Source organism: Cryocola sp. 340MFSha3.1 (assembly GCF_000383315.1).
In the GTDB taxonomy this organism is placed as follows: domain Bacteria; phylum Actinomycetota; class Actinomycetes; order Actinomycetales; family Microbacteriaceae; genus Leifsonia.
In genome coordinates, this window is record NZ_KB911087.1 from 682,240 (window position 1) to 739,070 (window position 56,831).

Consider the following 56,831-nt stretch of genomic DNA (forward strand, 5'->3'; position numbering starts at 1 on the left):
GGCCGGGCGCATGGCGGCCAGCGGGTGGAAGAATGGACGCCATGTCCTCCCAGCCGACCACGCCAGCCACCGCAGACGCCGACATCGCGACCGACACCGCGACCGACACCGTCGACGACCCGACCGCCGCAGCGGTCGCCACGACGACCGAGACGGCTGCCGCCGCCGAGTCCGATGAGGCTCCGCGCGCGACGCAGAACCGCTCGACGACCCCCGGTTCCGATGCTTTCCGCGAGTACATCGGCTCGGGATGGGCCGAGCGTCCGGAGGTCGTGCCCGAGCCGCGCCGCCAGGCGCAGTATGCGGCGGCCCGTCGTGCGCGCGTGTCCGAGCTGTTCCCCGGGAAGCGCCTCATCATCCCGGCCGGGCGCCTCGCGCAGCGCTCCAACGACACCGACTACCCGTTCCGCGCGCACTCGGCGTTCGCGTACCTGACGGGCTGGGGTTCGGACTCCGAGCCGGGCAGCGTCCTGGTGCTGGAGCCGACGGCGTCCGGACACGAGGCGACCCTGTACTTCCGCGAGCGGGCGGGACGCGACTCCGACGAGTTCTACGCGAACCCCGAGATCGGCGAGTTCTGGATCGGTCCCCGTCCGTCGCTCGCGCAGGTCGCCGGCGACCTCGCGCTGGCCACCCGCGGCATCGCCGAGGTGCGCTCGGTGCTCGACGCGGTGGACGGCGACACCGTCGTGCTGCGCGAGGCCGACCGCGGCATCACGGACGACGTGGATGCGGCGCGCCTGCTGCTGGGAGACGGTTCCGACGGCGACGGCGACGGCACCGATGTCGACCCGGAGGACCACGATGAGGATGACCGGCTGGCCCGCGAGCTCTCCGAGCTGCGCCTCGTCAAGGACGAGTACGAGATCGCCGAACTGCGCGCCGCGGTCGCGGCGACCGCCCGCGGCTTCGACGACGTGATCGCCGACCTGCCGCGCATCACCGCGCACCCGCGCGGCGAGCGGCTCGTCGAGGGCGTCTTCTACGGCCGCGCCCGCGCCGACGGCAACGCGGTCGGCTACGACACGATCGCGGCGAGCGGACCGCACGCGTGCATCCTGCACTGGACGCGCAACGACGGCCCCGTGGTGCCGGGCGACCTCATCCTGCTGGATGCGGGCGTCGAACTCGACAGCTACTACACCGCCGACATCACCCGCACGTTCCCCATCGACGGCACCTTCACCGAGACGCAGCGCCTGATCTACGAGGCGGTGCGGGAGGCGGCGGACGCGGCGTTCGCGATCGTGCGGCCCGGCATCCGGTTCCGCGAGATCCATGCGACCGCCATGGCGGTCATCGCGCGGCGCACGGCCGAATGGGGTCTGCTCCCGGTCAGCGCCGAGGAGGCCCTGGAGGTCGAGAACCAGCAGCACCGCCGCTACATGGTGCACGGGACGAGCCACCACCTCGGTCTCGATGTGCACGACTGCGCGCAGGCGCGCCGGGAGCTCTACCTCGACGGCGTGCTCCAGCCCGGAATGGTGTTCACGATCGAGCCCGGGCTCTACTTCCAGCCGGACGACCTGACCGTTCCCGAGAGCTTCCGCGGCATCGGCGTGCGCATCGAGGACAACATCCTGGTCACCGAGGACGGCGCCGAGAACCTCTCCGCCGACATCCCGCGCACCGCGGACGATGTGGAGGCGTGGGTGCGGCGGCTCTCGCAGCGCTGAGGTGCACGTCGTGGCTGTTTCGCACGCGAAATAGCCGCCACCACGTGCACTTCGGCGGAGGTGGTCAGGCCGAGGGTGCGGGCGGACGCTCGTCGCCCGGCTGGGGAGCGACCGGCGGTGCCGACGCGGGAGGCGCGGGCGGCGGGTCGGACGGGTGCTGCGGCTGCGCGGGCGGCGTCCATCCCGGGGCTGCGGCCGGCTCCTCGGGTCCCCCGCTCGCGAGCAGGTTGCGTGCGCGGTTGCCGAGGTCGGAGTCGACGAGCACCGAGTAGCTGGTCGCGATCACCTGCTGGACGGACGTGAAGTCGCGCCTGCGCCGGTTGATCGCGTAGGAGACGATGCCCCACAGCATCCCGAATCCCGCACCGAGGAGCAGCGCGGCGAGCACGAACGCGAGGCTGACCGACGGCGAGAAGATGATGAGCAGCAGGCCGAAGAAGATGCCGAGCCACGCACCGGACGCCGCACCCGCCAGTGCGACGCGGCCCCAGGTGAGCTTGCCGGTGACACGCTCGACGCTCTTCAGGTCGCTGCCGACGATCGAGACCTTGTCGACGGGGAAGTCGGCGCGGGCCAGCACGTCGACCGCCTCCTGCGCCTCGGGATAGCTCTCGAAGGTGGCGACCACTTCGCCTCGCGGCAGGGTCGGGAAGAGGATACGGTTGCGCCCGTTGTTCAGCCCAGGTGTGCTCATCCACCCATTGTTCCATCCAGGCTTCGCGAGGGCACGGAAACAGCCTTCGTTCACCTGCGAGGGCTAGGTTAACAGGGTGAGTTCGCCCAGAGTCTTCGTCGCCCGCCTGGCCGGGACGACCGTGTTCGATCCCGTCGGAGACCGGGTCGGCAAGGTCAGAGACGTCCTGGTCGTGTACCGCAAGAACGACCCTCCCCGCGTCGTCGGGTTGATCGTCGAGATCCCCGGGAAGCGCCGCGTGTTCCTGTCCATCGGGCGGGTCACCAGCATCGGCAGCGGGCAGATCATCACCAACGGCATCATCAACATGCGCCGCTTCGAGCAGCGCGGCGGCGAGGTGCGCGTGATCGCCGAGCTCCTCGGCCGCCGAGTGGTGTTCACCGACGGCGGCGGCGAGGCCACCATCGAGGACGTCGCGATCGAGGAGACCGAGACCGGCGACTGGGCGGTCAGCCAGCTGTTCGTCCGGAAGCCCAAGGCGGGCGGCTCCCCCTTCGCCAAGGGCGCGACGACGTTCGTGACCTGGAACGAGGTGCGCGAGAAGCAGAAGCTCGGCGAGGCGCAGTCGGCCGAGCAGCTCATCGCCACCTACTCGGAGCTGAAGCCCGCCGACCTCGCGAACACTCTCCTCGACCTCCCTCAGCAACGGATGCTGGAGGTCGCGGAGGAGTTGCCGGACGACCGCCTCGCCGACGTTCTGGAGGAGATGCCGGAGAGCGAGCAGGTGCAGATCCTCGCCCAGCTGAACGACGACCGTGCCGCCGACGTGCTCGACCAGATGGAGCCGGACGACGCAGCCGACCTGATCGCCCAGCTCTCCGACGAGCGCGGCGAGCACCTGCTGGAGCTCATGGAGCCGGAGGAGGCGGACGACGTCCGCATGCTCCTCAGCTACAACCCGGACACCGCGGGCGGTCTGATGACCACCGAGCCGATCATCGTCTCAGCCGACGCGACGGTTGCGGAGGGCCTCGCTCTGATCCGCCGTCACGAGCTCGCGCCCGCGCTCGGCGCGGCCGTCTGCGTCACGCTGCCGCCATACGAGCCGCCGACCGGCCGGTTCCTGGGCGTCGTGCACTTCCAGCGGATGCTGCGCTACCCCCCGCACGTGCGCCTCGGCACCCTGCTCGACCCGAGCCTGGAGCCGGTCACCGCCGACACCTCCGCCGCCGAGGTGTCGCGCATTCTCGCCTCGTACAACCTCGTCTCGGTCCCCGTGGTCGACGACAAGCATCGTCTCGTCGGGGTGGTGACCATCGACGACATCCTCGACTATCTGCTCCCCGACGACTGGCGAAGTCAAGACGAGGACGAGCCCGTGAAACGCACGGCGCCGTCCGACCAGACCGGAAGCATCCGCATCGTGAACGGAAGGAGGGGCGGAAGTGGCAGGAGGTAGGCAGGACGCGGGGCTCGACGCCCCGAAGGGACTCCGGACGCCGGTGTTGCGGCGCAGCCCGCTGGAGTCGCGCGACCGGTTCGGCCGGTTCACCGAGTGGATCGCGCGGGCGATGGGAACGCCGTGGTTCATCCTGGGTCTGACCGTCTTCGTCCTCGCGTGGATGGCGTGGAACACGCTCGCCCCGAACGCCTGGCGCTTCGACTCCGCGGCTCTGGGCTTCATCGCGCTGACGCTCGTGCTCTCGCTACAGGCGTCGTATGCCGCTCCCCTGATCCTGCTCGCGCAGAACCGTCAGGACGACCGCGACCGCGTGCAGATCGAGCAGGACCGGCAGCGTGCAGAGCGCAACCTCGCCGACACCGAGTACCTGGCGCGCGAGGTCGTCGCCCTGCGGCTGGCGGTGAAGGACATGGCGACGAAGGACTTCATCCGCGCCGAGCTCCGCTCGCTGCTCGAGGACCTCGAGAGGGGCGACGCGGGCGAGGGCGAGCAGGCCCGTGCCTGAGCCGGACAGCGCGGGAGTCGATCTCGCCGTCGCCGTCCGGAGCGCGCTCGGGGCGGTGCTCGACCCCGAGATCCGCAAGCCGATCACCGAGCTCGACATGCTGGGCGGCGTGGAGGTGGATGCGCAGGGCCGTGCCGAGGTCGGCATCAAGCTGACCATCGTCGGCTGCCCAGCGGCCGATGCGATCGAACGCGATGTGCGCGCGGCAACCGCCGCCGTCCCCGGTGTGACCGAGGTCGCCGTCGACGTCTCCGTGATGACCCCCGCCGAGCGGCGTGCTCTGACCGACCGCCTTCGTGCGGGCCGGCCGACGCGCGGTCAGCAGTTCGGCCCGGAGTCCCTGACCCGCGTCTACGCCGTCACGAGCGGCAAGGGCGGAGTCGGCAAGTCGACGGTCACGGCCAACCTCGCGGTCGCACTGGCGGAGCGCGGGCTACGGGTCGGGATCGTGGATGCGGACGTGCACGGCTTCTCCATCCCCGGCATCCTCGGCCTGACCGACGAGAACGGCGTCGCGCCGCGGCCGACGCGCGTGGATGACATGATCCTTCCGCCGGTCGCCTACGGCGTGAAGGTCGTCTCGATCGGGATGTTCGTCGATTCGGCCTCCGCGGCCGTCGCGTGGCGCGGGCCGATGCTGCATCGCACCATCCAGCAGTTCCTGTCGGACGTGTACTTCGGCGACCTCGACGTGCTGCTGCTCGACCTCCCGCCGGGCACCGGGGACGTCGCGATCTCGGTCGGCCAGCTGCTCCCCGGCGCGGAGGTGCTCGTGGTGACGACACCGCAGCCGGCCGCGGCCGACGTGGCCGAGCGCAGCGGCGTCGTCGCGCGTCAGACCGGTCAGCGGGTCATCGGCGTGATCGAGAACATGGCGGGGCTCGTGCAGCCGGACGGCAGCGTGCTCGACCTGTTCGGCTCCGGCGGCGGCGCGGAGGTCGCGCGACGGCTGTCGGCCGGGCAAGAGGAGGAGGTGCCGCTGCTCGCCAGCGTGCCCCTCAGCATCCCGCTGCGGGCCGGCGGCGACACCGGAGCGCCCATCGTGGTGACCGACCCTGCGGACCCCGCCGCCGCCGCGATCCGCGCCGTCGCCGACCGCCTGGCGACCCGCTCCCGCGGCCTCGCCGGCCGCAAGCTCGGTCTCTCCGTCCGCTGACCCCGAACCCCCCGCCGTCGAGTCCGCATATTTTGCACGCTCAACGCCCCCTCAGCGTGCAAAGTTTGCGGACTCGACGGTGGGACGGAGGCGGGAGGCGGGAGCGGGTCAGGCGTCGGGGGGCTCTACGGCCCGGGCGAGCAGCTCGGTGAGGAGGCGTTCGGTGACGGGGCGCGGCAGCGCCGAGACGAGCGCGAGCAGCGGCGCCTGATCGTCGGGGAGGCCGGGGGTCGCGCCTCCCGCGAGGCCGATCGAGCCCAGGATGTGGGCAGCCGTCGCCGAGTCGAGTTGCACGTCGCCCGCCGCGAGCCCCGCCAGCAGGTCCCCGGGCAGGGCGGCGAGCACCGCGTCCCCGTCGACCGGGGGCACGCCGCGCGCCTCGTCGGCGGCACCGCGCAGGGCCGCCTCCAATTCGTCGATCCGCGCCTCCGTCACCGGCGTGATCGTGAGGTGGGTGGTGTGCGGGAGGCGCGTGCCGTCCGGCTGCACCAGCCCCGGCTGCAGCTGCAGCACCCAGCCGCGGCGCCGCACCCGGTCGGCCCAGTGGTGCGGGTCGACGCGGCGCTCCGGCGGCACCGCGTCGTCGGTCGTGACGGCGAGCAGCGGACCGGTCGGGTCGCCGAGCACGCGCAGCCCCTCGATGTCGCCGACGATGTCCTGCAGCCCGCGGGTGGCACGACGGCACGACTCGGCGAGGCCGCCGAAACCGCGGGCTCCGAGCGCCTGGATGATCGCCCAGGATGCCGCGAGCGACCCGGCCGACTTCGACCCGAGCAGGGTGGAGTTGACGACCGGATACCCCGGCCAGCCGGTCGTCGCGAAGTACTGGCGCCGCTGACGGTCGCGCCCGCGCTGCAGAAGGACGCTGGCTCCCTTCGGCGCGTAGCCGTACTTGTGGAGGTCGGCCGAGACGCTCGTCACGCCGGGCACCCGGAAGTCCCACGCCGGCAGCGCCGATCCGTCCGCCGCCCGCCAGAACGGCAGGATCCACCCGCCGATGCAGGCATCCACATGGCAGGCCACCCCGGCGTCGTCGCACGCGGCGGCCACCTCCTCGATCGGGTCGAGTGTCGCGTACGGGTACGAGGGCGCCGAGACGACGACCAGCGCGACGTCCTGACCGATGCGCTCGATCAGACGGGATGCGTCGAGCCGCCCGGTCCGCGCATCCACAGGCACGAGGTCCAGCGTCAGGTCGAACAGTGCCGCCGCCTTCTGGAACGCCGCGTGCACGGTCACGGGCGCGAGCAGGCGGGGCGTCCCCGTGCCGCCCGCGGCGCGCCAGACGTCGCGCGCGGTCTTCACGGCGAGCAGGCACGACTCCGTGCCTCCTGAGGTCACCGAGCCGACCACGTCGTCCCCGCCGTGCAGCAGCTCGCGGGCGAACCCGACGACTTCGCGCTCCATCACCGCGACGGACGTGAATGTCGTCGGGTCCAGGCCGTTCACCGGCTGCACCAGCCGCATGGCCTCGGCCGCGAGCTCGTCGATCTCGGGCATCCCCGAGTCGTACACGTAGCTCAGCACCCGGCCGCCGTGCGTCGGGGCGTCCGCCTCGCGCAGGGCGGCGAGGCGCCCGAGGATGGCCGCTGCGTCAAACGACGACATCGATGTCTCCCTTCCGGAGCCGGTAGCGCGCCAGCGGCACCAGGCTGATCGCGATGATGATCGCCGGCACGAGGCTGAAGCTCAGGGCGATCCCGGCGACGGCGCTGGCCGGCTGAGACGCGCCCGCCTCCGCCACGGCCGCACTGCGCGAGACGTAGCCGCTCACCGCGAGCACGATGCTCAGCACGGTCGCGCCGAGCGCCATGCCCGTCGTCTCCCCCGCTGTCCACATGCCGCCGAACGTTCCCGCCCGACCCTCGCCGTTGCGCCGCGCGTCGTGCGAGATGACGTCGGGCAGCATGGCCATCGGCAGGGACTGCATGCCCGCGTACCCGGCTCCCGCCAGCGCCACAGGGGCATAGACCCACGCGCCGGGCGCCCACAACAGCGCGACCATGGACAGGGCCGCCAGCCCGAACAGGACGCTCGCGATCACGAACCCGCGCTCCTTGCCGATGCGGCGCGCGATGACGCCCCACAGCGGCGTCACGATGAGCGCGGGGCCGATGAGCGCGACGAACAGGAACGTCACGGCGTCCTCCGAGTGGAGCACCCACGTGGCGACGTAGTTGGCCCCGGCGAGCATCAGGCCGGTGGCCAGTCCCTGCAGCAGGAACGTGAGCAGCAGGGCGCGGAACGGCTGGCTGTCGCGCAGCACGCGCACCCCGGCCGCGTAGTTCGAGCGCACGGTCGCGACGATGCTCTCTCGCGCCGGCGGCTCGGCAGCGGGCAGTCCGCGCGGCGCGACGAACGCCGAGACGAGCATCCCGGCGCCGATCGTCACACCCGCGACCAGTGCCATCAGGAAGTACCCCGCGAAGGCGTTGCCCCCGCCGAGGGACCGCAGCGCCGGCCCGCCGGCCCCGAACAGCAGGATGGCGAAGGTCAGAACCACCACGCGCCAGGTCAGCAGGCGCGTCCTCTGGTCGTATCCGGACGCGAGCTCGGCCGGCAGCGCGATGTACGGCACCTGGAACAGGCTGAACGCCGTCGCCGTCAGCACGAACGCGAGCAGCACCCAGACGGCGGCGGCCGCGGCCGGCGTCCCGGGCGGGACGGCGAATGTGAGCAGGAAGAACACCGGCAGCGCGAGCGCACCCAGCAGCATCATCGGCCGGCGGGAGCCGCGCACGGCGAGCATCCGGTCGCTGCGGGCGCCGATCACCGGGTCGATCACCACGTCCCACACCTTGGCCACCGTCACGACCACGCCCGCGGCGATCGCGGCGACACCCAGCGAGTCGGTGAGGTAGTACACGAGCACCAGCCCGGGAAGGGTCGCGAAGCCGCCCGTTCCGAGCGACCCGACGGCGTACCGCGCGACGGTCGCCCTGCTCAGCGACTGCTCCGTTGCGATCATGTCCGCAGCGTAGTGGATGCGCGACCGCGCAGCCCGCCGCGCCGCGTCAGGTGGACTCGGTGTCGTACGGCGGGATCGCCCCGGCCGTCAGCGGCAGCTTCCGCTGCGCGTACGCGGACTGCGTCACGGGCTTGATCGCGCCGGCGGCCTCCGGGCCGTCCTCGAGCAGCGCTTCGCGGATGATGCGGCGCGGGTCGTACTGGCGGGGGTCGAGCTTCTTCCAGTCGACCTCGTCGAACTCGGGGCCCATCTCATCCCGCATCCGGTCCTTCGCGCCGTTGGCGAAGTCGCGCAACGACCGCACCAGCTGACCGAGCTTCGCGGCGTACGCGGGCAGGCGCTCCGGGCCGATGACGAACGCAGCGATCACCGCCACGATCAGCAGCTTGTCGAAGGTCAGCCCGAACACGTTTCCAGGGTATCGCGGCGATGCCTGCACGGATGCCGCATGAGCCCGCCGTATCCTGTGAAGAGGCCCGCGCCCGAGGCCGATCGACGGGAGTGCAGTGTCAGACAAGGACTCGAACTGGAGATTCGCCGACGACATCGTCGTCGAGAGCGATGTGATCGCCCGGGCACGACAGCAGTCGCTCGAACTGGGCATCGACCCCATCTCGCCCGCGACCGGCGCCCAGGCGGCCGTCGTCGTGGCGGCGACGCGCGCCGAGAACGTCGTCGAGATCGGAACCGGCGTCGGAGTCTCGGGCCTGTGGCTCCTCACCGGCGGCACGGATGCGCAGCTCACCTCCATCGACGTGGAGGTCGAGTACCAGCAGCATGCCCGCGCGTTCTTCACCGAGGCGGGGCTGCCGTCGAACCGTGTGCGGCTCATCCCCGGTCGTGCGCTCGAGGTGCTGCCGCGTATGAACGAGAACTCGTACGACATCGTCTTCATCGACGCCGACCCGCAGTCGGTCATCGAGTACGTCGAGCACGGGCTGCGCCTGGTGCGCCCGGGCGGAACGGTGCTCGTCGCCCGCGCGCTCTGGCGCGGACGCGTCGCCGACCCGGCGGCGCGTGACGAGGTCGCGACCGGCTTCCGCACGCTCATCACCGAGACGTCCGCGTCCGGCGCGGTCATCAGCGCCCTGTCGCCGGCCGGCGAGGGGCTGCTGCAGATCACCAAGCTCGCGCCGTAGGCGACCGGCCCACGGGCCGGCAATGCGAGAAGGGCCCCGATCGATTCGATCGGGGCCCTTCTCGGTACAGCGTATGGTCAGGCGGAGGTCACGACGCTGGCAAGCGCGTCGTGGAGCTCTTTGGCTTCCGCGTCGTTGACGGAGACCACCAGTCGTCCCCCACCCTCGAGCGGCACACGCACGATGATGAGCCGTCCCTCCTTCACAGCCTCCATCGGCCCGTCCCCGGTCCTCGGCTTCATGGCCGCCATGCAGCTCCCCTTTCGTGGATGTCCTTCTATTATCCGACATCGTTGCCGACGTGCGGAAATCGGAGGGATCACGGAGGTGACCAGTCGTATCCGTTGATGAACCAGCAGACGGCGACCCAGCCCACCTGCAGGGCGATGAACAGGGCGACGATCGCCACGCGGTAGACCCGGCTCCGCGGCAGGGCGAGCGCGCCGAGCAGGGGGAACAGCGGCATCAGCAGCCGGAACGTGCTCGACTGCGGGAAGAACACGGCGAGCAGGTAGAGCGAGTACGCGGCCACCCAGAACCGCAGGTCGACGCCGAGCCTCCGCACCGCCGGGGAGAACAGCAGGATGCCGAACAGCGCCACGATGACGACCAGCGCGGCCATGCCCACCCAGCCGGGGATGCCGAGCATCGCGCTCGCCCACCAGTCGGCCCCCTGGAACCAGGGCGTGAACGGCACCAGGTGCGTGTACCCGATGTACGCCGACCGCCAGGCCAGCTCGGTGTCGGTGTAGGCCGTGAGCGAGCCCGTCCCGATCGCGGCGATCGCCGGCCAGGCGAGTCCCGCGAGGCCGCTGAAGACGGCGAGCGAGACGCTGAGCACGCGCTCGCGCACCGGGAACGGGTCGTCGCGCCGCCGCATCCACCGGTATCCGACGTGCAGCACGAGGGCGAGGGCGAACGCGAGCCCCGACGGGCGCGTGAACGCCATCGCCAGGACGACCGGGAACAGCCAGGCGTATCGCCGCTCGACGAGCAGCAGCAGCGCGGTCACGAGCAACAGGATGTACAGCGACTCGGCGTACGCCACCTGGAACAGGGGCGAGACGGGCGCGGCGCAGAACAGGACGACCGCGAACAGGCTGGTCGAGGCGCTCAGGCCCACGCGGCGCATCAGCTGATGGAACACCAGGGCCGCCCCGGCGCCCGCCGCGAACGACACCAGCACCGCGGCCATCGGCCAGGGCAACCGAGTCAGGAACATGATCGCGTCGACGAGCCCCGGGTAGCCGGGAAGGAACGCCCACGCGTTCTCGGCGACGTGCACACCGTCGGTCGTCGGAAGGCCGGCGGGATAGCCGGAGCCGGCGACGATCTCGTACCAGCGCCCGTCCCACAGGTTCGCGAACGAGAAGTAGTCGGGCGACGCGCTCGTCCAGGCGTTCGCGCCCTCCGCGGCGGCGAAGCCCAGAAGGATCACGGTCGTGACCGCGCGCGCCCCCAGATAGATCAGGAGGACCCGCACCCACCACAGCGTCCACCACGGGCCGCGGGCGACCGCCCGGCCGCCCGCCGCATCCGGCAGCGCCGTGGAGTCAGCGCGCGCCGGCGCCGGTGAGCCAGGCACGCAGCCCCTCCTCGACCGCGACGATCTGCTCGACGTCGACGCGCTCGTCGTCGGCGTGCGCCTTCAGCGGGTCGCCGGGACCGTAGTTGACCGCGGGGATGCCCATGGCGCTGAACCGGGCGACGTCCGTCCACCCGTACTTCGGCTTCGCCACACCGCCGACCGCGGCGACGAACTCCTGCGCGAGGGGCGCATCCAATCCCGGGCGGGCGCCGTCTGCACGGTCGACGACCGTGATCTCGTAGTCGCCGAACAGCTCGTGCATGTGCTCGATGGCCTCCTGCGACGAGCGCGACGGAGCGAAGCGGTAGTTGATGTGGACCATGCACTCGTCCGGGATGATGTTGCCGGCCACTCCCCCGGAGATGCCGACCGCATTGAGGCCCTCCTTGTAGACGAGCCCGTCGACCTCGACCTCACGCGCCTGGTAGCCCGCGAGGATGTCCAGGATGGGCGCGGCCTTGTGGATGGCATTGTCGCCGACCCAGCCGCGGGCCGAGTGGGCGCGCAGGCCGTAGGTGCGCACTTCGACGCGGAGGTTGCCGTTGCAGCCGCCCTCCACGACGCCGTTGCTCGGCTCGCCGAGGATGCCGAAGTCGCCGACGAAGAGGTCGGGCCGGTTGCGGGCGAGGCGGCCGAGGCCGTTCAGCTCGGCGTTGACCTCCTCGTGGTCGTACCACATCCACGTGACGTCGACGGAGGGATCAGAGAGCTCGGCGGCGAGCTTCAGCTGCACGGCGACGCCGGCCTTCATGTCCACGGTTCCGCGGCCCCACAGGTAGCGGATGCCGTCGTGCTCCTCGAACCGCGTCGGCAGGTTGTTGTTGAGCGGGACGGTGTCGATGTGCCCGGCGATCAACGCGCGCCTGCCGCGGCCCAGGTCGGTGCGCGCGACGATCGCGTCGCCGTCGCGGATGACCTCCAGATGCGGCAGGCCGGTCAGCGCGGCTTCCATCGCGTCGGCGAGGGTGCCCTCCCCGCCGGAGACGGACTCGATGTCGCACAACTGGCGTGTGAGGTCGATGGACGAGGCGGTCAGGTCGAGGGGAACACTGCTGATCTGCACCCTACTAACCTAGGGGCATGCCCTCTGCCGTGCCTGAAAATTCCGCCGCGCCCCGCTCCACCGACGTCCGCTCCACCGACGTCCGTTCCGCCTGGGGCTACGGGCTCGCGACGGTGTCCGCCGATGGAACCGTGCTCGACACCTGGTTCCCCGAGCCCCAGCTCGGCAGGCTGCCGGCGGGCCGCGAGCGCTGGATCGCCCCGGCCGAGCTCGAGGAGCTTGCCGGCGACGACCCACGCCGCGCCGTGCGCGTCGACATCGTGACGGTCGAGATCGAACTGGATGCGCCACCCGCCTCCACGCCCGACGCGTACCTGCGCCTGCACCTGCTGTCGCACCTGCTCGTGCAGCCCAACGGACTCAACCTGGACGGCGTGTTCGCGCACCTGCCCACCGTCGCGTGGACGAACGCCGGACCGGTGAACCCGGCCGACCTCGACCGGCTGCGTCCGCGCCTGCAGCGCGCCGGCATCCAGGTCTCGGGCATCGACAAGTTCCCGCGGCTGCTCGACTACGTGACGCCGGAGCGCGTGCGCATCGCCGACGCGTCCCGGGTGCGCCTCGGCGCGCACCTGGCCCCGGGCACGACCGTGATGCACGAGGGATTCGTCAACTTCAACTCCGGCACACTCGGCACCTCGATGGTCGAAGGCCGTATCTCGCAGGGCGTCGTCGTGGGCGACGGCTCGGACATCGGCGGCGGCGCATCCATCATGGGGACGCTGTCCGGCGGCGGAACGCACCGCGTCTCGATCGGCGAGCGGGCCCTGCTCGGCGCGAACTCCGGCATCGGCATCTCGATCGGCGACGACTCGGTCGTCGAGGCCGGTCTCTACGTGACCGCGGGAACCAAGGTCGTGCTGGTCGGCGAGGCGCCGACCGCCGACGGCCGCCCCCGCACGGTGAAGGCCGCCGAGCTGTCCGGCCAGCCCGGCCTCCTCTTCCGCCGCAACTCCCTCACGGGAGCCGTCGAGGTCCTCCGCCGCAACGGCACCGGCGTGGAGCTCAACGCGGCCCTCCACGCCTAGCCCCGCTCCCCCCTTTCTCGCCTCCCCCTCCCCCCACCGTCGAGTCCGCAAACTTTGCACGCTCGCGCGGCGTTTCGCGTGCAAAGTTTGCGGACTCGACGGGGGGCTAGACGAGGGTGAGGACGGAGGCGGGATCGGCGAGGATGCGGCCGATGTCGGCGAGGAAGCGGGAGGCCTGCTCGCCGTCGACGATCCGGTGGTCGAACGTCAGCGCGAGAGTGAGCACCTGGCGGAGCGCGATGCCGCCGTCGTGCTCCCACGGCTGACGACGCACCGCGCCCACAGCGAGGATCGCCGCCTCACCGGGCGTCAGGATGGGCGTCCCCGCATCCACGCCGAACACGCCGACGTTGGTGATCGTGATCGTGCCGCCGCTGAGGTCCGCCGGGGCGGTCCGACCCGCCCGCGCGATCTCGGCGAGGCTGCGGATCGCGCCGGAGAGGCCGCCGAGCGTCATGCCGTCCGCGTCTCGGATCACCGGCACCATCAGCCCGCGCGGCGTCGCCGCCGCGATGCCGAGATGCACGTACTCCGCCTGGACGATCTCGTTCGCGGCATCGTCCCACCGGGAGTTGACCTCCGGTGTTCGCCGCACCGCAAGCAGCAGCGCCTTGGCGACGACGGCCAGCAGCCCCGGCCGCGCCTCAACCAGCTCGGGCAGCGCGCGCAGTCGCGAGATCAGCTCCATCGTCGGCGTCACGTCGATCGTCAGGAACACGGTCGCCTGCGGCGCACCGAACGCGCTCCGGACCATCGCGTCGGCGGTCGCCTTGCGGACGCCCCGGATCGGGATGCGCTTCTCGCGCGCTCCCGCATCCACCGTGGCCGCGCCGGCCGCTGTCGCGGAGCCGCTCCCCCGCTGTTCGGCGTACTGCTGCACATCCCCACGCGTGATCAGCCCGCGGTCACCCGAGCCGGCCACCGACGCCAGGTCGACACCGAGCTCGCGCGCGAATTTGCGCACCGGCGGGGTCGCGCGCGGGCGCTCGGCCAACGCGGTCGCCGTCGCGCCCGTGTTCGGGGCCGGCGAGGCAGCTGAGGCAGGCGCAGCCACACTCGTCACGGCCGTCTGGGCCGTCACGGCCGTCTGGGCCGTCTGGGCCGTCGCGACCGAACCAGCACCCGCCGCACTTCCGGCCACGGCCAACCCCGGCCGTGCCCTCCGCGCCGGGCGCGCACCCGACTCCGGCCGCGCGCCATAGCCGACCAGGGTCGGCTCGCGCCCGTCCGGCGACGCCGACGGACCCGTCTCCGACGCGGGAGCAGCAGGAGCCGCCGGCGCGTCCCCCTCCGACTCCCCCGCATCCACCTCGAACGCCACGAGCGGCTCGCCGACGGCCACCGTGACCCCCGGCTCCACGAACAGGCGGGAGACGCGCCCGTCGTACGGCGCGGGCAGCTCGACGAGCGCCTTGGCCGTCTCCACCTCGGCGATGATCTGATTGAGCTGCACGGTGTCACCGACGGCGACCTTCCAGGCGACCAGCTCCGACTCGGTCAGTCCCTCGCCGAGGTCGGGAAGCGCGAACTCGCGGACGGCCATCAGTCCTCCACCCCGCTCAGCGAGTTGGGCCGGTCCATGGCGCGGTCGATGCCGTCCAGGATGCGGTCCAGGTCCGGCAGGTGTGCGGACTCCAGGCGTGCCGGCGGGTACGGGATGTCGTGCCCGGTCACACGCACCGGCGCGTGCTCCAGGTGGTAGAAGCACCGCTCGGTGATGGACGCCGAGATCTCGGCGGCCAGCCCTCCCGACAGCGCCGCCTCGTGCGTCACCACGAGACGGCCGGTGCGCTTCACCGACGCGACGACCGTGTCGAGGTCGAGCGGCGACAGCGAGCGCAGGTCGATGACCTCTACCGACACGCCGTCGTCGCCTGCGGCCACGGCCGCGTCGCGCGCGAGCTGCACCAGTCCGCCGTAGGTGACCAGGGTCACGTCCGTGCCCTGCGCCAGCACCCGCGCTGTGCCCATCGGGCGCGCGTCGGCGAGCGGGGCGTCCTCATCCACGTCGCCCTTGGCGTGGTAGCGGCGCTTCGGCTCGAAGAACAGCACCGGGTCGTCCGACGCGATGGCCTGCTGGATGAGCGTGAACGCGTCCTGCGGATCGGACGGGCTGACCACTCGGAGCCCGGCGGTGTGCGCGAAGTACGCCTCCGGCGAGTCCGAGTGGTGCTCGGCCGAGCCGATGCCGCCCGCGAACGGCACCCGGATCACGATCGGCATGCGCACAGCGCCCTGCGTCCGGTAGTGCATCCGCGCGACCTGGTTCACGATCTGGTCGAATGCCGGATAGATGAAGCCGTCGAACTGGATCTCCACCACCGGCCGGTACCCGCGGTACGCCATTCCGACCGCCGTGCCGAGGATCCCGGACTCCGCGAGCGGCGAGTCCATCACCCGGCGCGGCCCGAACTCGGTCTGCAGGCCGTCCGTGACGCGGAAGACGCCGCCGAGCGTGCCGATGTCCTCCCCCATCAGAACGACGTGGTCGTCGGCGGCCAGAGCTCGCCGGAGCCCGGCATTGATGGCCTTGGCCATGCTCAGTGAGGTCATCGTCCGTCGCTCCCCACGAAGGTGCGCAGATAGCGCGAGTAGTGGTCCCGCTGGCGCGTGAGGCCGGTGTGCGGTTCGGCATACACGTTGTCGAAGACGGTGAGCGGGTCGGGGTCGGCGAGCGTGGTGATGCCCGCGCGCATCTCTGCCGCGACGGCGTCGGCCTTCGCGGTGATCGCCGCGCGGCGGTCGTCCGTGAGGGCTCCCTGCGCGACGAGGTACGCCTCCACCCGGGCGAGCGGGTCCTTGCCGCGCCAGGCGTCGAGTTCGGACGCGTCGCGGTAGCGGGTCGGGTCGTCGGCGGTCGTGTGCGGTCCCATCCGGTACGTCACCGCCTCGATGAAAGTAGGGCCGCCGCCCGAGCGGGCGCGGTCGAGCGCGGCGCGCGTCACCGCGAGCACGGCCAGCACGTCGTTGCCGTCGACACGGACGCTCGGCACGCCGAAGCCGGGCGCGCGGTCGGCGATGGGACGCTGCGCCTGCAGCGACACCGGCTCCGAGATCGCGTACTGGTTGTTCTGGCAGAAGAAGATCACGGGGGCCGCGTAGGTCGCAGCGAAGATCAGCGCTTCGTTCACATCCCCTTCGCTGGTGGCGCCGTCGCCGAAGTAGGCGACCGCCACCGCATCGGTGCCGTCGGCCTGGATGCCGAGCGCGTACCCGGTCGCGTGAAGCGTCTGCGCGCCGATGATCACCTGCGGGGTGGCCATGTTGATGTCGTACGGGTTCCAGCCGCTCTGGGTCGTGCCGCGCCAGACGCGCAGCAGGTCGACCAGGCCGGCGCCGCGGCAGTACGCGACGCCATGCTCGCGGTAGCTGGAGAAGACGAAGTCGTCGGTGCGGAGCGCGCGCCCGGAGCCGATCTGGGCGGCCTCCTGACCCAGCAGCGGCGGCCAGAGACCGAGCTCGCCCTGACGCTGCAGTGCGGTCGCCTCGGCGTCGATGCGGCGGATGACCTGCATGTCCTCGTAGAGCGCGAGCAGCTGGTCGGTTCCGATGTCGGAGACCCAGGCGTCGTAGCGGTCGTCCTCGTGCCGGACGCCGTCGGAGTCGAGGAGGCGGACGAGCCCGAGGTCGCTCATGCTGGTCTCGCGGAGGCCGTCCTCGCCGAGCCGGAGCTCGTCCATGGCACCGAGGTCCGTGTGGGAGCCGCCCCGACGGGTGGCGGGCTGATTGTCGATCGTCACGGTTCACGCAACCTTCACTCTCGCGCCCGGCCGACGCTGCTTGTGGCGCGCACGACCGGCTTCCGGCCCCTTCGCCGGAATTAGGTGGAAGGCTACGCTGCGCGATCAGCGCGCACAACCATCGGCGTGTCGACCGTGCAGGATGCACTATCCGGCCGGACGCGCTGCTGCTAGGTTTCACACTATGCGCAGCTTCGACAGCACCGACCGCCGCATCCTTCTGGCCCTCGCGGACGACCCCCGATCGACGAACGTGTCCCTCGCCGATCGGCTCGGCCTCAGCCGCAACACGGTCCAGGCGCGGGTCGCCGAGCTGGAGCGCAGCGGCGCGTTCCTGTCGTTCGAGCGGCGCATCTCCGCCCGGGTCGCCGGGTATCCGCTGGCCGCCTTCGTCAATGTGCACGTGCGACAGCAGCGGCTGGCGGCGGTCGTGGAGAGTCTCGCCGCCATCCCGGAGATCGTGCAGGCGCACGGGCTGTCCGGCCCGTCCGACCTGCTGCTGCGCGTCGTGTGCGTCGACGCGGAGGACCTCTTCCGCATCACCGGCATCATCCAGTCCACGGACGGCGTCGACCGCGCCGAGACATCCCTGGACATGGGCGAGCTCATCCCCTACCGCCTGCGCCCCCTCCTCACCCGCGACGCCTGACCCACGCCATCAGCTCCTGAGTTTTTCGGGTCGACACGCGGCATCCGGGCCGAAAAACTCAGGAGCTGATGGCGTGATTGCCGAGCCGGACGCACGAAGGCCGCGCCGACAGAGTCGACGCGGCCTTCGGTGAGGTGCGAGAGCTTACGCCTCGGCGGGAGCCTCCACGGGGGCGGCCTCGGCGGGGGCCTCTGCGGCCTCCTCCGCGATCACCGGGGCGAGCGACAGCTTTCCGCGGTCGTCGATCTTGGTGATCTCGACCAGGACCTTCTGTCCGACCCCGAGCACATCCTCGACGTTCTCCACGCGCTTGCCACCGGCGAGCTTGCGGACCTCGGAGATGTGCAGCAGGCCGTCCTTGCCCGGGAGCAGCGAGACGAACGCGCCGAACGCGGCGATCTTGACGACGGTTCCGAGGAACTGCTCGCCGACCTCCGGGTTGGTGGGGTTCGCGATCGCGTTGACCTGGGCGCGGGCCGCCTCGGCCGAGGGGCCGTCGGTGGCGCCGATGTAGACGGTGCCGTCCTCCTCGATGGAGATCTCGGCGCCGGTCTCGTCCTGGATGCCGTTGATCGTCTTGCCCTTCGGGCCGATCAGCTCGCCGATCTTGTCGACCGGGATCTGGACCGAGATCACGCGCGGCGCGGTCGGGGCCATCTCATCCGGACGGTCGATCGCGGCGTTGAGCACGCTCAGGATGGTGGTGCGGGCGTCCTTCGCCTGCTTCAGCGCGCCGGCGAGCACCGACGACGGGATGCCGTCGAGCTTCGTGTCGAGCTGGATCGCGGTGACGAACTCGCTGGTTCCGGCGACCTTGAAGTCCATGTCGCCGAGCGCGTCCTCCGCGCCCAGGATGTCGGTGAGCGCCGCGTAGCGGGTCTCACCGTCGACGACGTCGGAGATCAGGCCCATGGCGATGCCGGCGACCGGGGCGCGCAGCGGCACACCGGCGTTCAGCAGCGACAGGGTGGAGGCGCAGACGGAGCCCATCGAGGTGGAGCCGTTGGACCCGAGGGCCTCGGACACCTGACGGATCGCGTACGGGAACTCCTCGCGGCTCGGCAGCACCGGCACGAGGGCGCGCTCGGCGAGGAAGCCGTGCCCGATCTCGCGACGCTTCGGCGACCCGACGCGGCCGGTCTCACCGGTCGAGTAGGGCGGGAAGTTGTAGTGGTGCAGGTAGCGCTTGTGCGTCACCGGCGAGAGCGAGTCGATCTGCTGCTCCATCTTGAGCATGTTCAGCGTGGTGACGCCCAGGATCTGGGTCTCGCCGCGCTGGAAGATCGCCGAGCCGTGGACGCGCGGGATGACCTGCACCTCGGCGTCGAGCGGACGGATGTCGGTGAGGCCACGACCGTCGATGCGGATGCCCTCGCGGAGCACGCGGCCGCGCATGACGACCTTCGACACCGACTTGTAGGCGGCCGAGAACTGCGACAGCGTCTCCGCGGGCAGGACTCCCGCCTCCACCTTCTCGGTGAGGGCGACCTTGACGCGCTCCTTGAGGGCGTCGTCGGCGTTCTGGCGCTCGATCTTGTCGGCGATCTGGTAGACGTTCACCAGCTCGTCGTAGGCGAGGCCGGCGACGTTGTCGTAGGTCTCCTGCGAGTAGGGCAGGAACACCGGGTAGTCGGCGATGGCCTTCGCGGCCTGCTCGGCGATGACGTTCTGCGCGCCGACGAGCTGGCGGATGAACGGCTTGGCCGCCTCGAGGCCCTGCGCGACGATCTCCTCGTTCGGCTTGACCGCTCCACCCTGGATGAGGTTCCAGCTGTTCTCGGTGGCCTCCGCCTCGACCATCATGATCGCGACGTCGCCCTCGGAGCCGTCCTCGTTGGTGAGGACGCGGCCGGCGACGATGAGGTCGAACACGGCCTCCTTGAGCTGCTCGGCCTTCGGGAAGGCGATCCACTGGTCCTCGTGGGTGCCGTTGCCGGGGATGAGCGCGAGGCGCACACCGGCGATCGGGCCGGAGAACGGCAGACCGGAGATCTGCGTGGATGCGCTGGCCGCGTTGATGGCGAGCGCGTCGTAGAACTCGTCCGGAGCGATGCTCAGGACGGTGATGACGATCTGCACCTCGTTGCGGAGGCCGTCGACGAACGACGGGCGCAGCGGGCGGTCGATCAGGCGGCACACCAGGATCGCCTCGGTGGAGGGGCGGCCCTCGCGCCGGAAGAACGAGCCGGGGATCTTGCCTGCGGCGTACGAGCGCTCCTCGACGTCGACGGTCAGCGGGAAGAAGTCGAAGTTGTCCTTCGGGTGCTTGCTGGCGCTGGTCGCGCTCAGAAGCATGGTCTCCTCGTCGAGGTACGCGGCGACGGCGCCCTGCGCCTGCTGGGCGAGGCGTCCGGTCTCGAACCGGACGGTACGGGTGCCGAAGCGGCCGTTGTCGAGAACGGCTTCGGCGAATTTGATTTCAGGACCTTCCAAGAGGTCTGTCTCCTTTGTTTAACGTCGCTGTCCCGTGTGGACGCGACTGTCATTCAAGGAGCAGGAACAGGCAGTTCGACACGTCGTGTGTACGCGGCATCCCATGCGGATCGCGTGGGCTGAGCCCGTCTGGCCATCAGTAGAAATACACGGTTGCGGGCCGCTCTCGCTGCCACCGCATCCGGATACCACCACCGAGGACCAGCTCCTGCCAGCCTGCTCCGGGTTCCTTCTCGGTATTGAGTTGGATGGACGGCGCTCGGCCGACCACCAGCATCCTATCAGTCGCAGCCCATGCCAGGATGGATGGAGGCCGTCAGCGAGCCGGGACGAGGGGGATTCCGATGGGCGAGACACCACGGTCGGCGGGCGCGTCGACTCTTTCGGGGGATGCGCTGCTGCCCGCCGTTCCTGGAGCGGCGATCCTCATCCGGGTGCGCCGGCTCATCAGTGCGACCGCGCTCGTCGCCGTCGGCTATGGCTTCCTGTCGAACGGCTTCCGCGCTTTCTGCCCGGGCGCAGGACCCGCGGCCGACAGCTGCGTCAGCCTCCAGCTCCACCCGAGCCCGTTCGTGTTCGCGGCACTCGCCTTCGTGGTGTTCGTGGCGATCGGACGCGTGCTGCGGCGTGCTCGCACCGAGGCGGACGCCCTCCGCATCCTCGATCGCGCTGCGCTCGTCGGCACCGCGATCGCCGGGGTCAGCCTGCTGATCGGCGTCGTATGGTTCGGCCTGATCCCGCTGGAGTCGTGGAACGGCACCGCGACGTACTTCTTCCCGTTCCCCTTCGCCTCCGTCGACCTGACGGTGACGCCCGCCTCCTGACCCGTCGCCGCTCAGAGCGCCAGCGTCGCGCGCGCGGCGTCGGTGAGCGCCCGGCCGTAGGACGGCCCGTAGCCGGCGGCGTGCACGGCGAGGGGATGCAGCTGGTGCAGCGGGATGCGGTCCCGCCAACCGGCACGCAGCGGCCGGGCGTCGTCGTAGCCGGCGACGATGTCGTCGAGGTGCGGTGCGCCGAAGAGCGCGAGCATCGCGAGGTCGGTCTCGCGGTGGCCGCCGTGCGCGGCCGGGTCGATCAGCACGCCGCCGCGCGCGTCCCAGAGCAGGTTGCCGTTCCACAGGTCGCCGTGGATGCGCGCGGGCGGCTCGTCGTCATCGAACTCCCCCGACTCCACGCGCTCCACGGCCGAACGGATCACCGGCAGCTGGTCCGTGGTGACGCTCCCGGCATCCACCGCGATCTCCAGGTACGGCCGCACGCGGTCGCGCGCGTAGAACCGGCCCCAGCTGGTCTCGTGCGAGATGGGGAGCGGGCGCTTTCCGATGAACAGCGGGCCGTCCCAGCCGTCCGGTGGCGCGCCGAACGCTGCGGCCCCGGCCGCGTGCGTCAGCGCGAGCCCGGCGCCGAACGCCCGGGCGGCCTCCCCGGTCGCGCGTGTCTCGCGGATGCGCTCCAGCTCGATCCGTCCGGGGCCCACGGACGCGACGCCGACCACGCGCGCTCCCCCGTCCGCCTCCGGTTCGCCGAGCCAGCGGAGCCCGGCGGCCTCCGCCTCGAAGAACCCGTCGGGGGCGTCCGCCCGCTCCTTTGTCACCGTCTCCACGCGGCCACCCTACGACCGTCACGGACTGTGGGAAGGAGGAACGCGATCCCGACGCCCACGAGCGTCCCGAGCGTGTTCGCGAGCAGGTCGCTCGGGTCGCTGAAGCGCGCGGGCAGGAACAGCTGCACGAACTCGATGACCAGCGTCGCGACGACGCCGATGGCGACCGCGAGCCACCAGCGCCAGCGGCCGAGCAGCAGGGTGAACAGCAGCCCCATCGGCACGAACAGGAGCACGTTGGCGGAGAACTCGGCCACGGCGTAGTCCACCCAGCCGAGACCGGGAACCGCCGACACGAACCGCAGCACCGACCGCAGGACCGGGTTGCCCGCAGGGTTCCCGGGCGCCGGGTTCAGCGTGATCCACGCGACGACCGCCAGGTAGGCGACGGTGACGGCGGAGAGCACGGGACGGCGGCGCATCCTCCTATGCTGGCGCACATGACCAGTGCGTTCCGCATCCGGATGACCGGCCGCTCCACCGACGAGCGCCACAGGGTGTCGAGCCCGCTCGAACTGCTCTTCGATCTGACCTTCGTCGTCGCGATCGCACAGGTCGCCGGACAGCTGGCGCACGCTGGTGAGAACGGGACAATCCTCGAGCACCTGCCGTTCTACCTGATGGTGTTCTTCGCCATCTGGTGGGCGTGGATGAATTTCACGTGGTTCGCCTCGGCCTACGACACCGACGACGTGCCCTATCGGCTCATGACCCTCGTGCAGATGGGCGGAGTCCTGGTGCTCGCGGCCGGCGTCCCCGCGGCGTTCGACCACGAGAACTTCACGGCGATCATCGTCGGCTACCTGATCATGCGGTTCGCGCTCGTCGGCCAGTGGGTGCGCGCGGCGATCGAGTATCCGGAGGGGCGCAAGACGGCGATCCGGTACGCGGTCGGCGTCTCGGCGGTCCAGGTGCTGTGGGTGGCGTGGGGGTTCCTGCCGACGCAGATCGCCGTCGCGACCTTCGTGCTCGGCGCACTGCTCGAACTGGCGGTGCCGTTGTGGGCCGAGCGGCCCGGGATGACGAGCTGGCATCCGCATCACATCGCTGAGCGGTACGGGCTGTTCACGATCATCGTCCTCGGCGAGTCGGTGTCGGCCTCCGCGATCGGCGTGCAGAACGCGCTCGCCCAATCCGGATTCAGCGCCGCCCTGGTGTGGATCGCGGTGGCCGGGCTGGTGCTCCTGTTCGCCCTGTGGTGGCTGTACTTTCTGGAGCCGGCCGCCGAAGGACTGCGGTCGCGACGCAACCGGTCGTTCTATTGGGGGTACGGCCATTACTTCGTGTTCGCGTCGCTGGCGGCGTTGGGGGCCGGGCTGGAGGTCGCGGTGCAGGCCGGCGCCGCGCACTCGGAGGCGTCGAACACGGCGGTCGAGTACGCGATGGCCGTTCCCGTCGCGGTGTTCCTGTTCATGCTCTACGTGCTGCACGCTCCGCTGGTGTCGGAAGTGGTCATCCGGCCGCTCAAGACGATCGTCGCGATCGCACTCGTGCTGCTTCTGCCGCTTGCGTCGCCGGTGATCGGCCTCGTCGGCGTGACGATCGGGATCGCGCTGGTCGCGGCCGCCCTCGTTGCGGTCACCCTGTTCGACCGGGCCGTCGCGGCGCGCCGCGCTGCCGTCCCTTCCTCCGCGCCCGCGTCTCCGTCACCTCGCGACTGAGCTCCCGAAGATTCGTGCCGAATGTGCGTTATGGCGGCGCTATAACGCACATTCGGCACGAATGTCGCGCCCACCGAGAGCGGAGGCCGCCGGAGATTTGGCGCAAATCTCGGTTATGGGAGCGCCATAACGATGATTTGGCGCAAATCGTGCGGGGAGGGCACCCCTTGCCGGAGCGGGGCGAGCGCGGGAGAGTCGGTGCATGAGCCACCGAGACGACCGCGCCGACCAGCTGACGACCGCCCCCGCCGCCGACGAGAGCGACGCCGACCCGCGGATCGAGGTCAGCGAAGGCTCGGAGGGCCGTCGCCGGATCGACGTGCGCGACGACGCGAAAGTCCGGCCGGGAGCGGACCCCGAGCACCGCTGAATCGCACAGTGACGCCCGCGGCCACGAGCAACGCCGCGAGTCCCGCGATCCAGGGCTCCCCCGTCGACCCGCTCGCGGCGAGCTCCGCCGTCGGGTCCGACGTCGCCGAGCCAGCCCCGACCGTCGCAGCCCCGCCGCCACCCGGTGCACCCGTGGCCGCATCCACCCCGTACACCCGCACATAGTCGAACGTCGTCGTGAACCCTCCCGCCGCCATCGACACCAGCCCGAGCCGGGGAGGCGTCGCCTGCAGCGGTGTCGTCCAGGCGCCCGCCTCGTCCCACGTCGCACCGTCGTCCACGCTGGTGGATGCGGTGTAGACGTTCTCGGTCGCGGTGTGCGTCCTGCTCAGCCGCAGAACGGTCGCCTCCGCCACCGGGCCGCCGACGGCGTTGCCGTAGGTGGGATACCCCGGACCTTCCGCCGTCTCCCGCTTGCCGAACTCGGTCTGCCGGGTCTCCCAGATCGACGTGACCGAGAGCTTCACGAAATTCGCGTCGTCCTGGTGGATGACCAGGCCGCCCTGCGCGTAGTTCTGGCAGCATCCCTCGCTCGGCACGGTGCTCGACACGCGCGTCTCGACGACGTAGTCACCGCTCGGCAGCGGCCGGAGGGGAAGGCCGGCGGCTCCCGGGTCGGGGCCGAGATCGGCCGCCTGGGTGTCCCAGTGCAACGCGCCACCAGAGAGGGATCGCGTCGCCGCGCCCGGGTCGCGCTCCCACGTCCAGGCGGGGTCCATCTCCGGACCGTCGAACTCGTCCGAATACCCGGAGAGGAGCATTCCCCGGCTGAGCGGGGCGACGAACGTCGGCGCATACGCAGCCGGATCACCCGCCGTCACCACAGGAGCGGGCTGCGGCGAGTCCGACGGCCCCGCCCCGCCCCGCACCACCGGCCAGCCGTCCTGCCAGTCGAGCGCATCCATCAGCACCGGACGCTTGGTGTAGGTGCCACCGCCCGCGACGTACGGGTCGGTACGGTCGACCGCGTGGTACAGCATCCAGCGCTGGCCGGTCGCATCGACCGCGCTGGTGACGTGGCCCGTGCCGATCCAGCGGTTGCCGTTCTGGTGCAGCACCGGGGTGCCGCCGACGCGCGGGTCGAGCAGAAGTGCGCCGGTCCGGTCCTCGAACGGACCGGTGGGCGACGTCGAGCGTCCCGCGAACACGCCGTATCCCGTCAGCGGCCCCGAGCAGCAGTTGGTCGCCGAGCCGAGCAGGTAGAACCAGCCGTCGTGCTCGATCACGTGCGTGCCCTCGTAGCGGTTCCCGATGGCCACCTGCACCTGGCTGGCCGGGTCGGAATGCAGGCCGTCGGCGGAGAGCCGCCGCACGGACAGGCCGCCGTAGTAGCTGCCGAAATACAGGTAGTGCTCGCCGCCCGCGGTCACCAGCTCCGGGTCGAACACCCAGCGTCGGTCGGCCGGGTCGGCGCTCCCGGGTGACGGCATCGGCTCCACCACCGGTTCGCCTGAGTCGACCCAGGGTCCGGCGGGGCTGGCGCTGGTGGCGACGCCGATCGCCGAGCCGCCACCGGGCGCCACGGTGTTCGTCGCCGTGTAGTACAGCAGGTACCGGCCGCCGACGTACGCGACGTCCGGCGCCCACATGTCGCCGTCGCCGATCCAGGCGGGCTTGGTGGGCAGCGCCTCGCCGACGAACGACCAGTGCACGAGGTCGGCGGAGCGGTAGGTGGGGATGCTCGAGAAGACGAGCGAGCCGTCGGGATTGCGCAGCGACGAGTCGATGACGTCGCGCGTGCAGTACAGGTACCACGCCGGATCGGCCGGGTCCTCCGACCGGATGACGTCCGGGTCGGCGCACTGCTCGGCGAGCTTCCCGCCGCCCAGGTCGAGGGGCAGCGGATTGCTGTACGTCGTGGTCGCAGCGGCGGCGGGATGCGCGGGAGCTGCGGCCATCGCTCCCACTGAAAAGACCAGCGCTGTAATCGCGGAGAGGATGAACAGAGACAGTTGGTGCGGGATCACAACTCTCCTTTGAGACGGAACGTGCGCCTAACGCTACAGCGCTGTAAACGATCCGCCAAGAGCATGAAAGCACCACAGCGGGCATGGGGAGATTTGGCGCAAATCGTGGTTATGGACGCGCCATAACCGAGATTTGGCGCAAATCGTGGTTATGGACGCGCCATAACCACGATTTGGCGCAAATCGTGATGCGTGCGGGCAACGCAGAACGGGCCGCCACCCGAAGGTGACGGCCCGTCCGTAAGAAGTTCGCGGTGTCTATCGAAGACGCCGGCTTCCGGCTGCGGTTATCGACGCAGACCGAGGCGCTCGATCAGCGAGCGGTAACGGTTGATGTCGATGTCCGAGAGGTAGCCGAGGAGGCGGCGACGCTGACCGACCAGCAGAAGCAGGCCACGACGCGAGTGGTGGTCGTGCTTGTGCTCCTTGAGGTGCTCGGTGAGATCCTTGATCCGCTTGGTCAGGATCGCGACCTGGACCTCGGGGGATCCGGTGTCACCGGGGTGGGTTGCGTACTCTTCGATGATCGCCTTCTTGGTGTCTGCATCCAGCGCCATAGAGGGATCCCCTTTCTGCTCGTTGCGCGGTGCCCGGGGCCTGATGCCTGGGCTCTCTTGATCCGCGGCCGTTAGACGGCAACTGGAAGAGTCTACCAGAGCATCCGGGGCACTCCCGCCCCGCGGCCACCGCTCAGGACGGCTCCGGCTCCGGCTCGAGGAGCGCGAATCCGGCGCCCTGGGGGTCGACGATCTCGGCCCACCGGCCGACACCGGGAGCGGAGAGCGGCTCGGTGCGCAGCGTCCCGCCGAGCTCCGTCGCGCGCACGATCGCCGCATCCAGGTCGGCCACATTGAAGTACACCAGCCAGTGGGCGGGCTCGGCGCCGTCGGACCGGTACGCGCCCGCCACGCTCGTCTCGCCGACGTCGAACAGCCCGTAGGGTTCCTCCCCCACGCGCATCTCGCTGATGCCGACGCCGAGGACCGACTCGTAGAACGGGAAGGTCGATGCGGGGTCGGCGGCCACCAGCTCCAGCCAGTCCACCGCGCCGGGCTCGTCGCGCAGCCACCGGTCGCCCGAATCCGTCCGCTCCCACAGCCCGAACACGGCTCCGGCCGGATCGGCGACGATGGCGAGCCGGATGCCGGCCACCAACTCCGCCGGCTCCACGAGCACCGATCCTCCCGCGGCCGTCACGTCCCGCGCTGCGACGTCGGCGTCGTCGACGGAGAAGTAGGCCGTCCAGCTCGTCGGGACGTCGTCCGACGGCAGCGGTCCGAGCGCGGCGACGGGGACGCCGCGTGCGCTGGCCAGCGCGAAACCGTTGGAGTCGGCCGACGGCGCCGACACCTCCCATCCGAACAGCGACCGGTAGTACGTGGCAGCGGCGGGCTGGTCCGGGCTCTGGAGGTCGACCCAGACCGGCGTGCCCTGCGGGAATGCGTCTTCGATCGGCATGGGCTCACGCTACTCGCCAGGGAGCGGTGCGGCGAGAGCCAGACGGAACCGGAGCGAACAGCCGGATGCGGTCAGACGCCCCGCAGCACCTGGTCCATGGCCGCCACCACGACCGGGCCGGGCGGTCCGTCGTCGTGGCGCGCCCACCAGACGAGCGCCGAGAAGTCGGCCGACCCGATGGCGTCGGCGAGCACCTGGACGCGCAGTCCCTCCGGATCAGCCCCGAGCCGGCGGGCCAGGAAGTCGACGAGGATGCCACGGTTCGCCGCCATCGCCGTCAGGCCGAACCCGACCAGGGCGGGATGCGTCCCCATGAGCGCCATCCGCCGGCGGGTGGCCTCCTCCGCTTCGGGGCTCAGCGTCAGGGACTCGGTCACCGCGCGGGCCAGCACATCCCGCAGGAGCTCGTCGTCCCCGGCGGCGTCGAGCACGTCGTGCATGCGCCCGACCACGGGCTCGATGCCGCCCCACACCAGCGCCGGCTTGCTCGGGAAGTAGCGGAACAGCGTCCGCCGCCCGATCCCGGCCAGCCGGGCGATGTCGTCCATCGTCGTCTGCTCGTACCCGTGCTCGTCGAAGTGCCGCAGGGCGAGCAGCGCCACCCGCTCGGGGTCGACGTCGGCCGGCCGGCCGCGGCGGCGGGGCGCTGGCGCATCCGGCGAGGTCATCCTCCGATCATGGCATTGCTTCGCTCGGCGCCGACGCCCGCACGCGCTCGACGGCCTGCGCGAGCGTACGTAGGCCGTCCGGGATCTGCTCCACCGGGATGCCGCCGAAGCCGAGCAGCAGGCCGTCCGGTCCGTCGCCGAGCCGGAACCGGGAGACCGGCTGCACGGCCACGCCGGCCACCGCGGCCCGCTCGGCGACTCGGCGCCCGTCGATGTCGCCGTCGGCCCCGTCGGCGAGCAACGCGAGGTGCAGCCCGGCGACCGACGGCACCAACCGGAAATCCGGCAGCAGCTCCCCCGCCGCGCGGACGAGCGCGTCGTGCCGCTGCTCGTAGACGCGGGTCGCCGACCGCACGTGCCGCGCGAAACCGCCGGAGTCGATGAAGCGCGCCATGGCCCGCTGCGTGACGACGTCGTTGTGCCAGTCGCTCAGCCGCTTGGCGTGCCGCAGAGCGGGCAGGAGGCTCGGCGGCGCGACCACGAACCCCAGCCGGAGTGACGGGGCCATCGTCTTCGAGAACGTGCCGACGTAGACGACCCGGCCGTCGGCATCCAGTCGCTGGAGCGGGTCGAGCGGGCGGGCGCCGAACCGGTACTCGCTGTCGTAGTCGTCCTCGATGACGACCGCGTCGTTGCGCGCGGCCCACTCCAGCAGTGCCACCCGCCGTTCGAGCGGGAGCACCCCGCCGAGCGGGAATTGATGCGACGGCGTGACGTACAGCAGCCGCGCCGGGGGCAGAAGGTCGACGCGGAGGCCGAACTCGTCCACCGGGACCGGCAGCACCCGGGCGCCGGTCGTCTCGAACAGCTGCCGGACGGGCGGGTAGCCGGGGTCCTCGACGAGGACGGTGTCGCCCGGGGTCAGCAGCACGCGGGCGAGCAGGTCGAACGCCTGCTGGGCGCCGTTGGTCACCAGCACGTCCTCGGGGGCGGCGTCCACCGAGCGCGCGAGGCCGATGTGTCGCGCGATCCCCTCGCGCAGGCGGTCGACCCCGGCCGGGTCGGCGTATAGGGTCGAGCGGGCGAAGCCGCCACGGAGCTCTGCCGTGACGTAGTGTCGCCACGTCTCCAGGGGGAAGAGTGCAGGATCGGGCGCGCCGACGCCGAAGTCGTAGGCGATCGGGCGCGGCTCGGTCCACAGGGGGTCGTCGAGGTCTGCCCAGGTCGCGTTCGGATGCGCGGCGCCGCGTCGCGTGTCCACGGAGGCAGGACGCCGTTCCGCGCCTCCCCGTCCTCTCGGTGGCGCGCCGGTGTAGGCGACGAATGTGCCCGCGCCCACCCGCGCGGCGAGGTAGCCCTCCGCCGTCAGTCGCTCGTACGCCGTCGAGACGGTCGAGCGCGAGACCTGCAGCCGCTCGGCGAGCTCGCGCGTCGCCGGCAGCCGCTCACCCCGGCGCAGCCGCCCATCCACCACGGCGTCGCGCAGCTGGCGGTAGATGCGGTCGGCGCGGTCGCCTCGACCGCCGATGGCGACATGCAGGTCCAGGATGCCCTCCGAGCCTCGACGAATGGCCTGATCGGAATCGATCGAAATGGATCTTACCCGTAGCCAATCGCATTCTTAGCGTGGAGGACATGACAGAACGCATCCAACTCCCCACCATCGTGCCCGAGGGCTACCGGAAGGTCATCAACCTCGACGGCTATGTCGGCGGCAAGGTCGAGGAGCCGCTCGGCGACCTCATCAAGCTGCGCGCCTCGCAGATCAACGGCTGCACCTACTGCGTCGACATGCACTCGGTCGACCTGCAGGGACGCGGCGTGCCGCTCCGCAAGGTCTTCGCCGTCTCCGCCTGGCGCGAGTCGCCGTGGTTCACGGACCGCGAGCGCGTCGCGCTGGAGCTCACCGAGGCCGTGACGCTCATCCACGAGGACGGCGTGCCGGACGAGCTGTACCAGCGGGCGCTGAACGAGTTCGGCGAGGAAGGCCTGGCGAACGTGCTGCTGGCCATCGCGACCATCAACATCTGGAACCGCATCGCCATCCCGACCCGGATGCAGCCGCCCGCGCTGTAGGTCGCTGTCCTCCGGGTGCGGTCCTACCGGTGCCGTCCCACCCGCATCCGCTCGCCGGAAAGGGAGGACATTCCGCCCCTCAGTCCGGCGACCCGCCTCCGATCGCGGCATTCTGCGGCGTACCGACGGCGGATCTCCTCCGTTTCCGATCCGACCCGCGGTCGAGCGGCGACTGCAGCTTTCGGAGGAGATCCGACGGCTGACGGCCCCGAAACGCCGGGAACGGAGGGGATGGTGTCGGCTTCGGCCGGGATCTCCTCCGTTTCCGACGCGCACGGCACGGGACACCCCGAATGACGAAGCGCTCCCCCGGCCGTGCCGAGGGAGCGCTTCGTTCGTCGGGTGATCCGTTCAGCTGACGCCGAGCAGGTCGATCACGAAGATCAGGGTCTTGCCCGACAGCGGGTGACCGCCGCCGGCCGGGCCGTAGGCGAGCGCCGGCGGGACGGTGAGCTTGCGGCGACCGCCGACCTTCATGCCGGGGATGCCCTCCTGCCAGCCCTTGATGAGGTTGTTCAGCGGGAAGTTGATCGACTGACCGCGGCTCCAGGAGGAGTCGAACTCCTCGCCGGTCTCGTACTCGACGCCGAGGTAGTGCACGTCGACCTTCGCGCCGGGGGTGGCCTCGGGGCCGGTGCCCTCGACGATGTCGACGATCTCGAGGGTCTCGGGAGCCGGTCCCTCGGGGGCGTCGACTTCCGGCTTCTGGTTGGTGTTCTCTGCCATGCCTCCCATCCAACCGGTGCCGGGGTGCGGCGTCAAAGCGCGTTCGCTCACCGCGCAGCCGCGATCGGGGGTTGCGCTCGCCGCGCGCCGGGGGCATCCTTGACGCATAACTCGATCCCCCGGGAGCGCTGCAGGCATCGCCGCACCACCGGGGGTCGAGTCTGTTAAGGGCTCGTGCGCCGCCCGCGGAGTCAGGCGCCGCCGAAGACCTTGCCCGGGTTCAGGATGCCGAGAGGGTCGAACACGGACTTCAGCTTCACCTGCAGTTCGTAGGAGTCCGGTCCGACCTCGTCCGCGAGCCAGCGTCGCTTGAGCACGCCGACGCCGTGCTCGCCGGTGAGGGTGCCGCCGAGGGCGATGGCGGTCCGGAACAGGTCGTTCGCCGCGTCCCACACGGCGTCGGGCACCGTGTCGCCGGTGTAGACGAAGTTGGGGTGCAGGTTGCCGTCGCCGGCGTGGGCGACGGTCGGGATGGGGATGCCGTACCGCTCGGAGATCCGCTCGATCGCGGCGAACATCTCCGGCATGCGCGAGCGCGGCACCGCGACGTCCTCGATCAGCACCTCACCGGAGGAGGCCAGCGCCGGGTGGAACGCGCGGCGCAGCGCGAGCAGGCGCTCCCCCTCGTCCGCATCCGCGGCGACCCGGACGGTCCCGCCGGTCTCGGTCAGCAGCTCACCGGCGGCGGCCGCATCCTCCGCCGCCGTCGCGCCGTCGAACTGGACGAGCAGGTAGGCCGCTCCGCCGGTCGCACCGAACGCGTCCTCGATGGTCTCCGGGCCGAGGTAGGCGGAGATGCGTTCGAGCGCCGGCGCGTCGAGCAGCTCCATCACGGCCGGGCGCAGTCGAGCCGCCGTGATGCGGGCGGCGGCCTGAGCCGCCGCGGTCACATCCGGGAAGAGCGCACCGAGGGTGACCGGCTCCCCGGGCGGGATCGGCTGAACACGGACGGTGGCGCCCACGATGACGCCCAGCGTCCCTTCCGAGCCCACGAACAAGGCGGTCAGGTCGTAGCCGGTGACGCCCTTGACCGTGCGGTGCCCGGTGCGCAGGAGGCGTCCATCCGCGAGCACCACCTCCAGCCCCAGGACGGCCTCGCGCGTGACGCCGTACTTCGCGCACAGCAGCCCGCCGGCGTTGGTCGCGATGTTCCCGCCGACGGTGGAGATGGCCTTGCTCGCCGGGTCGGGGGCGAAGAAGAGGCCGTACGGCTCCAGCGCCGCGTTGAGGTCGCTGTTCACGACGCCGGGCTCGATGACGGCGAGCTGGTCGTCCGCCGAGATCTCGATGATGCGGTTCATCGCGGAGACGTCGAGGACGATGGATCCGTCGGTGCCGTTCGCGCCGCCCGCCAGGCCGGTGCCCGCACCCCGCGGCACGACCGGGACGCGGAACTCGCTCGCCGCCCGCAGCGTCGCCTGCACGTGCGCCACCGATCGCGCGGTCACGATCGCGAGCGGGCGGCCCTCGGCCACCCATCCCGAGCGGTCGGTGCGAGCGGCGTCCAGGAGTGCGGGGTCGGTCGTCAGCACGCCGGCGTCGGCGGCCTCCTCGCCGAGCGCGGCCGCGAGCCAGTCGAGTACGTCCATGCCTCCCAGGCTAGCGATCGGGACGGCGAGTCGGCCGCGCGGTCATGTCCGATTTCCGCTATCGGATGTCGGCGGCGGGTGTCACGCTGGTGGACATGAGCACGCTGCAGCATCCCCCGTCCGTCGCGACAACCGGCCCGGCGACGGGCGCTGCCGGCACCGGCTCCGACGGCCCGCTCGCCGACCCGGTGTTCGCCGAGCGCTACCGGGCGATGAGCGCCAAGGATGCGCGTTTCGACGGGCAGTTCATCACCGGCGTGCACACCACCGGCATCTACTGCCGCCCGAGCTGCCCGGCGGTGACGCCGAAGCCCGGCAACGTCACCTTCTATCTGACGGCGGCGGCCGCACACGAGGCGGGGCTCCGCGCCTGCAAGCGCTGCCTCCCGGACGCCGTGCCCGGTTCACCGGAATGGAACGTCCGCGACGACCTCGCCGCCCGCGCCATGCGGCTCATCGCCGACGGCACGGTGGAGCGGGAGGGCGTCCCCGGCCTCGCGCGCCGGCTCGGCTACACCCCGCGGCACCTGAACCGCGTGCTCACCGCCGAGCTCGGCGCCGGCCCGCTCGCGCTCGCCCGCGCCCACCGTGCGCAGACCGCGCGCCTGCTCCTGACCGGCAGCGACCTGCCGATCACCGATGTGGCCTTCGCCGCCGGCTTCAGCAGCGTCCGTCAGTTCAACGAGACCATGGCCGAGGTCTACCGGCTGACGCCCGGTGCCATCCGGACCGCGGCCCGCCGCTCCCCCGCCGCCGCGCACCGCGAGCCCGGCACGGTGACGCTGAGCCTGCGGCTTCCCGCCCGCGCACCGTTCGACGGTGCGTCGGTGCTCGGCTTCCTCGCGGCCCGCGCGATCGACGGGATGGAGGTCGCCGGCGCGGACGCGAGCCAGGACGGCGTCGGGTATGCCCGGGCTCTCCGGCTCCCCCACGGCCCGGCGGTGGTGCGGCTGACCCTCACCGGCACGTCCGAATCCCCCGCGGTCCAGTGCGACGCCTCCCTCGCCGACGTCGCCGACCTGGCTCCCCTCGTCGCGCGCGTGCGCCGGCTGCTCGACCTCGACGCGGATGCCGAGGCGATCGACGCGGCGCTGGCCGCCGACCCCGCGCTGGCACCCAGCGTCGCGGCGTCGCCCGGGCTCCGCGTGCCCGGGGCCGTGGATGCGGAGGAGATCGTCTTCCGCGCCCTCATCGGACAGCAGGTGTCGGTCGCCGCAGCCCGCACCGCGCTGACCCGGCTCACCGACGCGCTCGGCGAGCCCATCGACCTCCCGGTGCCCGGAGGCGGCACCCTCACCCGCCTCTTCCCCACTGCCGCCGCGATCGCCGAGCGCGGGCGGGAGGTGCTCCGCGGGCCGTCCCGCCGGATCGACGCGATCGTCGGTGCCGCCGCGGCGCTGGCCGACGGTCGCCTCAGCATCAACGTCGGCGAGTCGCGCGACGACCTCGAACGCCGACTGATGGAACTGCCGGGCATCGGCCCGTGGACGGCCGGATACGTCGCCCTGCGGGTGCTGGGCAGCCCGGACATCCTGCTCACCGGCGATCTGGCGCTCCGCCAGGGTGCCGCGCGGCTCGGCCTCCCGGGGGATGCGCGCGGGCTCGCGGAGTACGGCGCACGCTGGGCGCCGTGGCGCAGCTACGCCGTGCTGCACCTGTGGCGGGCATAGCGAACGAAGCCCCGCCGTGCAGGCCTCGCTCCTCCAGGCAGGCCTAGGATCGGAACGTGCCCTCCCTGTCCGTCGTCATCCCGGCCCTCGATGACGCCGAGATGCTCGCCCGCTGCCTGGACGACCTCGCCGCGCAGCTCCGACCCGCGGACGAGATCATCGTGGTGGACAACGGCAGCAGCGACGGCACCGCCGATGTCGCGCGCGCCGCGGGCGCCCGCGTCGTCGAGCAGCCGCAGCGCGGGATCTGGCCCGCCGCATCCACCGGCTACGACGCCGCGACCGGCGACATCATCGCGCGGCTGGATGCCGACTCGCGCCCGCCGGCCGATTGGCTGCTCCACATCGAGGCTGAACTCGTCGACGCCCCGGAGGTCGGCGTGCTCACCGGCCGCGGCGTGTTCTACGACGGCAACACGGTCGTCGCCGGTCTCGGGCAGGTGCTCTACATCGGCGGCTACTTCTGGTCGATGGGGATCTGGCTGGGGAACCCGCCCATCTTCGGCTCCAACTTCGCCATGCGCCGCGAGGTGTGGCTGGATGTGCGCGACCGCGTCCACCGCGACCGTGGCGACATCCACGACGACCTGGACCTCGCCTTCCACCTGAGCCTCGACACCGTCGTCCGGTACGACGAGCGGCTCACCGTCGGGATCTCGGCGCGCCCGTTCTCCACCTGGCGCGGCTTCGGGCGGCGGCTGCGCTGGGCGTACACGACGCTCAGCATGCACCTTCCGGACCAGTCGCCCTGGCGGCGGCGCATCGCCCGCCGCCGACTGGCGCACGACAGGGAGCGGGACGCGCCGGGCGCGGTCGCCTGAACCGATAGCCTGGATCGGTGAGATTCTCGCACCTCAGCAACGCCGCAGATCCCGGGCCCCGCCTGGCCGCCGTCATCGGAGACGGAGCCCTCTTCCTCGACGAAGTGATGGCCCGGCCGCCGCGGGACCTGCAGGAGCTCATCGAATGGGGCGAGGACGGCCTCGCCGAGGTGCGCGCGGTGGTCGCCGAGGCCGAAGCCGCCGGTCGCGAACTGCCACCGGTGCACGAGCTGCGCCACGCCTCCGCTGTGCTCCGCCCGCCGCACGTCATCGCGATCGGCGCGAACTATGCCGCGCACGCCTCGGAGCTGAAGCTGCGGAGCGAGAAGGCGGCGACGGTCTTCAACCTCTGGCCGAACTCCCTGGCCGGGCACGGCGGCACGACGACCTGGCCGGCCGACCTGTCCACCCAGGTGGACTACGAGGCCGAACTGGGGGTCGTGATCGGCCGCCCGGCGCGGAACGTCTCCGTGCAGGACGCCCTCGACTACGTCTGGGGCTACACCGTGGTCAACGACATCACCGCCCGCGACCTGCAGTTCTCGGAGGCGCAGTGGTCGCGCTGCAAGTCGTTCGACGGCTTCACCCCTACCGGGCCCGTGGTCGTCACGGCGGACGAGATCCCCGACCCGCAGGACCTCTGGCTGACCACCAACGTCGACGGCGCGATCCTGCAGGATGCTTCGACGGCCGACATGGTCCGCAGCGTCCCGGAGCTGATCGAGTTCCTCTCCCGCTCCGCCACCATCCCACCGGGAACCCTGATCTCCACCGGGAGCCCGGGCGGCGCGGGCTACTCGCGCACCCCTCCCGTCTTCCTCCGCGACCGGTCCACCGTCACGGTCTCCATCGGCGGGATCGGCTACCTCACCACGTACTGCCGCGTCACCTGACCCACCGGGCGCGCCGTGGTGCGTTAGCGTAATGGCTGTGTCCATCGGAGAGAGGCGTCCCGTCACGGGCGGGGACGACGAGGCTGCGCGCCTCGATGCCGCGCTGCCCGATATCGACTGGTCGGTCGCGCCCGTCGGCACGGTGTTCTCGCGCTTCCGCGCTCCCAGTGGAGAGCTTGCGGTCGCCGCGCTGGGCGACCCCGCCGATCCACGCGTGGTCCTCATCCCCGGCGTGACCGGCTCCAAGGAGGACTTCTACCTCCTGGCGCCCATCCTCGTCGCGGCCGGCTACTACGTGCAGAGTTTCGACCTGGCCGGGCAGTACGAGTCGGCGGATGCCGGCCCCGTGCCCGGCGGCCACTACACCTACGGACTGCTCGTGGCCGATGTCGTCGCGTTCCTGCGCGACGGCGGTCCGGCGCACGTCCTCGGCTACTCGTTCGCGGGGATCCTGTCGCAGCTGGCGCTGGTGGAGCATCCCGAGCTGTTCCGGTCGCTCACCCTCCTGACGGCGCCGCCCGAGCCCGGGCAGTCGTTCCGCGGCGTGCGGATCATCGGGGTGCTCAGCTGGTTCGCGACGCCCCACATCGGCGCGAGCCTCATGATCTGGGGCATCACGACGAACAAGAACAAGGTGTCCGACAGCCGGCTGGCGTTCGTGCGGTCGCGGTTCGCGCTCACCCGCCGCTCCAGCGTCGACGACATCGTCGGGCTGATGAAGCGGGTGCCGGATGTGCGTGCGCGCGTCGCCGCCAGCGGCATCCCGCTCCTCGTCGTCACGGGTGATCACGATCTCTGGCCGACCCACCTGCACGCCGCGAACGCGAAGGCCCTCGGCGCCCACCTCGCCGTCTACCGCACCGGCCACAGCCCCTGCGAGACCGCCCCGCACCAGCTGGGCCGCGACATGATCGCCCTCTTCCGCGAGGCCGAGGCGCGCGAGCGCTGAGCGATCCCGCCTCGCCGGGTGCCCGAAAAGCCTAGACCCCACATTTGGGGGTAGTGACTCATCTTCGCGCTGGGCCACGATGAGAGGGCAGCGAGGGGGACGGTATGGATAAATGTCTGAAGACGACTTCCTTCACCCGCCGCACGCGCCGCGGCTCCGCGAACACGTCGGCATGATCCGTTGGCAGCGCGTCGGCGACGGTGAGTGGTCGATGGAGACCGCCCGCGGCCAGTATGTCGGCGGCAACAGCAAGGTCTGGCGGGTCCGCCTCTACGACGGCATCGAGCTCGAGTACGACCTCGACGAGTGGGCGCCCTTCAACTGACTCTCTTCCGGTGCCGTCCGCCGGGCCGCACATCGGCCCCGCGGACGGCACCGATTTCTTCTCCCCTCCGACGGGGGAATCGACCTGAGCGGCCGCACAGCCTAGGGTCGCAGCATGATCCCCGACGAAGCGGACGGATGGATGCTCACCTGCGTCCTCGTCGCCCGTGACGGCAGCGAGACCACCCTCTCGGTGCCCTCCCTCTCCCGAACGCCGCCCAGCCGCATCCGCCGACCCTCCCATCTCGGAGGCGCCGCCGTCGTCGATGTCTACGCGTTCTCCGCGCTCCGGGGCACTCCACCCTGCGCGGTGTACGGGTTCGAATGCACCGTGCCGCAGAGCACGGACGAACTCCCGGCGGACGATTCTCCGGCCGCCGGTCCCGCGCCGTCCGACTGACGGGAGTCGGAGAAGGTCGGGTGCCGGCACTCGGCGCAGCGAGATTCCCCGGTGCCGGCACCCTTGTCGTCATGTCGGGCATAACGACCTCTATACAGGCTTGTGCTCACCATGCCCGGGTCGGGGGCGAAAAGCCTAGACAGCAATGTCCGCTATTGATTGCGCGGCTGTGTCTCCGTTCCCGCGCGCCCGTCCGGGACCACGCCCCGAGCGGTGTAGCGGAGCCTGCGGACACCCTTCAGCGGACCGGACCCTACGGCCGCCTGCATGTGCAGGAAGAACAGGGTGAAGGACCGGTCGACGCTGTCGGTGCCGGAGAGCCCGTGCAGAGCCGCGTCGTCGGCGACCAGGCGGGCGTTGGCGAGCAGCGCATCCTCCTCCACCCGCACCTCCACGATCCGGAGGTCCGGGGTCAGCACCTGCAGCAGCAGTGCGCCGGCATCCACAACATGGACGCCCGGTACCCGTTCCAGCGACCGCAGGAAGCGGTCCACGATCCGTCTCTCGCCTCGCGGCATCCGTCGCTCCTTCCAGCGGAGCCGCGTCGACCCGCTGGGCCAGCGGGAAGGCGAGCATCCGTCCACTGGAGTAGACGAGCGAGTCTGCGTTCGATGACGGAGTTGGGGAGCCCCGGCTCTCACTCGGTATCGGAGCGTGCCTCGCGGATGGCGTCCGCCTGGATCACCGGGATGGCCGTCGTGACGACTTCCAAGCCGCTCAGACGGGCGGGCGACAACAGCCGGGTGACCTCCTCGCGGCTCATCAGCTTCGCCTCGACGACGAGGTCGGCGACGTTGCGGCCGGTCAGCAGCGCTGACTTGGCGAGGGCGGCGGAGGCGGCGTAGCCGATGTGCGGGGTGAGCGCGGTGATCACGCCGACGGACGAACCGACCATCGCACCGAGGCGCTCCTCGTTGGCGGTGATGCCGTCCACGCAATTGATGCGGAGGGTGCGGAACGCCTGCGCCATCCACGTGATGCTCTGCAGCATGGAGTGCGCGATGACCGGCTCGAAGGCGTTGAGCTGCAGCTGGCCACCCTCGGCCGCCATGGTGACCGTCACGTCCGCGCCCGCGACCGAGAAGGCCACCTGGTTGACGACCTCGGGGATGACGGGGTTGACCTTGCCGGGCATGATGCTGGAGCCGGCCTGGCGGGCCGGGAGATTGATCTCGCCGAGACCCGCCTGGGGCCCGGAGGAGAGCAGGCGGAGGTCGTTGCAGATCTTCGAGAGCTTGATCGCGCTGCGCTTCAGCGAGCCGGAGAACGACATGAACGCGCCGGCGTCGCTTGTGGACTCGATGAGGTCCGGCGCGGTCTCGAGGTTCAGGCCGGTGATGACGTTCAGGTGACGGACGGCGGCGGCGGCGTAGCCCGGGTCCGCGGTGATCCCCGTGCCGATCGCGGTCGCACCGAGGTTGATCTCGGCGAGCAGCCACTTCGTCTCGGTCAGGCGCGCGTGGTCCTCCGTCAGCGTGGTGGCGAAGCCGTGGAACTCCTGGCCCAGGGTCATGGGCACGGCATCCTGCAGCTGCGTCCGGCCGACCTTCAGGATGTTGCGGAACTCGGCCGCCTTGGCCGCGAACGAGTCGCGCAGCAGCGCGAGCTCGTCGAGCAGGTGCCCGAGCGCGAAGGTGAGACCGATCTTGATGGCGGTCGGGTACGTGTCGTTCGTGCTCTGACTGCGGTTGACGTCGTCGATCGGGTGCAGGTGGGAGTAGTCGCCCTTCTCGTGCCCGTCGAGCTCGAGCGCGATGTTGGCGATGACCTCGTTCGCGTTCATGTTGGTCGAGGTTCCGGCGCCGCCCTGCATGACGCCGACCACGAACTGGTCGTGGTACCGGCCGTCGATGATGAGCTGGCAGGCGCGGTCGATCAGCTCGGCCTTATGCGCTTCCAGCACGCCGATCTCGGCATTGGCGCGTGCTGCGGCCTGCTTGACGCTGGCCAGGGCGACGATGAGGTCCGGGTAGACGGAGATCGGGCGCTTGGCGATCGGGAAGTTCTCCAGCGCGCGCGAGGTGTGGATGCCCCAGTACGCGTCGGCCGGGATCTCGCGACTGCCGAGCGAATCGGTCTCGATGCGGGTCGGGCGCCCCTCCGCGCTGGGGGTCGGGACGTCGGAGACGTTCTCGGACGCATCGGTGACGACGAGTCCGGACGGGGTGACGACGGGGATGGGGGCTGTCTTCGACTCGTCCATGGTTGCTGTCGGGTTCACGGTTGGCACCGTTGCCTCTCGTTGTGCGTTGGCATGTCTTTCGGGCGCCGGACGTTCGTGGCCTCCGGCAGTGCCGAGCCTACCCCCGGGCCCGTGAGGCCCACTGGACGACCTGTCGCCCATCTCCACACTCCTTCGACACGGTGTCCATCGCGGCGGACGGTTGCGCGATCAGCCCAGTTTGCGCAGCAGACCGCGCGCGAAGCGGTCCTTCGCCTCGGTGTACGGCGGGTAGATCAGCTGCATGGTGTCGGGGCTGAGCGGCTTGCTGAGCACGGCCTTCTCGTGGCTGAAGGTCCGCAGCGATCGCTCGCCGTGATACGCGCCGACACCGCTCTCGCCGACGCCGCCGAACGGGAGTCCGGCGACCGCGAGGTGCGCAGCCGGAACGCCGAAACCGACCGCGCCGGAGCTGGTCTCGGTGAGGATGCGGCGGCGGGTCGTCGCGCTCGAGGTGAACACGTACAGGGCGAGCGGCTTGTTCCCCGCGCGGATGAAGCGGATGGCGTCGTCGAGGCCGTCGACGGGAAGGATCGGGAGGATGGGGCCGAAGATCTCCTCCGCCATCGCGGGCGACTCGGGCGCGACATCGGTGAGCACGGTCGGAGCGAGGTACCGGGTCTCCGCGTCGTGGTCGCCGCCGACCGCCGCAGTGCCCGAGCCGAGCATCCCGGTCAGCCGTTCGAACTGGCGGTCGTTGACGATGCGGCCGTAGTCCGGGCTCTCCGCCGGGTCGTCGCCGTAGAGGTCGCGGACCGCGTCGCGCAGCGCGTCGGCGAGGCGCGGGACGATGGAACGTTCGGCGAGCACGTAGTCGGGCGCGACGCAGGTCTGCCCGGCGTTCATGAACTTGCCCCAGGCGATGCGTCGGGCGACGGCGGCGATGTCCACCGTGGCATCGACGTAGACGGGCGACTTGCCGCCGAGCTCCAGCGTGACCGGGGTGAGGTTCTCGACCGCTGCGGCGGCGACGATGCGGCCGACGCGGCCGTTGCCGGTGTAGAAGATGTGGTCCCACCGCTGGGCGAGCAGGTCGGTGGTGTCCTCCACGCCGCCCTCGACGACCGCGACGGCGCGGGGATCGAGGTACAGCGGGATGAGGCGCGCCATCGCCGCAGACGTGGCGGGGGCCAGCTCGCTGGGCTTGAGCACAACGGCGTTGCCGGCCGCGAGCGCGCCCACCAGCGGGGCGAGCAGCAGCTGCACGGGGTAGTTCCACGGCGCGATGACGAGCACGACGCCGACCGGCTCGAGCATCGTGGATGCGCGTGCCGGGAGCAGCGCTCCGGGAACGGACACGCGGCGCGGCCGCAGCCAGCGGCGCAGGTGCTTCAGCGTGTGGTCGATCTCGCCGACGACGAACCCGAGCTCGGCGATCTGCGACTCGGTCGGGCTCTTCGCCAGGTCGGCGAGCAGCGCATCCTCGAACTCCGCGGACCGGTCGGTGAGCATGCGCCGCAGCGCCCGGAGCTGGTCGAGGCGCCACGCGAGCGGCTTGGTGACCCCTTGTTCGAAAGCGGACCGGAGCTCGTCGACCGTGCGCGCATGCGTCATGCGCCCATCCTACGAACCCGGGCGGTTCCTGAGGTCGGAGGCGTGCGCCCCCGAAAGGGAGGCGATCCGGTGCCGGCGGCCGTCCGTGTCCTCCGTTTCCCGCGGCGCGCCGGGTTCGGGATGCGGATCTCCTCCGTTTCCGTCCTGTCCGGTGGCAGGAACGAAAGGGAGGCGACTCCCGTCGACACGCCGGTTCGACGCGGGAGACGGAGGCGATCCGGCGGGATGCGGGACCGGATGACCTCCCTTTCCGTCGCGGACGGGCGGATGGGGTCGAGCGGGCGGGTCAAGCGGGTCAGCGGGCGGGACGGTACGCGAGGTCGAAGATGGCGTGGCCGAGGCGCTCGCCCCGGCGCTCGAACTTGGTGACCGGGCGGTCGTCCGGGCGCGGGATGAAGTGCGCATCGCCCGCGAGGTTCACAAGACCGGGCTCGGCGTCGAGCACCTCGATCATGTGCTCGGCGTACGGCTCCCAGTCGGTCGCGAGCCGGAGCACGCCCTCCGGGGACAGCGCGGCGACGAAAAGTCGGGCGACCTCCGGCTGGATGAGCCTGCGCCGGTGGTGACGCGCCTTGGGCCAGGGGTCGGGGAAGAAGATGAGGATCTCATCCACCGAGCCTGCGGGGAGCCCGCGCTCGAACACCTCGACCGCGTCGTGCCGCACGATGCGGATGTTCGTGAGTCCGCGATCCCGCATCGCGCCGAGCACCCGGCCGATGCCTGCGCCGTGCACCTCGATGCCGAGGAAGTCGCGGTCGGGATGGCGCTCCGCCAGGGTCAGCAGGTTCTCGCCGTTGCCGAAGCCGATCTCGACCACGCGGGGGGCCGTGCGCCCGAAGATCGCGTCCAGGTCGAGCGGCGAGCCGTCGAAGTCGACGCCGAAGCTCGGCCACAGTTCGTCGATCGCGCGCGACTGGGCTTCGGTCTTGCGGCCGCGCACCACGAAGCTGCGGGGCCGGACGAGGGGGGATGGTTCCATCCCCCCATTGTCCCCTGTCGACTTACAGCCAGGCGCGGTGGAGCTCGAAGCAGCGCGGAGCGATGCCGCGACCCCAGCGCCGAGGGAGCCCGCGACCGAGGTCTGACACTGGGATCGAACTACGAACCGCGTGGCGACTCAGAGCCAGGCGAAAGGCAGCGCCAGGACGCCGAACCCGATGCCCACGAGGGCGAGGAGGGCGAAGAACGCTGCGCCGGCGAGCATCACGGCGTTGAGGACGATTCCCCACACCGCGAAGGTCTTGCCCAGCGGCTCGCGCTTCAGCGCCATGATGCCGACGACGAGGCCGGCGACCGGAGCGATGAGCGTCCAGCCGAAGACGATGGAGGCGAGCCCGAGCGCGAAGCTCGTGATGCTGAGGGTGCGGTCGGGTGTGGCGGTCTGGTACCGGGTGCTGGTGGTGGTGGTCATGTCTCCATCCAACCGATTGGCTCCACTGCCGCACTATCGGGGTACCCCCCGATTCCTCCCTGAGGCCACCCCCAGATTCGTGCCGAATGTGCGTTATGGCACCGCCATAGCGCACATTCGGCACGAATCGGTGAGGTCACACCTGCCCGAGCAGCCCCTCGATCGGACCGCGCGCGAAGTAGATGAGGAAGCCGGCGGCGACGATCCAGAGCAGCGGGCTGATCTCGCGGGCCTTGCCGGCGAGCGAGCGGATGAGGACCCAGCTGATGAAGCCGACGCCGATCCCGTTGGCGATCGAGTACGTCAGCGGCATGACGATGATCGTCAGGAACACCGGGAGCACCACCGAGAACTCGGTGAAGTCGATGTGCTTGATCTGCACCACCATCAGGGCGCCGACCACGACGAGCGCGGCAGCGGCCACCTCCAGCGGGACCACCTGGGTCAGCGGCGTGAAGAACATCGCGAGCAGGAACAGCGCGCCGGTGATGACGCTGGCGAAGCCGGTCTTCGCTCCCTCGCCGATGCCGGAGGCCGACTCCACGAACACCGTGTTCGACGACGACGAGGTGCCACCGCCGACGATCGCGCCGACACCCTCCACGATGAGCGCGGGCTGCAGGCGCGGGAAGGTGCCGTCCTCGTTCGCCAGACCGGCGCTGCGCGCCAGCCCGGTCATCGAGCCCATGGCGTCGAAGAAGTTCGTGAAGACGAGCGTGAAGATGAGCATGATGGCGGCGAGCGCGCCGATGCGGCCGAAGGCCCCGAACAGGTCCACCTGGCCGACGAGGCTGAGGTCCGGCAGCGAGACGAGCGAGGTCGGCAGCTGCGGCACCGTGAGGTTCCAGCCGGCCGGGTTCTTGCCCATCGAGGGTCCGACGTGCCAGATGGCCTCAGCGATGATCGCGACGACCGTGGCGGCGACGATGCCGATGAGCAGCGCGCCCTTCACCTTGCGCGCCATCAGCACGCCCATGATGACGAGGGCGATGAGGAAGGTGATGGTCGGCAGAGTCGCGATGGATCCGGCCTCACCGAGCTGGACGGGCGGCGACGAGAGCGTCGTGGTGCGGACGAAGCCGCTGTCGACGAAGCCGATGAACGCGATGAAGAGACCGATGCCGACCGTGATCGCCGTCTTCAGCGGCGCCGGGACGGCGTTGAAGATGAGCTTCCGCAACCCGGTCGCCGAGAGCAGCACGATGATCACGCCGTTGATGACGACGAGCCCCATCGCCTCCTGCCAGGTGAGGATCTTGACCACGTTGACGGCGAGGAACGAGTTGATGCCGAGCCCGGCCGCGAACGCGAACGGCAGCCGAGCGATCAGGCCGAACAGCACCGTCATCACACCGGCGCTGAGGGCCGTGACGGCGGCGACCTGCGTCGTCCCGAGGGTGTGGCCCACCACATCCTTCGTCCCGCCCAGGATGAGCGGGTTCAGGATGACGATGTACGCCATGGTGACGAAGGTGAGGACGCCGCCGCGCACCTCCGTTCCCCACGTCGTGCCGCGGGCGCTGATCTCGAAGAAGCGGTCGAAGCGCCCCGTGGAGGTGGGCGCGCTGGTCGATGCGGAAATGGTGGACTCCCGTAGGATCGGTGGGCGGTGGACGGCGAAGACTCAGGTTCGTCGAGTAATGCGCGAATGCGCAGCACCAAGCCTATTCCGACTCACGACCTCCGAAGGACACGCATGGCACTGCCCTGGACGCTGCATGGCGATGGCAAGAAGGTGGGCGCGCACGAGATCGTGCTGCCCGGCGAACGGCTGACCTGGCCCCGCACGATCGGGCTCGGCGCCCAGCACGTCGTCGCCATGTTCGGCGCGACGTTCCTGGTGCCGCTGCTCACCGGCTTCCCGCCCGCGACGACCCTGCTGTTCTCGGGCGTCGGCACGCTGCTCTTCCTCGTCATCACCGGCAACCGGCTGCCCAGCTACCTCGGCTCGTCGTTCGCGTTCATCGTCCCGATCGTCGCGGCGACGAAGGCCGACGGGATGCCGTCCGCCCTGTTCGGGATCGTCGTCACCGGTGTCCTCCTGGCCGTCGTCGGCCTGATCGTCATCGCGACCGGGACCGGGTGGATCGACGGGCTCATGCCGCCGGTGGTGGCCGGCGCGATCGTCGCCCTGATCGGCTTCAACCTGGCTCCCGCCGCGAAGAACAACTTCGTCCAGGCGCCCGTCACGGCCCTGGTGACGCTGGCCGCGGTCATCCTCTGCACCGTCCTCTTCCGCGGGATGCTCGGCCGGCTCTCGATCTTCCTCGGCGTCGCCGTCGGGTACGTGTTCGCGGTGATCGTCGGCCAGGTGAACTTCGACGCCGTCGCCAAGGCTCCGTGGATCGGCTTCCCGCAGTTCACCCTGCCCGCGAACCCGTTCGTCTCCCCCGCGGCGACCTGGGGCATCCTGCCCGCGTTCCTCCCGGTCGTCCTCGTCCTGATCGCCGAGAACGTCGGGCACATCCGCGGTGTCGCGCAGCTCACCGACCCCTCGGTCAACCGGCTGACCGGCCGGGCGCTCTTCGCGGACGGCGTCGCCACCACCATCGCCGGCTTCTTCGGCGGCTCGGGGACGACGACCTACGGCGAGAACATCGGCGTCATGGCGGCGACGCGCGTCTACTCCACCGCCGCCTACTGGGTCGCCGGAATCGTCGCCGTGCTGCTGGGGCTCTCCCCCAAGGTCGGCGCCGTGATCAACACCATCCCCGCGGGCGTGCTCGGCGGTGTGACCACCGCGCTGTACGGCCTGATCGGCATCATCGGCGTGAAGATCTGGCTCGACAACAAGGTCGACTTCTCCAAGCCGGTCAACCAGTTCACGGCGGCGACGGCGCTCATCATCGGTGTCGGCGACTTGACGCTGAACCTCGGTCAGCTCACCTTCAACGGGATCGCACTGGGCGCCATCGCGGCGATCGTCGTCTATCACGTGATGGCGTCGATCGCGCGGCTGCGCGGGACGGACTGATGCTCCGGGCGGACTGAGTCCTGCCCCGTCACAATGCGGGTATTCGCGCGTCTCTAGGGGTGGGCGCGCTCTTCGGGTGCGCCTGCGTCGCCGATGGGCGACGCCTCCCCCAACAGAGAGCACCATGACCCGAATCCATCGTTCCCTCCGACGCGCCGCGCTCGCGACCGTCATCACCACCGGCGTCCTCGCCGGCGCGGCGGCAGTCCCGCTCGGCGCCGCCGCGCCGGCGAGCGCCGCAACCTCCAGCCCGGTCGCGGCCGCCGACATCATCAGCCGGGCAATCGACCAGGCGAAGAAGCAGGGCGCAGCCCGCGACTACACAGCGCCGATCAGCAAACCGAACTGGAAGGTGCTGTTCGTCGGTGTCGCCGACGTGAAGTATCCGAGCGGATCGCGCCAGACCTTGGACACGGCAGCCCGCACGTACACCCAGAACGTGATCAACCAGTTCGTGGACACGACGAGCCGGGACACCGGCGTGACCATCACGCCGACCGTCACGTGGGTCGACGCTCCCTTCACGACCGCCAGCACCGACGGCGGTCTCTCGCCGTCGGAGACGGCGGACATCCTCAAGGGCGTCTCCGGGGTCGCAGAGTACGACTGCATCATGGTGGCGTCGAGGTTCAATCCGGGCAGCGCATACGGCGGTTTGACCTGGGCATGGAACTGGGCCAACGCGCGCGAAGCCGCATACTCCTGGGTCTCCATCACGCCGCAGACCAGCACCCCCGGGTACCCCTCCCTCCCGGCCGGGAGCATCTCTCGTGACACCAACATCATGATTCACGAGTTCGCACACGCTGTCTCCATGAACACGGTGGGCTTCCCGTATCCCGAACTTCACAACGCTTCCGGTTACGGGTACGCCTCGGACCCGTGGAACGAGTGGTACAAGTTCTACGTCGACTACCTCACCGGCAAGGTGAACGTGAACGGCGTCCCTCAGGGCGCCTATCCGAAGATGTGGCAGGTCAGCCCGCGCTTCCTGCATAACCCCGCCATGGCGACCGTGCACCTGCAGGATGAGGCGGGCCGCACCGTCGCGCCGGACATCAACACGTTCGGTGTCGGCGGGGACGCCTACTCGATCAAGGCACCGATGGTCAACGGCTACAAGACCGTGTCGGTCAAGTCCGGCAGTGCCCCGGCCGACGGACAGTTCACCAGCGGCACCAACACCGAGATCACCCTGGTCTACTCGACCACCCCGACGAAGGTCGCCTTCGTGGGCGGCCAGGAGGTCGACCTCAACTACAACCAGGCGGCCACGCCGGGCGGGGTGTACTTCCACAGCTACACCTATCGCTCGGCAGCCCCCGTGACCGGCTACACCTACACTGACCAGATCGTCGGCAACGACGGCGCCCGACGCGTCGACAGCCTTCCCGGCGTCTCCGTCACCTTCGGAGCCAACGGGGTCGCCGGCGTCACGAAGGACGGCAATCAGTACGTCCTGCGGAAGAAGTCCGACACCCTCGTCGAGATCTCCGTCGAGCTGAAGACACCCAGCACGACGTTCACCATCTACAACACGGGCTACGGAAACGTCGCACCGACGGCTCGGGTTCAGCAGATGTTCGACCTGCTCGACATCACTCCGAAGCTGACCGGCGTGAAGGAGCCGCTGACCACCGAGCCGCACGGACACACGAACATCACGTGGGGCGCCTACAGGGTCAAGGCCATCTTCGTCGGCGGCGAGACCAACGACATCACGCGTGCCAGCACGCGTGGCCAGGGAGAGACGTTCAACGAGTCCTTCGTCTACCGCACCGGCATCCCGGTCAGCGGCTACACGTACACCGACCGGCTCACCGCGTCCGACGGAGTCAAGCGCCTCGACTCCTTCGGCGGCCAGCCCATCACGTTCACCGCCGCGGGCACCGCATCCTTCGTCTGGTCCGGCCGTGCCGTCACGGTGGTGAAGAAATCCGACACTCTCGCTGAGATCTCGGTCACGCTCGCAACCCCGTCCAGCACCTTCGTCGTCACCGGAATGGACTCCGTCAACAGCGCGCCGACGGGCCGCGGCACCCGCACGCTCGAGCTCGTGAACGTGATCTCCGGCTTCGACAACACGAAGGATGCTCAGACCGCGCCCAAGGCGATCTCCACCGTGACGTGGGCCACCAAGGTGACGTTCCTCGGCGGTGAGACGACCGATCTGACGCAGACCAAGGTGCTGCCGGTGAACACGGCGCACTCCGGCAACTGGACGTACCGCGCGACGGCGCCGGTCACCGGGTTCACGTACTCCGACCAGATCGACAGCGCTCAGAACGCGCGCCGGGCGGACAGCTTCGCCGGCATCCCGCTGACCTGGAACGCCGCGGGCGTCGCGACCGTGACGAAGGACGGCAACACCTACACCGTCGTCCGGAAGTCCGACACGCGGGTCGAGGTGTCGGTGAAGCTCGGAACCCCGAGCACGACGTTCATCGCCTGGGACGCCGGATACGTCAACACGGCAGCGTTCGGCACGCTCAAGCAGACCACGGACCTGCTCGACGTCACGCCGCAGCAGACGGGTGCGAAGGAGGCTCAGACGACCGAAGCGAAGGGTCACCTGAACTTCACCTGGGGCGCCGGCCAGGTCGGCTGACCATCGGCCACACGGGCTGGAGGATCCGGACGGATCCTCCAGCCCTTCGGCGTGCCCGCGTCACGAATGCGGATAACGCACGTCTTGCAGGGTGAAGGCCTCCACACCCGGCGGCCCGGAAGCCGCTGACGCGGCCACACCTTCGAACAGAGAGCACCATGGCCCGATCTCCTCGATCCCTCAGGCAGGCCGCGGTCGCGACCGCCGTCACGGCCGGCATCCTCCTCGGTGCCGCCGCGGTCCCGTTGGGCACCGTCGCTCCTGCGAGTGCCGCCTCCACCCCGATGGCGGCGTCGGAGATCGTCAGCCGCGCGGTCGATCAGGCGAAGAGGCAGGGGGCCGCCCGGGACTACACGGCTCCGCTCTCCAAGCCGACCTGGAAGTTCCTGTTCGTCGGGGTCTCGGACGTCACCTTCCCGGGCGACCCCGCTCGTCACATCGTCACGGCCGACGAGAAGAAGTACACGCAGTATGTGGTCGATCAGTTCGTGTACCTCCTCACGAGCCGGGCCGGGGTGCGGGCGACCGCGACCGTGAAGTGGATCGACGAACCCTACGCCGGGAGAGACTCGGATCGACGCCTGCACGAGTGGGAGTTCGCGGACCGCTTCGCGGAATGGTCCGCTCCGGCCGAGTACGACTCGATCATGCTGATGTCGAAAGGCGGAAACGGCGGGGTGACCATGCCCGCGTACTACAACGACACCACGACAAGGGGAGCCGGATTCGAGTACTTCACGATCCGCCCGCGAACCGGGGCCCCCACGGTCGTCGCTCCGACGAACGACATCGAGCAGAGCACGAACTACGCCCTGCACGAACTCGGGCACCAGATGAGCTACAGCCGGAAGGGTTTCCCCTATCCCGACCTGCACAACGCCTCAGCGTACGGATACACCGTCGACCCGAGGAACGAGTGGGCCGCCTTCTACCTCGACTACCTCAGCGGCAACGTGAATGCGAACGGCATCCCGATGGGAGCCTTTCCGAAGATGTGGTCGGTGAGCCCCCGGTTCCTTCATAGGCCCGCGATGGCCACCGTCCATTTCCAGGACGAGGGAGGCCGCCCCATCGCTCCCGACGTCGACACCTTCGGCGCGGGAGGCGACCCGCTGACCGTCACGGCCCCGGTGATCGACGGTTATCGCAGCGTGGCCCCGAAGGCGACGAAGGCCGCGCCGGAGGCGACCTTCACCACCGGGACGACCACAGACATCACGCTGGTCTACTCCCCCAGCCCCACGAAGGTCGCCTTCGTGGGCGGCGAGACCTTCGACCTGACCCAGAGCAGGACCCTGAATCCCGGGACCACCATCTGGAGCCCGTTCACCTACCGCGCTGCCACCCCCGTCACGGGCTTCACCTACACCGACCAGATCGTCGGCATCGACGGCGCGCGCCGCGTCGACAGCCTGCCTGGCGCACCGCTGCGCTGGGACACCTCGGGAACGGCGGTGGTCACCGATGGCGGAAACACCTACACGGCGACGAAGAAGTCCAGCACGCTGGTCGAGGTGGCCGTCCAGCTGGGGACGCCCAGCACGACATTCGTGGTCCGGAACCTCGGCTATGCCAGTTCCGCCTCAGCGGGTCGTGTGCACCAGAGATTCGATCTGCTCGACATCACCCCCCAACTCACCGGGGTCAAGGAGGAGGTGACGACCGAACCGCACGGGCACGTGCAGCTCACCTGGGGCGACTACACCCTCGCGGCGACCTTCTCCGGGGGCGAGACGACCGACATCAACCGCGTCGACCGGCGAGCGCCCGGCGAGCAGTTCTTCGCCCGCTACGGATACCGCACCGCCTTCCCGGTCACCGCGTTCACCTACCTGGACCGGCTCACCGAGGTGGACGGCGTCCGTCGCGTCGACCTGTTCGACGGCCAGCCGGTCACCTGGACCGCGAGCGGCACGGCTACTGTGAACTGGCTCGGGAACGCCGTCACGCTGACGAGGAAGAGCGACACCCTGGTCGAGGTCCGGATGACGCTCAAAGCACCATCCACCACCCTCGTCGTGCCCGGGATGGGCTACACCAACAGCGCGGCGACGGGTCGGGCCAAGCGCAGCGTCGAGTTCGTCGACGTGACGTCCGAGCTGACGGGCCGGAAGGATGCGCAGCCCCGGGCGCCGAAGGGCAACAACACCGTGACCTGGGGTGACCACCGGACGACGGTCGCCTTCTCCGGAGGCCAGACCGTCGACCTGTTCCAGAACACGACCGTCGCCCCCGGCAAGATCTACTGGAACGGCTATACCTATCGCGCGGCGGTCCCGGTCATCGCCTTCACGTACGCGGACCGCATCGTCTCGATCAGCGGAGCACGACGCTGCGACAGCCTTCGCGGCGTCGCACTGAACTGGGATGCCGCCGGCATCGCCACCGTCACGAAGGACGGCAACACCTATACCGCTGTACGGAAGTCCGACACGCTCGTCGAGATCTCCGTCCGGCTCGGAACCCCGAGCACCACGTTCACCCTCCAGGACGTCGGATACGGCAACGTCGCGCCCGTCGGCCACGTGGAGCAGACGTACGACCTGCTCGACGTCACGCCAGAGCTGACCGGAGTGAAGGAGGCCATGACCTCTGAGCCGCACGGGCACGTGACCCTCACCTGGACGGGCTGATCCTCGGCCAGAAGAGTGGGCCGCCGTTACTGGTGGAAGAACGGGATGATCAGGTACAGCCCGTACACGACGGCCAGCGCGCACCCGGTGAAGCACGCATAGGCGCCGGTCAGCGCCAGCCGCTTCTGCCCGGTGCTCAACGGGTTCTTGCGCTGCGCCTTCTCGGCCTTGCGCTGCAGCTTGGCCGCGCGCTCCGGGGTCAGCACGGTGATGGCGTCGGTGAACTCGACCGGCTCGACGAACAGCGCGCGGCCGGCCGCGGCCAGGAGACGCGTCCCGAGCGCGTAGAGAGCTACGACGACGCACGAGCCGACCAGCGCTGCGCCGAAGACGACGAGGAAGGACGCCCAGTCGATCATGCGGACTCCCTCCTGCGCCGCTCCCGCTTGAGCGGCTTGACCTTCTCGATCTTGACGACCTTGCCGGACGCCGCGACCTCGCTCTTGCCCTGCACCGGCAGCGGCTTGACGGCGTTCTCACTGCTGACGCGGTTGCGACGCGCACGCCAGAAGATGTAGACGACGACCGCGGTGCCGACCACGGTGTCAATGACGACACCGATCGGTCCGACGTTGGCGAGCAGCCCGGCGACGGCACCGACGATGGCGGCGGACGGCAGCGTCAGCAGCCAGCCGATGGCGATCCGGCCCGCCGTGCCCCACCGCACCGACGACCCGCGCCGGCCGAGACCGGAGCCGATCACGGAACCCGAGGCGACCTGCGTGGTCGAGAGGGCGAAGCCGAGGTGGCTGGACGCGAGGATGGTGGCCGCCGTGCTCGTCTCCGCCGCGAATCCCTGCGCCGGTTTCACCTCGGTGAGGCCGCGGCCGAGGGTGCGGATGATGCGCCAGCCGCCCGAGTACGTGCCGATCGCGATGGCGAGCGCACACGCGATGACGACCCAGATTTCCGGGCCGGAACCGGTCGGCTGCAGGCCGGCGGAGATGAGCGTCAGGGTGATGACGCCCATGGTCTTCTGGGCGTCGTTGGTGCCGTGCGACAGCGCGACGAGCGAGGACGAGAAGATCTGCCCGTACCGGAAGCCGCCGCGGCCGTCGGGGCGCCCGTCGTAGCGTCGCGTGATCCAGTAGGCAAGCTTGGTCGCGCTCCACGCGACGACACCCGCCGTGAACGGGGCGATGATGGCCGGCAGGATGACCTTGTCCAGAACGACGACGAAGTCGACCGATTGGAGCCCGGCGCCGACGATCGCGGCCCCGATGAGGCCGCCGAACAGCGCGTGGCTGGACGACGACGGCAGACCGTACAGCCAGGTGATCATGTTCCACACGATCGCCCCGACGAGTCCGGCGAAGATGAGCACCGGCGTGATCTGCACGCCGCCCTCACCCTCCTTGATGATGCCGCCGGAGATGGTCTTGGCGACCTCCGTGGAGAGGAACGCTCCGATGAGGTTGAGCACGGCGGCGAGGGCAACGGCGACCTTCGGCCGCATGGCGCCCGTCGCGATGGGGGTCGCCATCGCGTTGGCCGTGTCGTGGAAGCCGTTCGTGAAGTCGAAGAAGAGCGCCAGCGCGATGACCAGCACGACGATGAGGGTGAGGTCCACCGTTCTCTTTCTCGTGTGGGATGCCTCCCCCGACGCAAACGTTCATCGGAGGTTCATGCAAGGGACCTGGCGCGTTACGACACCGTGACGATACTCACACGACGCCTCAGTCAGGTCAAACCCGCTGCGACCCCGTTCGCGGGGCTAGAACCGGCCGACCCCCGTGACCCGGATCACCGCGACGCCCTCGCGTGCGGAGTCCTCGAGGAGGACGTCCGCGGTGATGCCCCAGTCGTGGTCGCCCTCGGGGTCGGCGATGATCTGGCGCACCCGCCAGATCCCCTCGGCTCCGTCGGGCTTCTCGTCCACCAGGATCATCTGTGCGGAGCGTGCAGAGGCGTCGGTGAGGATCTCGTCGTGCTCGGCGTAGTAGCCCTCCAGAGCCGCATCCCATTGCGCTTCCGTGAAGGGCGCGGCTCCCCCGGCGAGCGCGGCCGCTTCGGCCTCCAGCGCCCCGAGATCGTGGACGCGGTCGAGGGCGGCGAGCTGGATGCGGCGGAACAGCTCGTTGCGTACCAGCACGAAGAAGGCGCGCCGGTTGGTGGTGACGTTCCGTGGCGCGGGAGGGGCGAGCTCTGTGGACTCGGCGGCGTGCTTGGCCGCATCCGGGTGCACGAGTTCTTCCCACTCGTCGAGGAGGCTGGAGTCGACCTGGCGCACGAGCTCGCCCAGCCACTCGATGATGTCGCGCAGATCCTCCGTGCGGGCCTCCAGCGGGACCGTCTGGTTGAGCGCGCGGTAGGCGTCGGAGAGGTAGCGGAGCACGACGCCCTCCGACCTCGCCAGCTTGTAGAACGCGATGAACTCGCCGAACGTCACCGCCCGCTCGTAGAGGTCGCGCACGACCGACTTCGGGCTGAGCGCGAAGTCGGCGACCCACGGCTGGCTGGACGCGTAGGTGGCGAACGCCTCGTGGAGCAGCACGTCGTGGGGCTTGGGATGCGTCACCTCCTCGAGCGCCTCCATGCGCTCCTCGTACTCCACGCCGTCGGCCTTCATCGCGGCGACGGCCTCGCCGCGCGCCTGGAACTGCTGGGCGGAGAGCACCGGCCGCGGGTCGTCGAGCGTCGCCTCCACGACCGAGACGATGTCGAGCGCGTACGACGGCGACTCCCGGTCGAACAGTTCGAAGGCGGCGAGCGCGAACGGCGACAGCGGCTGGTTGAGGGCGAAGTTGGGCTGCAGGTCCACGGTCAGCCGGATCTCGACGCCGTCGCCGGTCCTGACCGCCTCGACGACGCCGGCGGTCAGCAGCGAACGGTACAGCTCGATCGCACGCCGAGCGAGGGCGAGCTGGCGCTTCCACGGCTCGTGGTTGTCGAAGACGAGCGCGTGCACGTGCCCGTACACGTCGCCGCCGCGGCCGATCACGTTGATGAGCATGGCGCTGGTGATCTGCATGGAGGAGGTGAGCGTCTCCGGCTCCGCCTCGATCAGACGCCGGAACGACGGCTCGCCCCACGAGACGAAGCCCTCCGGCGCCTTCTTGCGGACGATCTTGCGGCGCTTCTTCGGGTCGTCCCCGGCCTTCTCCAGCGCCTTCAGGTTCTCGGACTCGTGCTCGGGCGCCTGGGCGACGACGGTGCCGGCGGTGTCGTATCCCGCGCGGCCCGCGCGCCCGGCGATCTGGTGGAACTCTCGGGCGTTCAGGTGCCGCATCCGCGTGCCGTCGAACTTGGTGAGCGCCGTGAGGAGCACAGTCCGGATGGGCACGTTGATGCCGACGCCGAGGGTGTCCGTGCCGCAGATGACGCGCAGCATCCCGCGCTGGGCGAGCTGCTCGACGAGCCGGCGGTACTTGGGCAGCATCCCCGCGTGGTGCACGCCGATGCCCTGCCGCAGCAGGCGGGACAGCGTCTTGCCGAAGCTCGTCGTGAAGCGGAACCCCCCGATCAGCTCGGCGATCGCATCCCGCTGCTCCCGCGTGGCGATCTTCGCGCTGGAGAGCGACTGCGCACGCTCGAGCGCGGCCAGCTGCGAGAAGTGCACGACGTAGACGGGAGCCTGACCGGTGCTCAGCAGGTCTTCGATCGTCTCGTGGACGGGCGTGACCTCGTAGTAGTAGTGCAGAGGAACGGGTCGCTCGACACCCGTCACGGTCGCGGTGGTCCGCCCGGTGCGGCGCTCCAGGTCCTCCGCGAGCGCGGTCACGTCACCGAGGGTCGCCGACATGAGCACGAACTGGGTGTGCGGGAGGGTCAGCAGCGGAACCTGCCACGCCCAGCCGCGGTCGGGGTCGGAGTAGAAGTGGAACTCATCCATGACGACTTGGCCGACGGGCGTCTCGTCGCCGTGGCGGAGCGCGAGGTTCGCCAGGATCTCCGCCGTCGCGCACATGATCGGCGCATCCGGGTTCACCGCCGAGTCGCCGGTCGTCATGCCGACGTTCTCTGCACCGAAGATGTCGGCGAGCGCGAAGAACTTCTCCGAGACCAGCGCCTTGATCGGCGCGGTGTAATACGTGCGCTCCCCGCGGGCGAGCGCCGCGAAGTGGGCGCCGACCGCCACCAGCGACTTGCCTGTGCCTGTGGGTGTGCTCAGGATGAGATTGGCGCCGCCGACGATCTCGATCACCGACTCGTCCTGGGCCGGGTACAGCCGGATGCCGCCCTCCTCCACCCAGGCGACGAAGGTGTCGTACACGGCGTCCTCGGTGACGGAGCCGGGGCCGGCCCAGCCGGGGATGTCCTCGAGGCGGAGTCGCCGGGGGCTCTGGGGTGCGGCGGAGGACGGCGAGGCATCGGACATGATGCCCCCAGCCTCCCACGTCGCGGCGGGCGCTCGTGGCGCGCGCTCGACGTGCTCGTGGCGCGCGCTCAGGCGGTAGTCATAGGTTTGCCCCATGTCCGACTTCTGGCGGCCGGCCGGGGCCGGCGTCGCGAGCGTTGTCGCGGGCGTCGGCGTGGCCGAGCTGGTGAGTGCGTTCGTCGTGCAGAACGGCAGCCAGATCCTCACCGTCGGCGCGCTGCTCATCGACCTCGCGCCGCCGTGGCTGAAGGAGGCCGTCATCGGCCTGTTCGGGACCGGCGACAAGGCGTTCCTCATCGTGTCGCTGGCCGTCGTCGTCGTTGTCGGCGCAGGGATCGCGGGCTGGCTGGAGCGGGTGCGGCCGCCGCTCGGACGAATCCTCATCGGCCTCGGCGGAGCGGTCGGGGTGCTGGCCGCGGTCACCCGCTCGGGGAACAGCATCGTGGACGCGGTGCCGTCGGTGCTCGCGGCCGGCGTCGCCATCCTGCTTCTCGGCTGGCTCATGCGGATGCTGCGCGACACCGAGCCGACGCGGGTCGCGCCGAACGGCCGGGTCTCCCGCCGCCGGTTCGTCGGCTCGACCGCCGCGACCGCAGCCGGAGGGGCGCTCGCCCTGATCGTCGGCCAGGTGGTGGCCGGCGGCTTCCGGGCGGCCTCCGCCACCCGCGCGGCGATCCGGCTGCCCAAGCCGGCGGAGACGGCCCCGCCCATCCCGGCCGGAGCGTCGTTCGACATCCCGGGGCTGTCGCCGATCGTCACGCCGAACGCCGACTTCTACCGCATCGACACGGCGCTGCAGATCCCCGGGATCGACCCGAACGACTGGAAACTCCGCATCACCGGCATGGTCGAGAACGAGGTCGAGCTGACCTTCGCCCAGCTGCTGGCGCTGCCGCTGGAGGAGTCCACGACGACGCTCACCTGCGTCTCCAACGAGGTCGGCGGCGACCTGATCGGCAACGCGACCTGGCTCGGGTACCCGATCCGTCACCTGCTCGCACGCGCCAAGCCGTCCGCCGACGCCGACATGGTGCTGTCGACCAGCCAGGACGGGTGGACGGCGAGCACCCCGATCGAGACGCTGACCGATGAGCGCAACGCCATCCTCGCCGTCGGGATGAACGGCCAGCCGCTGCCGCTCGAGCACGGCTATCCCGTCCGGATGGTCGTGCCGGGCCTCTACGGCTACGTGTCGGCCACCAAGTGGGTGGTGTCGATGGAGGTCACGCGCTTCGACCAGCACACCTCGTACTGGACCGACCGCGGCTGGTCGGAGCGCGGGCCGGTGAAGCTGTCGTCCCGGATCGACGTCCCCGCCGCCGGCCGGCAGGTGAAGGCCGGGACCGTCGCGGTGGCCGGGGTGGCCTGGTCGCAGCACGTCGGCGTCAGCGCGGTGCAGGTGAAAGTGGATGACGGGCCCTGGCAGCAGGCGACCCTCGCGGACGCCATCTCGGCCGACACCTGGCGGCAGTGGCGGTTCGCCTGGGAGGCAACGCCTGGCGCCCACACACTCCGGGTCCGCGCGACGGACGCGAAGGGGAAGGTGCAGACGGCCGCCGTACGGGACGTCGTGCCCGACGGCGCGACCGGCCTGCACTCGGTGCGCGTCACGGTGGTGTGATTGGCTGAGCGTATGGCCCTCCCGCCTCTGGTCGAACCCGGTCCCGAACTGTCCGCCGAGCGGACGGCCCGCTACGCCCGCACCACGCAGCTGCCCGGCTTCGGACCGGTCGCCCAGCGCCGGCTGCGGGCGGCGCGCGTGCTCGTCGTCGGTGCCGGCGGACTGGGCTCGGCGGTGCTCCCGCTGCTCGCCTCGGCCGGGGTCGGAACGATCGGGATCGTCGACGACGACCGGGTGGAGCCGAGCAACCTGCCGCGGCAGGCCATCCACACGCCCGCCGCTGTCGGGCGCGCCAAAGTTGAGTCCGCCGCGGAC

At 70.6% G+C, this 56,831-nt stretch carries 50 protein-coding genes (1 of these 50 running past the window's edge); 21 read left to right on the forward strand and 29 right to left on the reverse strand.

What is annotated here, in order from left to right; all coding sequences use genetic code 11:
• The first annotated feature begins 32 nt into the window (after nt 1-32).
• A complete protein-coding gene (locus H284_RS0103260) occupies nt 33-1,676 on the forward strand; it encodes an aminopeptidase P family protein (protein WP_018190471.1) in 1,644 nt (547 codons plus the stop codon).
• A gap of 64 nt (nt 1,677-1,740) precedes the next feature.
• On the opposite strand, the gene H284_RS19915 is transcribed toward H284_RS0103260, so the two are convergent.
• Entirely contained in the window at nt 1,741-2,370 is a 630-nt protein-coding gene (locus H284_RS19915) for a YflT domain-containing protein (protein WP_020075137.1), read from the reverse strand.
• A 76-nt stretch (nt 2,371-2,446) separates the two neighbouring features.
• Here H284_RS19915 and H284_RS0103270 point away from each other — a divergent pair, with 76 nt between their 5' ends.
• Genes H284_RS0103270 through H284_RS0103280 form a run of 3 tightly spaced genes read left to right on the forward strand, consistent with a single transcriptional unit; the run spans nt 2,447 to nt 5,433 of the window.
• Nucleotides 2,447-3,769 carry a magnesium transporter MgtE N-terminal domain-containing protein gene (locus H284_RS0103270; protein ID WP_018190467.1) on the forward strand — a complete coding sequence of 441 codons (1,323 nt, stop codon included), beginning with the start codon at nt 2,447-2,449 and terminating at the stop codon, nt 3,767-3,769.
• Complete coding sequence (locus tag H284_RS0103275) at nt 3,756-4,277, forward strand: DUF1003 domain-containing protein (RefSeq protein WP_018190466.1); 522 nt, start codon at nt 3,756-3,758, stop codon at nt 4,275-4,277. The genes H284_RS0103270 and H284_RS0103275 overlap by 14 nt, the downstream gene beginning before the upstream one ends.
• Nucleotides 4,270-5,433 (forward strand): Mrp/NBP35 family ATP-binding protein, encoded by a 1,164-nt coding sequence (locus H284_RS0103280; protein WP_020075138.1) that lies wholly within the window; start codon nt 4,270-4,272, stop codon nt 5,431-5,433. The genes H284_RS0103275 and H284_RS0103280 overlap by 8 nt, the downstream gene beginning before the upstream one ends.
• A 108-nt stretch (nt 5,434-5,541) precedes the next feature.
• Here the strand turns inward: H284_RS0103280 and H284_RS0103285 are convergent, their stop codons facing one another.
• From H284_RS0103285 to H284_RS0103295, 3 genes are read right to left on the reverse strand one after another with little or no spacing between them, the layout of a single operon-like run.
• The gene (locus tag H284_RS0103285) at nt 5,542-7,041 is read right to left on the reverse strand and encodes a pyridoxal phosphate-dependent decarboxylase family protein (RefSeq protein WP_020075139.1); all 1,500 of its coding nucleotides are present in this window, start codon (nt 7,039-7,041) and stop codon (nt 5,542-5,544) included.
• A complete protein-coding gene (locus H284_RS0103290; protein ID WP_020075140.1) occupies nt 7,028-8,401 on the reverse strand; it encodes an MFS transporter in 1,374 nt (457 codons plus the stop codon). The genes H284_RS0103285 and H284_RS0103290 overlap by 14 nt, the downstream gene beginning before the upstream one ends.
• A gap of 46 nt (nt 8,402-8,447) precedes the next feature.
• The gene (locus H284_RS0103295) at nt 8,448-8,810 is read right to left on the reverse strand and encodes a twin-arginine translocase TatA/TatE family subunit (protein ID WP_018190462.1); all 363 of its coding nucleotides are present in this window, start codon (nt 8,808-8,810) and stop codon (nt 8,448-8,450) included.
• A gap of 97 nt (nt 8,811-8,907) precedes the next feature.
• On the opposite strand from H284_RS0103295, the gene H284_RS0103300 reads away from it, so the two are divergent.
• Nucleotides 8,908-9,540, forward strand: a complete 633-nt coding sequence (locus H284_RS0103300) for an O-methyltransferase (protein ID WP_018190461.1) — start codon at nt 8,908-8,910, stop codon at nt 9,538-9,540.
• Nucleotides 9,541-9,617: 77 nt separating this feature from the next.
• Here H284_RS0103300 and H284_RS20665 read toward each other — a convergent pair whose 3' ends face one another.
• The 3 genes from H284_RS20665 to dapE all read right to left on the reverse strand — a co-directional run bounded on the left by H284_RS20665 (nt 9,618) and on the right by dapE (nt 12,191).
• Nucleotides 9,618-9,791, reverse strand: coding sequence for a DUF3117 domain-containing protein (locus H284_RS20665; protein WP_018190460.1), 174 nt, complete (start codon nt 9,789-9,791; stop codon nt 9,618-9,620).
• Between the two features lie 68 nt (nt 9,792-9,859).
• Nucleotides 9,860-11,125 carry a putative hexosyltransferase gene (locus H284_RS0103310; RefSeq protein WP_020075141.1) on the reverse strand — a complete coding sequence of 422 codons (1,266 nt, stop codon included), beginning with the start codon at nt 11,123-11,125 and terminating at the stop codon, nt 9,860-9,862.
• Nucleotides 11,094-12,191, reverse strand: a complete 1,098-nt coding sequence (gene dapE, locus H284_RS0103315; RefSeq protein WP_020075142.1) for a succinyl-diaminopimelate desuccinylase — start codon at nt 12,189-12,191, stop codon at nt 11,094-11,096. Before dapE ends, H284_RS0103310 begins: the two co-directional genes overlap by 32 nt.
• 17 nt (nt 12,192-12,208) lie before the next feature.
• Between dapE and dapD the strand changes: the two genes are divergently transcribed.
• On the forward strand, nt 12,209-13,219 hold the full coding sequence (gene dapD, locus H284_RS0103320; protein WP_020075143.1) for a 2,3,4,5-tetrahydropyridine-2,6-dicarboxylate N-succinyltransferase: 1,011 nt from the start codon (nt 12,209-12,211) through the stop codon (nt 13,217-13,219).
• Between the two features lie 106 nt (nt 13,220-13,325).
• Here dapD and H284_RS0103325 read toward each other — a convergent pair whose 3' ends face one another.
• From H284_RS0103325 to pdhA, 3 genes are read right to left on the reverse strand one after another with little or no spacing between them, the layout of a single operon-like run.
• Nucleotides 13,326-14,762, reverse strand: a complete 1,437-nt coding sequence (locus tag H284_RS0103325) for a dihydrolipoamide acetyltransferase family protein (RefSeq protein ID WP_020075144.1) — start codon at nt 14,760-14,762, stop codon at nt 13,326-13,328.
• Nucleotides 14,762-15,772, reverse strand: a complete 1,011-nt coding sequence (locus H284_RS0103330) for an alpha-ketoacid dehydrogenase subunit beta (protein WP_029042801.1) — start codon at nt 15,770-15,772, stop codon at nt 14,762-14,764. The genes H284_RS0103325 and H284_RS0103330 overlap by 1 nt, the downstream gene beginning before the upstream one ends.
• Nucleotides 15,769-16,899 carry a pyruvate dehydrogenase (acetyl-transferring) E1 component subunit alpha gene (pdhA, locus tag H284_RS0103335; RefSeq protein ID WP_502685486.1) on the reverse strand — a complete coding sequence of 377 codons (1,131 nt, stop codon included), beginning with the start codon at nt 16,897-16,899 and terminating at the stop codon, nt 15,769-15,771. The genes H284_RS0103330 and pdhA overlap by 4 nt, the downstream gene beginning before the upstream one ends.
• Nucleotides 16,900-17,143: 244 nt before the next feature.
• Between pdhA and H284_RS0103340 the strand changes: the two genes are divergently transcribed.
• Complete coding sequence (locus H284_RS0103340; protein WP_018190453.1) at nt 17,144-17,608, forward strand: Lrp/AsnC family transcriptional regulator; 465 nt, start codon at nt 17,144-17,146, stop codon at nt 17,606-17,608.
• A gap of 144 nt (nt 17,609-17,752) precedes the next feature.
• Here the strand turns inward: H284_RS0103340 and H284_RS0103345 are convergent, their stop codons facing one another.
• Nucleotides 17,753-20,041, reverse strand: a complete 2,289-nt coding sequence (locus H284_RS0103345) for a polyribonucleotide nucleotidyltransferase (RefSeq protein ID WP_020075147.1) — start codon at nt 20,039-20,041, stop codon at nt 17,753-17,755.
• 344 nt (nt 20,042-20,385) lie between these two features.
• On the opposite strand from H284_RS0103345, the gene H284_RS0103350 reads away from it, so the two are divergent.
• The gene (locus H284_RS0103350; protein WP_020075148.1) at nt 20,386-20,865 is read left to right on the forward strand and encodes a hypothetical protein; all 480 of its coding nucleotides are present in this window, start codon (nt 20,386-20,388) and stop codon (nt 20,863-20,865) included.
• A gap of 11 nt (nt 20,866-20,876) precedes the next feature.
• Here H284_RS0103350 and H284_RS0103355 read toward each other — a convergent pair whose 3' ends face one another.
• Both H284_RS0103355 and H284_RS0103360 read right to left on the reverse strand, forming a co-directional pair.
• Nucleotides 20,877-21,635, reverse strand: a complete 759-nt coding sequence (locus H284_RS0103355) for a fructosamine kinase family protein (RefSeq protein ID WP_020075149.1) — start codon at nt 21,633-21,635, stop codon at nt 20,877-20,879.
• Nucleotides 21,632-22,066 carry a VanZ family protein gene (locus tag H284_RS0103360; RefSeq protein ID WP_020075150.1) on the reverse strand — a complete coding sequence of 145 codons (435 nt, stop codon included), beginning with the start codon at nt 22,064-22,066 and terminating at the stop codon, nt 21,632-21,634. Before H284_RS0103360 ends, H284_RS0103355 begins: the two co-directional genes overlap by 4 nt.
• An 18-nt stretch (nt 22,067-22,084) precedes the next feature.
• On the opposite strand from H284_RS0103360, the gene H284_RS0103365 reads away from it, so the two are divergent.
• Nucleotides 22,085-23,305 carry a low temperature requirement protein A gene (locus tag H284_RS0103365; protein ID WP_231371059.1) on the forward strand — a complete coding sequence of 407 codons (1,221 nt, stop codon included), beginning with the start codon at nt 22,085-22,087 and terminating at the stop codon, nt 23,303-23,305.
• A gap of 284 nt (nt 23,306-23,589) precedes the next feature.
• On the opposite strand, the gene H284_RS0103370 is transcribed toward H284_RS0103365, so the two are convergent.
• From H284_RS0103370 to pdxR, 5 genes are all read right to left on the reverse strand, one after another.
• Nucleotides 23,590-25,593 (reverse strand): family 43 glycosylhydrolase, encoded by a 2,004-nt coding sequence (locus tag H284_RS0103370; RefSeq protein WP_020075152.1) that lies wholly within the window; start codon nt 25,591-25,593, stop codon nt 23,590-23,592.
• 356 nt (nt 25,594-25,949) lie between these two features.
• Nucleotides 25,950-26,219, reverse strand: a complete 270-nt coding sequence (rpsO, locus tag H284_RS0103375; RefSeq protein WP_018190446.1) for a 30S ribosomal protein S15 — start codon at nt 26,217-26,219, stop codon at nt 25,950-25,952.
• Between the two features lie 133 nt (nt 26,220-26,352).
• Nucleotides 26,353-27,120 (reverse strand): VOC family protein, encoded by a 768-nt coding sequence (locus H284_RS0103380; RefSeq protein ID WP_020075153.1) that lies wholly within the window; start codon nt 27,118-27,120, stop codon nt 26,353-26,355.
• 71 nt (nt 27,121-27,191) lie between these two features.
• A complete protein-coding gene (locus H284_RS0103385; RefSeq protein ID WP_020075154.1) occupies nt 27,192-27,788 on the reverse strand; it encodes an acyl-CoA-like ligand-binding transcription factor in 597 nt (198 codons plus the stop codon).
• Nucleotides 27,789-27,795: 7 nt separating this feature from the next.
• Complete coding sequence (gene pdxR / locus H284_RS0103390; protein WP_502685487.1) at nt 27,796-29,322, reverse strand: MocR-like pyridoxine biosynthesis transcription factor PdxR; 1,527 nt, start codon at nt 29,320-29,322, stop codon at nt 27,796-27,798.
• A gap of 41 nt (nt 29,323-29,363) precedes the next feature.
• Here pdxR and H284_RS0103395 point away from each other — a divergent pair, with 41 nt between their 5' ends.
• The gene (locus H284_RS0103395; protein ID WP_020075156.1) at nt 29,364-29,804 is read left to right on the forward strand and encodes a carboxymuconolactone decarboxylase family protein; all 441 of its coding nucleotides are present in this window, start codon (nt 29,364-29,366) and stop codon (nt 29,802-29,804) included.
• Between the two features lie 351 nt (nt 29,805-30,155).
• Here the strand turns inward: H284_RS0103395 and H284_RS0103400 are convergent, their stop codons facing one another.
• Nucleotides 30,156-30,530: an FKBP-type peptidyl-prolyl cis-trans isomerase gene (locus tag H284_RS0103400; protein ID WP_018190441.1), complete on the reverse strand. Its 375-nt coding sequence runs from the start codon at nt 30,528-30,530 to the stop codon at nt 30,156-30,158.
• A 191-nt stretch (nt 30,531-30,721) separates the two neighbouring features.
• Nucleotides 30,722-32,119, reverse strand: a complete 1,398-nt coding sequence (locus H284_RS0103405; protein ID WP_020075157.1) for an FAD-binding oxidoreductase — start codon at nt 32,117-32,119, stop codon at nt 30,722-30,724.
• Nucleotides 32,120-32,184: 65 nt separating this feature from the next.
• On the opposite strand from H284_RS0103405, the gene H284_RS0103410 reads away from it, so the two are divergent.
• From H284_RS0103410 to H284_RS0103435, 6 genes are all read left to right on the forward strand, one after another.
• A complete protein-coding gene (locus H284_RS0103410; RefSeq protein ID WP_020075158.1) occupies nt 32,185-33,789 on the forward strand; it encodes an AlkA N-terminal domain-containing protein in 1,605 nt (534 codons plus the stop codon).
• A 56-nt stretch (nt 33,790-33,845) separates the two neighbouring features.
• Complete coding sequence (locus H284_RS0103415; RefSeq protein WP_018190438.1) at nt 33,846-34,610, forward strand: glycosyltransferase family 2 protein; 765 nt, start codon at nt 33,846-33,848, stop codon at nt 34,608-34,610.
• A gap of 17 nt (nt 34,611-34,627) precedes the next feature.
• The gene (locus H284_RS0103420) at nt 34,628-35,503 is read left to right on the forward strand and encodes a fumarylacetoacetate hydrolase family protein (RefSeq protein WP_020075159.1); all 876 of its coding nucleotides are present in this window, start codon (nt 34,628-34,630) and stop codon (nt 35,501-35,503) included.
• A gap of 31 nt (nt 35,504-35,534) precedes the next feature.
• Nucleotides 35,535-36,452: an alpha/beta fold hydrolase gene (locus tag H284_RS0103425; RefSeq protein ID WP_020075160.1), complete on the forward strand. Its 918-nt coding sequence runs from the start codon at nt 35,535-35,537 to the stop codon at nt 36,450-36,452.
• Nucleotides 36,453-36,564: 112 nt separating this feature from the next.
• Nucleotides 36,565-36,777: a hypothetical protein gene (locus H284_RS0103430; RefSeq protein ID WP_018190435.1), complete on the forward strand. Its 213-nt coding sequence runs from the start codon at nt 36,565-36,567 to the stop codon at nt 36,775-36,777.
• Nucleotides 36,778-36,891: 114 nt separating this feature from the next.
• Nucleotides 36,892-37,176, forward strand: a complete 285-nt coding sequence (locus H284_RS0103435; RefSeq protein ID WP_020075161.1) for a hypothetical protein — start codon at nt 36,892-36,894, stop codon at nt 37,174-37,176.
• A 152-nt stretch (nt 37,177-37,328) separates the two neighbouring features.
• Here the strand turns inward: H284_RS0103435 and H284_RS0103440 are convergent, their stop codons facing one another.
• From H284_RS0103440 to H284_RS0103465, 6 genes are all read right to left on the reverse strand, one after another.
• Nucleotides 37,329-37,694 carry a hypothetical protein gene (locus tag H284_RS0103440; protein WP_020075162.1) on the reverse strand — a complete coding sequence of 122 codons (366 nt, stop codon included), beginning with the start codon at nt 37,692-37,694 and terminating at the stop codon, nt 37,329-37,331.
• A 119-nt stretch (nt 37,695-37,813) separates the two neighbouring features.
• Nucleotides 37,814-39,379 carry an aspartate ammonia-lyase gene (locus H284_RS0103445; protein WP_020075163.1) on the reverse strand — a complete coding sequence of 522 codons (1,566 nt, stop codon included), beginning with the start codon at nt 39,377-39,379 and terminating at the stop codon, nt 37,814-37,816.
• 189 nt (nt 39,380-39,568) lie between these two features.
• The gene (locus H284_RS0103450) at nt 39,569-40,951 is read right to left on the reverse strand and encodes an aldehyde dehydrogenase family protein (RefSeq protein WP_020075164.1); all 1,383 of its coding nucleotides are present in this window, start codon (nt 40,949-40,951) and stop codon (nt 39,569-39,571) included.
• Nucleotides 40,952-41,246: 295 nt separating this feature from the next.
• Nucleotides 41,247-41,930 (reverse strand): tRNA (guanosine(46)-N7)-methyltransferase TrmB, encoded by a 684-nt coding sequence (gene trmB / locus H284_RS0103455; RefSeq protein ID WP_020075165.1) that lies wholly within the window; start codon nt 41,928-41,930, stop codon nt 41,247-41,249.
• Between the two features lie 138 nt (nt 41,931-42,068).
• On the reverse strand, nt 42,069-42,362 hold the full coding sequence (locus H284_RS0103460) for a hypothetical protein (protein ID WP_020075166.1): 294 nt from the start codon (nt 42,360-42,362) through the stop codon (nt 42,069-42,071).
• A gap of 136 nt (nt 42,363-42,498) precedes the next feature.
• On the reverse strand, nt 42,499-43,854 hold the full coding sequence (locus H284_RS0103465) for an NCS2 family permease (protein ID WP_018190428.1): 1,356 nt from the start codon (nt 43,852-43,854) through the stop codon (nt 42,499-42,501).
• A 204-nt stretch (nt 43,855-44,058) separates the two neighbouring features.
• On the opposite strand from H284_RS0103465, the gene H284_RS0103470 reads away from it, so the two are divergent.
• The 3 genes from H284_RS0103470 (at nt 44,059) to H284_RS0103480 (ending at nt 50,577) form a co-directional block, all read left to right on the forward strand.
• A complete protein-coding gene (locus tag H284_RS0103470) occupies nt 44,059-45,336 on the forward strand; it encodes a uracil-xanthine permease family protein (protein WP_020075167.1) in 1,278 nt (425 codons plus the stop codon).
• Between the two features lie 124 nt (nt 45,337-45,460).
• A complete protein-coding gene (locus tag H284_RS0103475) occupies nt 45,461-47,944 on the forward strand; it encodes a MucBP domain-containing protein (protein WP_020665331.1) in 2,484 nt (827 codons plus the stop codon).
• A gap of 158 nt (nt 47,945-48,102) precedes the next feature.
• On the forward strand, nt 48,103-50,577 hold the full coding sequence (locus H284_RS0103480; protein WP_020075168.1) for a MucBP domain-containing protein: 2,475 nt from the start codon (nt 48,103-48,105) through the stop codon (nt 50,575-50,577).
• Between the two features lie 26 nt (nt 50,578-50,603).
• On the opposite strand, the gene H284_RS0103485 is transcribed toward H284_RS0103480, so the two are convergent.
• From H284_RS0103485 to H284_RS0103495, 3 genes are all read right to left on the reverse strand, one after another.
• Nucleotides 50,604-50,936, reverse strand: a complete 333-nt coding sequence (locus H284_RS0103485) for a hypothetical protein (RefSeq protein ID WP_020075169.1) — start codon at nt 50,934-50,936, stop codon at nt 50,604-50,606.
• The gene (locus H284_RS0103490) at nt 50,933-52,147 is read right to left on the reverse strand and encodes an inorganic phosphate transporter (RefSeq protein ID WP_020075170.1); all 1,215 of its coding nucleotides are present in this window, start codon (nt 52,145-52,147) and stop codon (nt 50,933-50,935) included. Before H284_RS0103490 ends, H284_RS0103485 begins: the two co-directional genes overlap by 4 nt.
• Before the next feature lie 144 nt (nt 52,148-52,291).
• Complete coding sequence (locus H284_RS0103495) at nt 52,292-54,895, reverse strand: DUF3516 domain-containing protein (protein WP_020075171.1); 2,604 nt, start codon at nt 54,893-54,895, stop codon at nt 52,292-52,294.
• 94 nt (nt 54,896-54,989) lie between these two features.
• Here H284_RS0103495 and H284_RS0103500 point away from each other — a divergent pair, with 94 nt between their 5' ends.
• Both H284_RS0103500 and H284_RS0103505 read left to right on the forward strand, forming a co-directional pair.
• Nucleotides 54,990-56,516: a molybdopterin-dependent oxidoreductase gene (locus tag H284_RS0103500; RefSeq protein ID WP_020075172.1), complete on the forward strand. Its 1,527-nt coding sequence runs from the start codon at nt 54,990-54,992 to the stop codon at nt 56,514-56,516.
• Between the two features lie 12 nt (nt 56,517-56,528).
• Nucleotides 56,529-56,831, forward strand: the start of a protein-coding gene (locus H284_RS0103505; RefSeq protein ID WP_020075173.1) for a ThiF family adenylyltransferase. The gene runs 828 nt beyond the window's last position; 303 of the gene's 1,131 nt are visible here — the first part of the coding sequence; it begins with the start codon at nt 56,529-56,531; the stop codon falls past the right edge of the window.

What these genes read in the sequence shown, in the direction of transcription:
- H284_RS0103475 (WP_020665331.1), top strand. Translation starts at nt 45,461, where the DNA reads ATGACCCGAATCCATCGTTCCCTCCGACGCGCCGCGCTCGCGACCGTC.
- H284_RS0103370 (WP_020075152.1), bottom strand. Translation starts at nt 25,593, where the DNA reads ATGGCCGCAGCTCCCGCGCATCCCGCCGCCGCTGCGACCACGACGTAC.
- H284_RS0103410 (WP_020075158.1), top strand. Translation starts at nt 32,185, where the DNA reads ATGTCGGCGGCGGGTGTCACGCTGGTGGACATGAGCACGCTGCAGCAT.
- pdhA (WP_502685486.1), bottom strand. Translation starts at nt 16,899, where the DNA reads ATGGACGAGCTCCGGCTCGGCGAGGACGGCCTCCGCGAGACCAGCATG.
- H284_RS0103470 (WP_020075167.1), top strand. Translation starts at nt 44,059, where the DNA reads ATGGCACTGCCCTGGACGCTGCATGGCGATGGCAAGAAGGTGGGCGCG.
- H284_RS19915 (WP_020075137.1), bottom strand. Translation starts at nt 2,370, where the DNA reads ATGAGCACACCTGGGCTGAACAACGGGCGCAACCGTATCCTCTTCCCG.
- H284_RS0103330 (WP_029042801.1), bottom strand. Translation starts at nt 15,772, where the DNA reads ATGACCTCACTGAGCATGGCCAAGGCCATCAATGCCGGGCTCCGGCGA.
- rpsO (WP_018190446.1), bottom strand. Translation starts at nt 26,219, where the DNA reads ATGGCGCTGGATGCAGACACCAAGAAGGCGATCATCGAAGAGTACGCA.
- H284_RS0103445 (WP_020075163.1), bottom strand. Translation starts at nt 39,379, where the DNA reads ATGGACGAGTCGAAGACAGCCCCCATCCCCGTCGTCACCCCGTCCGGA.
- H284_RS0103485 (WP_020075169.1), bottom strand. Translation starts at nt 50,936, where the DNA reads ATGATCGACTGGGCGTCCTTCCTCGTCGTCTTCGGCGCAGCGCTGGTC.
- H284_RS0103385 (WP_020075154.1), bottom strand. Translation starts at nt 27,788, where the DNA reads ATGACCTCGCCGGATGCGCCAGCGCCCCGCCGCCGCGGCCGGCCGGCC.
- H284_RS0103400 (WP_018190441.1), bottom strand. Translation starts at nt 30,530, where the DNA reads ATGGCAGAGAACACCAACCAGAAGCCGGAAGTCGACGCCCCCGAGGGA.
- H284_RS0103450 (WP_020075164.1), bottom strand. Translation starts at nt 40,951, where the DNA reads ATGACGCATGCGCGCACGGTCGACGAGCTCCGGTCCGCTTTCGAACAA.
- H284_RS0103285 (WP_020075139.1), bottom strand. Translation starts at nt 7,041, where the DNA reads ATGTCGTCGTTTGACGCAGCGGCCATCCTCGGGCGCCTCGCCGCCCTG.
- H284_RS0103350 (WP_020075148.1), top strand. Translation starts at nt 20,386, where the DNA reads ATGGGCGAGACACCACGGTCGGCGGGCGCGTCGACTCTTTCGGGGGAT.
- H284_RS0103380 (WP_020075153.1), bottom strand. Translation starts at nt 27,120, where the DNA reads ATGCCGATCGAAGACGCATTCCCGCAGGGCACGCCGGTCTGGGTCGAC.
- H284_RS0103325 (WP_020075144.1), bottom strand. Translation starts at nt 14,762, where the DNA reads ATGGCCGTCCGCGAGTTCGCGCTTCCCGACCTCGGCGAGGGACTGACC.
- H284_RS0103360 (WP_020075150.1), bottom strand. Translation starts at nt 22,066, where the DNA reads ATGCGCCGCCGTCCCGTGCTCTCCGCCGTCACCGTCGCCTACCTGGCG.
- H284_RS0103425 (WP_020075160.1), top strand. Translation starts at nt 35,535, where the DNA reads ATGGCTGTGTCCATCGGAGAGAGGCGTCCCGTCACGGGCGGGGACGAC.
- H284_RS0103260 (WP_018190471.1), top strand. Translation starts at nt 33, where the DNA reads ATGGACGCCATGTCCTCCCAGCCGACCACGCCAGCCACCGCAGACGCC.
- H284_RS0103430 (WP_018190435.1), top strand. Translation starts at nt 36,565, where the DNA reads ATGTCTGAAGACGACTTCCTTCACCCGCCGCACGCGCCGCGGCTCCGC.
- H284_RS0103340 (WP_018190453.1), top strand. Translation starts at nt 17,144, where the DNA reads ATGCGCAGCTTCGACAGCACCGACCGCCGCATCCTTCTGGCCCTCGCG.
- H284_RS0103395 (WP_020075156.1), top strand. Translation starts at nt 29,364, where the DNA reads ATGACAGAACGCATCCAACTCCCCACCATCGTGCCCGAGGGCTACCGG.
- H284_RS0103480 (WP_020075168.1), top strand. Translation starts at nt 48,103, where the DNA reads ATGGCCCGATCTCCTCGATCCCTCAGGCAGGCCGCGGTCGCGACCGCC.
- H284_RS0103290 (WP_020075140.1), bottom strand. Translation starts at nt 8,401, where the DNA reads ATGATCGCAACGGAGCAGTCGCTGAGCAGGGCGACCGTCGCGCGGTAC.
- dapD (WP_020075143.1), top strand. Translation starts at nt 12,209, where the DNA reads ATGCCCTCTGCCGTGCCTGAAAATTCCGCCGCGCCCCGCTCCACCGAC.
- H284_RS0103460 (WP_020075166.1), bottom strand. Translation starts at nt 42,362, where the DNA reads ATGACCACCACCACCAGCACCCGGTACCAGACCGCCACACCCGACCGC.
- H284_RS0103435 (WP_020075161.1), top strand. Translation starts at nt 36,892, where the DNA reads ATGATCCCCGACGAAGCGGACGGATGGATGCTCACCTGCGTCCTCGTC.
- H284_RS0103405 (WP_020075157.1), bottom strand. Translation starts at nt 32,119, where the DNA reads ATGGACGTACTCGACTGGCTCGCGGCCGCGCTCGGCGAGGAGGCCGCC.
- H284_RS0103500 (WP_020075172.1), top strand. Translation starts at nt 54,990, where the DNA reads ATGTCCGACTTCTGGCGGCCGGCCGGGGCCGGCGTCGCGAGCGTTGTC.
- trmB (WP_020075165.1), bottom strand. Translation starts at nt 41,930, where the DNA reads ATGGAACCATCCCCCCTCGTCCGGCCCCGCAGCTTCGTGGTGCGCGGC.
- H284_RS0103440 (WP_020075162.1), bottom strand. Translation starts at nt 37,694, where the DNA reads ATGCCGCGAGGCGAGAGACGGATCGTGGACCGCTTCCTGCGGTCGCTG.
- H284_RS20665 (WP_018190460.1), bottom strand. Translation starts at nt 9,791, where the DNA reads ATGGCGGCCATGAAGCCGAGGACCGGGGACGGGCCGATGGAGGCTGTG.
- H284_RS0103365 (WP_231371059.1), top strand. Translation starts at nt 22,085, where the DNA reads ATGACCAGTGCGTTCCGCATCCGGATGACCGGCCGCTCCACCGACGAG.
- H284_RS0103495 (WP_020075171.1), bottom strand. Translation starts at nt 54,895, where the DNA reads ATGTCCGATGCCTCGCCGTCCTCCGCCGCACCCCAGAGCCCCCGGCGA.